The organism is Micromonospora sp. NPDC047074 (assembly GCF_040643815.1).
GTDB lineage: Bacteria > Actinomycetota > Actinomycetes > Mycobacteriales > Micromonosporaceae > Micromonospora.
Genome location: NZ_JBEYVB010000021.1, coordinates 1 through 57,671, shown reverse-complemented (window position 1 = coordinate 57,671; position 57,671 = coordinate 1). Strand labels below are relative to the sequence as shown.

The 57,671-nt window shown below is 75.1% G+C and carries 16 protein-coding genes and 1 pseudogene (1 of these 17 running past the window's edge); 14 read left to right on the top strand and 3 right to left on the bottom strand.

The window, feature by feature from the left end:
* The 7 genes from ABZ809_RS22785 to ABZ809_RS22755 form a co-directional block, all read left to right on the top strand.
* Positions 1 to 756, top strand: the final stretch of a protein-coding gene (locus ABZ809_RS22785) for a type I polyketide synthase (protein ID WP_357564593.1). Its footprint begins 4,437 nt before the window's first position; only the last 756 of its 5,193 coding nucleotides appear in the window; its start codon lies off the left edge, out of view; it ends in the stop codon at positions 754 to 756.
* A 4-nt stretch (positions 757 to 760) separates the two neighbouring features.
* Positions 761 to 11,119: a type I polyketide synthase gene (locus tag ABZ809_RS22780; RefSeq protein ID WP_357564592.1), complete on the top strand. Its 10,359-nt coding sequence runs from the start codon at positions 761 to 763 to the stop codon at positions 11,117 to 11,119.
* Positions 11,120 to 11,141: 22 nt separating this feature from the next.
* Positions 11,142 to 21,986, top strand: a complete 10,845-nt coding sequence (locus tag ABZ809_RS22775; RefSeq protein ID WP_357564591.1) for a type I polyketide synthase — start codon at positions 11,142 to 11,144, stop codon at positions 21,984 to 21,986.
* 26 nt (positions 21,987 to 22,012) lie between these two features.
* Positions 22,013 to 31,264 carry an SDR family NAD(P)-dependent oxidoreductase gene (locus ABZ809_RS22770; protein ID WP_357564590.1) on the top strand — a complete coding sequence of 3,084 codons (9,252 nt, stop codon included), beginning with the start codon at positions 22,013 to 22,015 and terminating at the stop codon, positions 31,262 to 31,264.
* A 55-nt stretch (positions 31,265 to 31,319) separates the two neighbouring features.
* Positions 31,320 to 32,516 carry an alpha-hydroxy acid oxidase gene (locus ABZ809_RS22765; protein ID WP_357564589.1) on the top strand — a complete coding sequence of 399 codons (1,197 nt, stop codon included), beginning with the start codon at positions 31,320 to 31,322 and terminating at the stop codon, positions 32,514 to 32,516.
* A 198-nt stretch (positions 32,517 to 32,714) separates the two neighbouring features.
* Positions 32,715 to 33,536, top strand: a complete 822-nt coding sequence (locus ABZ809_RS22760) for an FG-GAP-like repeat-containing protein (RefSeq protein ID WP_357564588.1) — start codon at positions 32,715 to 32,717, stop codon at positions 33,534 to 33,536.
* 1 nt (position 33,537) lies between these two features.
* Complete coding sequence (locus tag ABZ809_RS22755; protein WP_357564587.1) at positions 33,538 to 33,792, top strand: ferredoxin; 255 nt, start codon at positions 33,538 to 33,540, stop codon at positions 33,790 to 33,792.
* A gap of 212 nt (positions 33,793 to 34,004) precedes the next feature.
* Here ABZ809_RS22755 and ABZ809_RS22750 read toward each other — a convergent pair whose 3' ends face one another.
* Together ABZ809_RS22750 and ABZ809_RS22745 are read right to left on the bottom strand one after the other, a co-directional pair.
* Positions 34,005 to 47,012 carry an SDR family NAD(P)-dependent oxidoreductase gene (locus tag ABZ809_RS22750; protein ID WP_357564586.1) on the bottom strand — a complete coding sequence of 4,336 codons (13,008 nt, stop codon included), beginning with the start codon at positions 47,010 to 47,012 and terminating at the stop codon, positions 34,005 to 34,007.
* 58 nt (positions 47,013 to 47,070) lie between these two features.
* Positions 47,071 to 47,265: a hypothetical protein gene (locus ABZ809_RS22745; protein ID WP_357564585.1), complete on the bottom strand. Its 195-nt coding sequence runs from the start codon at positions 47,263 to 47,265 to the stop codon at positions 47,071 to 47,073.
* 512 nt (positions 47,266 to 47,777) lie between these two features.
* Here ABZ809_RS22745 and ABZ809_RS22740 point away from each other — a divergent pair.
* From ABZ809_RS22740 to ABZ809_RS22710, 7 genes and pseudogenes are all read left to right on the top strand, one after another.
* On the top strand, positions 47,778 to 49,346 hold the full coding sequence (locus ABZ809_RS22740) for a fatty acid--CoA ligase (RefSeq protein ID WP_357564584.1): 1,569 nt from the start codon (positions 47,778 to 47,780) through the stop codon (positions 49,344 to 49,346).
* 162 nt (positions 49,347 to 49,508) lie between these two features.
* Positions 49,509 to 52,634 carry an amino acid adenylation domain-containing protein gene (locus ABZ809_RS22735; protein WP_357564583.1) on the top strand — a complete coding sequence of 1,042 codons (3,126 nt, stop codon included), beginning with the start codon at positions 49,509 to 49,511 and terminating at the stop codon, positions 52,632 to 52,634.
* Positions 52,635 to 52,678: 44 nt separating this feature from the next.
* The gene (locus ABZ809_RS22730; RefSeq protein WP_357564582.1) at positions 52,679 to 53,662 is read left to right on the top strand and encodes an aldo/keto reductase; all 984 of its coding nucleotides are present in this window, start codon (positions 52,679 to 52,681) and stop codon (positions 53,660 to 53,662) included.
* 58 nt (positions 53,663 to 53,720) lie between these two features.
* Positions 53,721 to 54,458, top strand: a complete 738-nt coding sequence (locus tag ABZ809_RS22725) for a hypothetical protein (protein WP_357564581.1) — start codon at positions 53,721 to 53,723, stop codon at positions 54,456 to 54,458.
* Positions 54,455 to 55,315 (top strand): family 3 encapsulin nanocompartment shell protein, encoded by an 861-nt coding sequence (locus ABZ809_RS22720; protein WP_357564580.1) that lies wholly within the window; start codon positions 54,455 to 54,457, stop codon positions 55,313 to 55,315. The genes ABZ809_RS22725 and ABZ809_RS22720 overlap by 4 nt, the downstream gene beginning before the upstream one ends.
* Positions 55,316 to 55,492: 177 nt before the next feature.
* Positions 55,493 to 55,660: pseudogene (locus tag ABZ809_RS22715) on the top strand (phospho-N-acetylmuramoyl-pentapeptide-transferase); the annotation flags it as partial.
* Between the two features lie 296 nt (positions 55,661 to 55,956).
* Positions 55,957 to 57,126: an MFS transporter gene (locus tag ABZ809_RS22710; protein WP_357564579.1), complete on the top strand. Its 1,170-nt coding sequence runs from the start codon at positions 55,957 to 55,959 to the stop codon at positions 57,124 to 57,126.
* Here ABZ809_RS22710 and ABZ809_RS22705 read toward each other — a convergent pair.
* A partial coding sequence (locus tag ABZ809_RS22705; protein ID WP_357564578.1) for an FAD-binding oxidoreductase occupies positions 57,018 to 57,671 on the bottom strand: 654 nt, incomplete at its 5' end. The genes ABZ809_RS22710 and ABZ809_RS22705 overlap by 109 nt on opposite strands.

Genomic DNA, 57,671 nt, shown 5'->3' with positions numbered 1-57,671 from the left:
GGCATGTGGGACGGGGGAATGGCGGGTGAGCTGACCGCCGCGGAGCGGCAGCGGCTGGCCCAGGCCGGCGTGCGCGCCCTGTCGGTCGACGAGGGCCTCCGGCTCTTCGACGCCGCGGTCACCTGCGCCGCGCCGGTGCTCGTGCCCGTCGGGTTCGACCTCAACGTGGTCGACGGGGCGATCTACCGCGGCCTGGTCCGGGCCCGGACGCGGCGGGCGGCGTCCGCCGGCAACGGCCTCGCCACCCGCCTGGCCGGCATGTCCGACCAGGAGCGCGGCGACCTGCTGCTGGAGCTGGTACGCGGCACCGTCGCGTCGGTGCTCGGGCACTCCGATCCCGAGCGCATCGACCCCGCCCGCGCCTTCAACGAGCTGGGATTCGACTCGCTGGCCGCGCTGGAACTGCGTAACCGGCTGAACGCCGCCACCGGCCTGCGGCTGCCCGCCACCCTGACCTTCGACCACCCGAACACCCGCGCGGTCGCCGAGTTGCTGTACGAGCGGCTCGTCCCGGACAGCGGCACCGACGGCGGGCTGCCCGAGGACGAGATCCGGCGCATCCTGCTCGCCATCCCCATCAGCCGGCTCCGGGACGCCGGCCTGATGGACAGCCTGCTCGAGCTGGGCGGCGTGCGGGTCGGCACCGCGGAGCCGGACGCCGCACCGGCCAGTTCCATCGACGACATGGACGCCGACGCACTGATCAGCATGGCGCTCGCCGACCTCGGCGGCGCGACGACGGAAGCGGGGAGCTGACCACATGGCCCACTCGGAGGAGAAGCTCGTCACCGCGCTGCGGGCCTCGCTGAAGGAGAACGAGTGGCTGCGGGAGCAGAACCGCAAGCTGGACTCGGTGCTGCGTGAGCCGATCGCCATCGTCGGCATGGCCTGCCGCTATCCCGGCGGGGTGCGGACCCCGGACGACCTGTGGGACCTGGTCGCCGCCGGTGGGGACGGGATCTCCACCTTCCCCACGGACCGGGGTTGGAACGTGGCGGAGTTGTACGACCCGACGCCGGGGGTGGCGGGGAAGTCGTACACGCGGGAGGGTGGTTTCCTGCACGACGCGGCGGAGTTCGACCCGGAGTTCTTCGGGATCAGCCCGCGTGAGGCGCTGACGATGGACCCGCAGCAGCGGCTGCTGCTGGAGGTCTCGTGGGAGGCGTTCGAGAGCGCCGGCATCGACCCCACCGGGCTGGCCGGCAGCGACACCGGTGTCTTCGCCGGCGTGATGTACCACGACTACCCGGAGAGCACCGCCACCGGCTCGATCGTGTCGGGCCGGGTCGCGTACAGCTTCGGCCTGGAGGGGCCGGCCGTCACCGTCGACACCGCGTGCTCGTCGTCGCTTGTCGCCCTGCACATGGCCGTGCAGGCGCTGCGCAACGGCGAGTGCTCGCTCGCGCTGGCCGGCGGGGCCACCGTGATGGCGACCCCCGCCACCTACGTCGGCTTCTCCCAGCAGCGCGGGCTGTCGCCGGACGGCCGGTGCAAGTCGTTCGCCGCCGCCGCCGACGGCACCGGCTTCGGCGAGGGCGCCGGCATGCTGGTCGTGGAGCGGCTCTCCGACGCCCGGCGCAACGGGCACCCGGTGCTCGCCGTCGTCCGTGGCTCGGCGGTCAACCAGGACGGCGCCTCCAACGGCCTGACCGCCCCGAACGGTCCGGCGCAGCGGCGGGTGATCCGGGCCGCGCTGTCCAACGCGCGGCTGTCGGCCAACCAGGTCGACGTGGTCGAGGCGCACGGCACCGGCACCACCCTGGGCGACCCCATCGAGGCGCAGGCCATCCTCGCCACCTACGGCCAGGACCGGGACCGGCCGCTGTGGCTCGGCTCGATCAAGTCGAACATCGGCCACACCCAGGCCGCCGCCGGCGTCGGCGGGATCATCAAGATGGTGCTCGCCATGCGGCACCGGCTGCTGCCGAAGACGCTGCACGTGGACGCCCCGAGCGACCAGGTCGACTGGACGGAGGGCGCGGTCTCCCTGCTGACCGAGGCCGTCGCCTGGCCCCGGGGCGCCGAGCCGTCCCGCGCCGCCGTGTCGTCCTTCGGGGTGAGCGGCACCAACAGCCACGTGATTCTGGAGGAGCCGCCCGCACCCGAGGCCGCGCAGCCCGAGGCTGAGGTGAGCGGCCCGGTGCCGTGGGTGCTGTCCGGCCGTACGCCCGACGCCCGCCGCGACCAGGCGGCCCGGCTGCTCGCCCACCTCGACCAGCACCCCGCCGCCCCGGCCGACGTCGCCGCCGCCCTGGCGGCGCGGGCCCGGTTCGAGCACCGGGCGGTCGTGGTCGGCACGGACCCCGCCGACCTGCGGGCCGGCCTGGCTGCCGTCGCGGCGGCCGAACCCGCCGCGACCGTCGCCACCGGCACCGCGCTGAAGACCGAGCCACGGGTCGTCTTCATGTTCCCCGGCCAGGGCTCGCAGTGGGTCGGCATGGCCGTCGAGCTGATGGACACCGCCGAGGTCTTCGCCGCCCGGATGGACGAGTGCGCGAAGGCTGTCGACGCGTTCACCGACTGGTCGCTGCTCGACGTCGTCCGGGGCGTGCCCGGCGCGCCGTCGCTCGACCGGGTGGACGTGGTGCAGCCGGTGCTGTTCGCCGTGATGGTGTCGCTCGCGGCGCTGTGGCGGTCGTACGGCGTGGCCCCCGCCGCTGTGGTGGGGCACTCGCAGGGCGAGATCGCCGCCGCCGTCGTCGCCGGTGCGCTCTCCCTCGACGACGGCGCCCGCGTGGTCGCGTTGCGCAGCCGGGCGATCGCCGCCGGGCTGGCGGGGCGCGGCGGCATGGCCTCGGTGGCGGCGGCGCGATCGGACGTCCAGGCGCGGCTCGCCCGGTGGGGTGACCGGATCTCGGTCGCGGCGGTCAACGGGCCCGCCGCCACCGTCGTCTCCGGCGAGCCCGAGGCCCTGCAGGAGCTGCTGGCCGCCTGCGAGGCCGACGGTGTCCGGATGCGGATGATCCCGGTGGACTACGCCTCGCACTCCGCGCAGGTGGAGGCCATCCGGGACGAGCTGCTGGGCGTCCTCGCCGACGTCCGGCCGCGCGGCGCCGACGTGCCGTTCTACTCCACGCTCACCGGCGAGGTCGCCGACACCTCGACGCTCGACGCCGGGTACTGGTACGCCAACCTGCGCGGCACGGTCCGGTTCGAGGAGGCGATCGACCGCCTGCTCGCCGACGGGCACGACGTCCTCGTGGAGATCAGCCCGCACCCCGTGCTCGGCATGGGCGTGCGGGAGATCCTGGACCGCGCCGACGCCCCGGCCGCGCTCGTCGGGTCGCTGCGGCGGGACGAGGGCGGCCTGTCGCGCTTCCTGCTCTCGCTGGCCGAGGCGCACGTCCGTGGCGTCGCCGTCGACTGGTCCCGGCACGCCCACGGCGTCGGGGCCCCGCTGCCGACGTACGCGTTCCAGCACCAGCGGTACTGGCAGCTCGCCGCGGCGTCCGCCGTGGACGCCCGGGGCCTCGGCGTCGACGTCGTCGACCACCCGCTGCTCGGGGCCGCGCTCACCGTCCCGGATCAGGACATCGTCGTGCTCGCCGGCCGGATCAGCCTGGATACGCACCCGTGGCTGGCCGACCACGCCGTCCTGGACACCGTCCTGCTGCCCGGCACGGCGCTCGTCGAACTCGCCGTCCGCGCCGGTGACGAGGTCGGCTGCCCGGCCGTCGAGGAACTCACCCTCACCACCCCGCTCGTCCTGCCGGCGCAGGGCGGGGTGGCCCTGCGGATCACCGTGGAGGCGCCGGACGAGCACGGCCGCCGGACGCTGGGCGTCTACGGGCAGACCGACACCGAGGCGACGGTGGGCATGTGGACCCGGCACGCCACCGGTGTCCTCGCCGCCGGCACGCCGGCGGGGGAGCGGCTCGCCGAGTGGCCGCCCGCCGACGCGCGGGCGGTCGACCTCGCCGACCTGTACGACCGGCTCGCCGGCCTGGGTCTCCAGTACGGTCCGGTGTTCCAGGGACTGCGGGCCGCGTGGCAGCGGGGCGACGAGACGTTCGCCGAGGTGTCCCTGCCGGAGGGCGCCGACACCGACGGCTTCGGGCTGCACCCGGCGCTGCTCGACGCCGCCCTGCACGCCCTCGCCGGGGAGGTCGGGGACGGCACCGCGCGGCTGCCGTTCGCCTGGAGCGGCGTGACGCTGCACGGGACGGGCGCGACGAGCCTGCGGGTCCGGCTCACCAGGAAGGGCGCGGACAGCGTCGCCCTGTCCGTCGCGGACCACGCCGGCGACCCGGTCGCCACCGTGGCGGCGCTCACCGTGCGCCCCGTGGCCGCGCAGGCGCTGCGCGGGCGCAGCGGCTTCGTCGAGTCGCTGTTCCGGCTGGAGCGGACGCCGTTGGCCGTCGGCCGGGCCGACCGTGGCGACTGGCAGACCGTGGGCGAGGCCCCGGTCTTCGACGCGCCGCCGGTGGCGCTGGCCGACGCGACGGCCGACACGCTGTTCCTGCCGTGCTTCTCCGCCGCACCCGGCGTCGCCGCGGCTTCCGAACTCACGGCGTACGCGCTGACCACCATCCAGCAGTGGCTCGCCGCACCGGACCTGGCCGAGACCAGGCTCGTCGTGGTGACCCGCCCGGGCGACCTGGCCGGGGCTGCGGTGCACGGCCTGGTCCGCTCCGCGCAGGCGGAGAACCCGGAGCGGATCGTCCTGCTGGAGGCCGACGACACGGCGGCCGACCTGGTGGCCGGGGCGCTGGCCACCGGCGAGCCGGTGCTCACCATCCGCGACGGCGCGGTGAGCGCGCCCCGCCTGGCCCGGGTTCCGGACGCAGGCGTCACCGGGCCGGCGGTGTTCGGCCCGGACAGCCGGGTGCTCGTCACCGGCGGCACCGGGACCCTCGGCGCGCTGGTCGCCCGCCACCTGGTCACCGAGCACGGGGTACGCGACCTCGTGCTGACCAGCCGCCGTGGCCTGGCCGCCGCCGGCGCGGTCGAGCTGCGCGACGAACTCACGGAACTGGGCGCGACGGTGACGGTGGCGTCCTGCGACGCGGCGGACCGCGAGCAGGTCGCGGCGTTGCTGGCGGCACACCCGGTCACCGGCGTCGTGCACACCGCCGGGGTGATGGCCGACGCCACCATCGCCACGCTCACCCCCGACCAGATCGCCCAGGTGCTGCGCCCCAAGGTGGACGCGGCCTGGCACCTGCACGAGCTGGCCGGCGACGTCACCGCCTTCGTGCTGTTCTCCTCGGCCGCGGGCATCTTCGGCAGCCCCGGCCAGGGCGCGTACGCGGCCGCGAACGCGCTGCTCGACGCCCTCGCGGAGCAGCGCCGGGCGGCGGGCCTGCCGGCCCACTCGCTCGCCTGGGGGCTGTGGGCCGAGCGCAGCGAGATGACCGCCGACGTGGGCGGCGCGCAGTTGAGCCGGATGGCGCGTACCGGCATGGGAGAGCTGTCCAGCAAGGACGGCCTGGCGCTGTTCGACGCCGCGCTGCGGTCGGCCGACACGGTGCTGGCGCCGGTGCCGATCGACCTCGCCGTGTTCGGCCGGGGCGACCGCGAGCCGCCGGAGCTGCTGCGCGGCCTCGTCCGCGCCCCGGCCCGCCGGGCGGTGGGCGGCTCGTCGCTGGCCCAGCGGCTGGCCGACGTGCCCGCCGAGCGCCGTACCGAGGTGGTGCTGGAGGTGGTCCTCACCCGGGTCGCGTCCGTGCTCGGCTACGCCCGGGCGGACCGGCTGCCGGCGGGCCGCGCCTTCAAGGAACTCGGCTTCGACTCGCTCACCGCGCTCGACCTGCGCAACCAGCTCAACGCGACGACCGGGCTGCGGCTGCCGGCGACGCTGGTGTTCGACTACCCGACGCCGGAACTGCTGGCCGGGCACCTGGTGGAGCAGCTGGGCGGCGGGCGGACGGCGACGACGGACGTCGCGGTGGCCCGGCACGACCACGAGCCGATCGTGATCGTGGGGATGGCGTGCCGCTTCCCCGGCGGCGTGCGCACCCCGGAGGACCTGTGGCGGCTGCTCGCCGGCGGCGGCGACGCGATCGGACCGTTCCCCACCGACCGGGGATGGCAGCTCGACACCCTGTTCGACCCCGACCCGGCCAACCCGGGCACCAGCTACGTCGACCAGGGCGGGTTCCTCTACGACGCGGCCAGCTTCGACCCCGGCTTCTTCGGCATCTCGCCGCGCGAGGCGCTGGCGATGGACCCGCAGCAGCGGCTGTTGCTGGAGACGTCGTGGGAGGCGCTGGAGCGGGCCGGGATCGACCCGACCTCGCTGCGCGGCAGCCGGACCGGCGTGTACGCGGGCGTCATGTACAACGACTACGGCAACGTGCTGAGCGCCTCCGCCGAGTCCGTCGACGGGTTCCTGTCCACCGGAAACTCCGGCGGGGTGATCTCCGGCCGGATCTCGTACTCGCTCGGGCTGGAGGGCCCGACGATGACCGTCGACACCGCCTGCTCGTCGTCGCTGGTCGCCCTGCACCTCGCCGTCTCCGCGCTGCGCAACGGGGAGTGCTCCCTCGCGCTCGCCGGGGGCGTGTCGGTGATGTCGACGCCGGGCACCTTCCTGGAGTTCTCCCGGCAGCGCAACCTCGCCCCCGACGGGCGGTGCAAGTCGTTCGCGGGCGCCGCCGACGGCACCTCGCTCTCGGAGGGCGTCGGCGTGCTGGTGGTGGAGCGGCTCTCCGAGGCCCGCCGCCACGGGCACCCGGTGCTCGCCGTGGTGCGGGGCTCGGCGGTGAACTCCGACGGCGCCTCCAACGGGCTGACCGCGCCGAACGGGCCGGCCCAGCAGCGGGTGATCCGGGCCGCCCTGGCGGACGCCCGGCTGTCGCCCGCCGAGGTCGACGTCGTCGAGGCACACGGCACGGGCACGACCCTGGGCGACCCGATCGAGGCGCAGGCCGTCCTCGCCACGTACGGCCAGGAGCGCGCGGCACCGGTGCTGCTCGGTTCGGTCAAGTCGAACCTCGGTCACACGCAGGCCGCCGCCGGGGTGGCCGGCATCATGAAGATGGTGCTGGCGCTGCGGCACGGCCTGCTGCCGCAGACCCTGCACGTGGACGAGCCCTCGCCGCACGTCGACTGGACCTCCGGCGCGGTACGCGTCGCCGCGACCCCGGTGCCGCTCGCCGCCGCCGACCGCCCGGTGCGGGCCGCCGTGTCGTCCTTCGGCATCAGCGGCACCAACGCGCACGTACTGCTGGAGCAGGTCGAGCCGGCGCCGCCGGTCGACGCGCCGGACGTCCCGTTCACGCCGTTGCTGCTGTCCGCGCGCACCGAGGAAGGGCTGCGGGAGCAGATCCCCCGGCTGCGCGCCCACCTCGCCGCCGAGCCGACGCTGCACCCGGTCGACGTCGCGCACACCCTGGCCACCGGGCGGGCCGGGTTCGCGCACCGCGCGGTGCTGCTCGGCGACGACGTCGTGACCGGCACGGCCGACGGCGGGAAGCTCGCGATGGTCTTCACCGGTCAGGGGGCGCAGCGGGTCGGGATGGCGGCGGAGCTGATGGGCTTTCCGGTGTTCGCGCGGGCGTTCGACGAGGTGTGTGGTGAGTTGGACCGGCATCTGGAGCGGCCGTTGCGGGAGGTGCTGGGCTCGGAGGAGTTGCATCAGACGGGGTGGACGCAGCCGGCGTTGTTCGCGGTCGAGGTGGCGTTGTTCCGGTTGTTCGAGTCGTGGGGTGTGCGGCCGGACTTCGTGGCGGGGCACTCGATCGGTGAGCTGGCCGCCGCGCACGTGGCGGGTGTCTGGTCGCTGGCCGACGCCGCGAAGGTGGTGGCGGCGCGCGGCCGGTTGATGCAGGCCCTGCCGCCGGGTGGGGCGATGGTGGCCGTGCGGGCCACGGAGGCGGACGTCGTGCCGAAGCTGTCGGACCAGGTGGCGATCGCGGCGGTGAACGGGCCGGAGTCGGTGGTGCTCTCCGGCGAGGAGGCCGCCACGCTCGCCGTCGCCGAACAGCTGACCGGGCGGGGCCGCAAGGCGCGGCGGCTGACCGTGTCACACGCGTTCCACTCGCCGCTGATGGACCCGATGCTCGACGACTACCGCGCGGTCGTGGCCCAGGTGGAGTGCCGGGAGCCGGCCATCGCGCTGATCTCGACGGTGACGGGCGGAGTGACCACCCTCGACACCGACTACTGGGTGCGGCAGGTGCGCGAACCCGTCCGGTTCGCCGACGCGGTCACCGCGCTGGCCGCGTCCGGGGCGACCACCTTCCTGGAGATCGGCCCCGACGCGGTGCTCACCGCGCTCGGCCGGAACGTGGCCGAGGGCACCTGGATCCCGGTCTGCCGCAAGGGCCGCGCCGAGCCGGACACCGTGGCCGCCGCGTTCGCCCGGCTCGCCGTACGCGGCGCGCGCATCGACTGGTCGGCGGTGGCGCCGGGCCGGACGGTGGAGCTGCCCACCTCCGCCTTCCAGCACCAGACGTACTGGCCGCGGGCGGGCGCCGGCACCGGCGACGCGAGCGGGCTGGGCCAGACGCGGACGAACCACCCGCTGCTGGGCGCGGCGGTCGAGCTGCCGGACGGCGGCGCGGTGTTCACCGGCCGGCTCGCGCTCACCACCCACCCGTGGCTCGCCGACCACGCGGTCGCGGACCTGGTGCTGCTGCCCGGCGCCGCGCTCGTCGAGTTGTCGGCGTACGCCGGCGGCGAGGTCGGCTGCCCCCGGGTCGAGGAACTGACGCTTGAGGCGCCGCTGGTGCTGCCGGAGGCCGGCGGCGTCCAGGTGCGGGTGACGGTGGGCGGACCGGCGCCGGACGGCGGCCGGGACGTCAGCGTCCACTCGCGGGTCGAGAACGAGGACGGGTGGACGGCCCACGCGACGGGCCGGCTCACCCCGGTCGGGACGGCCGGTGCCGACCTGCGGGCCTGGCCCCCGGACGCGGAACCGGTCGACGTGTCCACGACGTACGACGACCTGTTCGCGCGCGGCCTGCGCTACGGCCCGGTCTTCCAGGGCCTGACCGCGGCGTGGCGGCGCGGGGACGAGGTGTTCGCGGAGATCACCCTGCCGGAGCAGGCGCACGACGACGCCGGCCGCTTCGGCCTGCACCCGGCGCTGCTGGACGCCGCCCTGCACGCGGCGGCGGCGACCGGCGACGGCGAGGTGGTGCTGCCGTTCTCGTGGCGCGGGGTCACCCTGCACACGGCGGGTGCCACCCGGCTGCGGGCCCGGATCTCCTCGGGCGACGGCCCGGCGGCGATCACCCTCGCCGACGCGACGGGTGCCCCGGTGGCCTCGGTCGAGGCGCTGGCGGTGCGCCCGGTGTCGCCGGACCAGCTCGCCGCCCTGCGCCGCGACCGCCACGAGTCGCTGCTGCACCTGGAGTGGACGCCCGTGACCGAGCCGCCCCGGCCGCGTACGGTCGCGGTGCTCGGGGCCGGGATCGACGGCCTCGACGCGACCGCGTACCCCGACCTGGCGGCCCTCGGCGCGGCCGTCGAGGCCGGCGCCGCGGTGCCCGAGGTGGTGCTGGCGCGGTGCCTCCCGGACCGGGGTCCGGCGGAGGACGTACGGGCCCGGGCGGCCACCCACCAGACGCTCGCCCTCGCGCAGCAGTGGCTCGCCGACGAGCGGTTCGCCACCTCCCGGCTGGCCGTGCTGACCAGCGGCGCGGTGGCCACCCGTCCCGACGCCGACGTCACCGACCTCGCCGGGGCCGCGGTCTGGGGCCTGATCCGCTCCGCGCAGTCCGAACACGGCGACCGGTTCGTCCTGGTCGACGTCGACCAGGACACCGACCCCGGGCTGCCCGCCGCGCTCGGCAGCGACGAGCCGCAACTCGCCGTCCGTGGCACCGGGCTCCTGGTGCCCCGCCTGGCGCGGGCCGGCGTCACCGCCGACGCCGGGGCGACCGCCTTCGAGGGGGCCGTCCTGGTCACGGGCGCCACCGGCGTGCTCGGTCGGCTCGTCGCCCGGCACCTGGTCACCCGGCACGGGGTCCGCGAGCTGGTCCTGGCCAGCCGCAGCGGCCCCGCCGCCGAGGGCGCGACCGAGCTGCGCGACGAACTCGTCGCCCTCGGGGCCGAGGTCACCGTCGCCGCGTGCGACGTCGCCGACCGCGACGCGCTCGCCGCGCTGCTCGCCGCGCACCCGGTGCGCGGGGTGGTGCACACGGCGGGCGTCGTGGACGACGGCGTCATCTCCTCGCTGACCCCGGAGCGGGTCGACCGGGTGCTGCGGCCCAAGGTCGACGCCGCGACGAACCTGCACGAGCTGACCGGGGACCTGACCGCGTTCGTCCTGTTCTCCTCGGCCTCCGGCGTGCTCGGCGGGCCCGGCCAGGGCAACTACGCCGCCGGCAACGCCTACCTGGACGCGCTCGCCCAGCACCGGCGGGCGAACGGGCAGCCGGCCGTGTCGCTGGCCTGGGGCCGCTGGGAGCAGGCGGGCATGGCCGAGCAGTTGACCGAGGCCGACCTGCGGCGCATGTCGCGCTCGGGCGTCGGCGCGCTCACCGTCGACGAGGCGCTGGCCCTGTTCGACGCGGCGCTGCACGCCCAGGGCATGGTGGCGCCCATCCGGCTCGACCACCGGGCCCTGCGGGACCGCGCCGTCGCGGGCATGGTGCCGCCGCTGCTGCGCGGCCTGGTCCGGGTGCCCGCCCGGCGGGCGGCCGACGCCGACGCGGGCGCGGCCGACGCGCTGCGGCAGCGGCTCGCCGGCCGCGACGCCGAGGAGGCCGGGGCCATCCTGCTCGACCTGGTACGTACCCAGGTGGCGGGCGTGCTGGCGTACCCGGACCCGGGGGCCGTCGCCGCCGACCGGCCGTTCAGCGAGCTGGGCTTCGACTCGCTCACCGCCGTCGAGCTGCGCAACCGGGTGAGCGCGGCGACCGGGCTGCGGCTCTCCGCGACGCTGGTGTTCGACCACCCGACGTCGAACGCCCTCGCCGCGCACCTGCGGGCCGAACTCGCCGGCGAGACGGGTGGCGCCAACGCGGTACTGGCCGCGTTCGCCGAACTCGACCGCCTCGAGGCGGCCCTGCCGGACGTCGACGAGCAGGCCCGTACGCGGCTCTCGCTGCGCCTGCGCGACGTGCTGTCGAAGCTCGGCGGCGAGCCGGCAGCCACCGGGAACGACATCGAATCCGCGACCGACGACGAGGTCTTCGCTCTCATCGACAGCGAACTGGGGATCTCATGACTGTGCGAGGAGGGCGACCGTAGTGGCCAACGAGGACAAGCTCCGGGACTACCTGAAGCGGGTCACGGTCGACCTGCAGAAGACCCGGCAGCGCCTGCACGAGGCGGAGGCGTCCGCGCACGAGCCGGTCGCGATCGTCGGCATGGCCTGCCGCTACCCGGGCGGCGTGAGCAGCCCCGAGGACCTGTGGCGGCTGGTGGAGTCCGGCACCGACGCGACCGGCGCGTTCCCGACCGACCGCGGGTGGGACCTGGAGTCGCTCTACGACCCCGAGTCGAGCCGGGAGGGCACCTCCTACACCACGCGCGGCGGCTTCCTGTACGACGCGGCGGACTTCGACCCGACGTTCTTCGGCATCAGCCCGCGTGAGGCGGTCGGGCTGGACCCGCAGCAGCGGCTGATGCTGGAGGTGGCGTGGGAGACGCTGGAGCGGGCCGGCATCGATCCGGCCTCGCTCACGGGCAGCCCGACCGGCGTCTTCACCGGCCTGATGTACCACGACTACCTGGGCAGCAACAGCTCCGGCAGCGTGGTCTCCGGCCGGGTCGCCTACACGCTGGGCACGGAGGGACCCGCGGTCACCGTGGACACCGCCTGCTCGTCGTCCCTCGTGGCGCTGCACCTGGCGATCCAGGCCCTGCGCCGGGGCGACTGCACGCTCGCGCTCGTCGGCGGCGTCTCGGTCATGGCGACGCCGCTGACGTTCGTCGAGTTCTCCCGCCAGCGTGGCCTGTCGCCGGACGGCCGCTGCCGGTCGTACTCGGCGGACGCCGACGGCACGGGCTTCGCCGAGGGCGTGGGCGTACTGCTCGTGGAGCGGCTGTCGGACGCGCTGCGCAACGGCCACCGCGTCCTGGCGGTCGTCCGGGGCTCCGCGGTCAACCAGGACGGCGCGTCGAACGGGCTGACCGCCCCGAACGGGCCGTCGCAGCAGCGGGTCATCGAGGCGGCGCTTGTCGACGCGGGCCTGTCGACGCGCCAGGTCGACGTGGTCGAGGGGCACGGCACCGGGACGACCCTGGGCGACCCGATCGAGGCGCAGGCGCTGCTCGCGACCTACGGCCAGGACCGGGAGGAACCGCTCTGGCTCGGCTCGGTGAAGTCGAACATCGGCCACACCCAGGCCGCGGCCGGGGTCGCCGGGATCATCAAGATGGTGGAGGCGATCCGGCGCGGCGTGCTGCCCGCGACGCTGCACGCCGAGCAGCCGTCGGACCAGGTGGACTGGACGGCCGGGAACGTGCGGCTGCTGACCGAGGCCACGCCGTGGCCCCTGACCGGGCAGCCGCGCCGGGCGGCGGTCTCCTCGTTCGGGTTCAGCGGCACGAACGCCCACGTGATCGTGGAGCAGGCGCCGGAGGTCGAGGCGCCCGAGCCGGCCTCGGCGCCGGTGACGTCGCTGCTGGTCACCGCCCGCGACGCCGACGGGCTGCGGGACCAGGCGCGGCGGCTGTCCGCGGTGGCGGCGCGGGTCGAGCCCGCGGAACTGGGCTACGCCCTGGCCACCACCCGGTCCCGCTTCGCGCACCGGGCCGCGGTGGTGGGCTCCTCCGCCAAGGAGTTGAGCGCGGGCCTGGCCGCCCTGGCCGGCGACGAGCAGGCCGCCAACCTGGTGCGGGGCCGGGCCACGGACGGCCGGGTCGCGATGCTCTTCTCCGGGCAGGGCGCACAGCGGCTGGGCATGGGGCGCGGCCTGTACGCGGCGTACCCGGAGTTCGCGGCGGCGTTCGACGAGGTGTGCGCGGCGCTGGACCCGCACCTGGACCGGCCGCTGCGCGACATCCTCGACACCGAGGACCTGCACCTGACCGCCTGGACCCAACCCGCCCTGTTCGCCGTCGAGGTGGCCCTGTACCGGCTCGTCCGGTCGTGGGGGGTCACCCCGGCTGTCCTGGCCGGGCACTCGATCGGTGAGCTGGCCGCCGCGCACGTCGCGGGCGTGTTCCCGCTGGCTGACGCGGCCCGCCTGGTCGCGGCGCGCGGCCGGCTGATGCAGGCGCTGCCGGCCGGTGGGGCGATGCTCGCCGTGCAGGCCACCGAGGACGAGGTCACGCCGCTGCTCGGCGCGGACGTCGACATCGCCGCCGTCAACGGCCCCGACTCGGTGGTCGTCTCCGGCACGGAGGAGGCGGTGGCGGCGGTGGCCGCGCGGTTCGCCGACCGGCGGACCCGGCGGTTGACCGTGTCGCACGCCTTCCACTCGCCGCTGATGGACCCGATGCTCGCGGAGTTCCGGGCGGTGGCCGCCACGGTGTCCTACGCGCCACCGGCGATTCCGGTGGTCTCGACGGTCACCGGTGCGCCGGTGGGCGACGAACTGGCGACGCCGGAGTACTGGGTGGGGCAGGTCCGCGCCACCGTGCGCTTCGCGGACGCGGTACGCGCCGTCGCCGCGACCGGCGTCACGACGTTCCTCGAACTGGGCCCGGACTCGGTGCTCGCCACCATGGCGGCGGACTGCCTGGACGGCGACGTGCTGGCCACGCCGGTGCTGCGCCGGGAGCGGGACGAGCCGCGTGCCCTGGTGGAGGCGCTGGCGCGGCTGGAGACCCGGGGCGTCACCGTGGACGCGGAGGCGTTCTACCACCGGTCCGGGCTGTCCCGGGTCGACCTGCCGACGTACGCCTTCCAGCACGAGCGGTTCTGGCAGGACAGCGTCGGCCCGGCCGGCTCCGCCGAGGCCGACGACGACGGCCTGTGGGCGGCCGTGGACAGCGGTGACCTCGACACGGTGGTCACCACGCTCGACGTGGACCCGCAGGCGCCCCTGGCGTCGGTGCTGCCCGCGCTGTCCGCGTGGCGCAGGGGGCGGCAGGAGCGGTCCACCCTGGACGGCTGGCGCTACCAGGCGCGGTGGGAGCGCCGCCCCGGCGGCACCCCGGGCACGCTGACCGGCACCTGGCTGCTGGTGCTCCCCGGGCCGGCGGTCACCGGTGACACGGGTGCCGCCGTCGCCGACGCGCTCGCCGCGCACGGCGCCACCGTCGTCACCACCGGTCCCGACGACCTGGCGGGCCACCTCGACGGGGAGCTGGCCGGCGTGGTGTCGCTGCTCGCGCTCGACGAGGCGTTCCTGCCCGACCACCCCGGAGTCCCGGCGGGCACGGCCGCCACCCTCGAACTGGTCCGCACCCTCGCCGGGCGGGGCGTCCCGCTGTGGTGCCTCACCCGGGGCGCCGTCGCCACCTCGCCGGCCGACCCGGTGACCGGGGTGGCCCAGTCGCAGGTGTGGGGTCTCGGCCGGGCCGCCGCGCTGGAGCTGCCGGACACCTGGGGTGGCCTGGTCGACCTGCCCGCCGAGCTGGACGGGCGCACCGCCGCCGCGCTGGCCGGCGTGCTCGCCGGCATCGGCGAGGACCAGGTCGCCGTGCGTCCCGACGGGGTGTTCGCCCGCCGGCTGCACCGCGCGCCGGTGACCGGCAACCCGCGCTGGCGCGGCGCGTCCGGCACCGTGCTGGTCACCGGAGGCACCGGCACCCTCGGCATCGAGGCCGCCCGGCTGTACGCGCGGCACGGCGCCGAGCGGGTCGTCCTGCTGAGCCGGCGCGGCACCGCCCCCGCCGAGGTGCTCGACGAGCTGCGCGGGCTGGGCGCCGAGGTCGACGTCGTCGCCTGCGACGTGGCCGACCGCGCGGCCCTGGAGGCGGTGGTCGCCCGCTACCCCGACGTGCGTGCCGTGCTGCACGTGGCGGGGCTGGCGCAGCTCACCGGCATCGTGGACATGGAGCTCGCCGAGTTCACCGACGTGGTCTCCGCCAAGGTCGCCGGCGCCGCCAACCTGGATGCGATCTTCGCCGATCGCGACCTCGACGAGTTCGTGCTCTTCTCCTCCGTGGCCGGTGTCTGGGGCAGCGGCGGACAGGCCGCCTACGCCGCGGGCAACGCCTACCTGTGCGCCCTCGCCGAGGCGCGGCGCGGCCGGGGGCAGGTCGCCACCGCCCTGGCCTGGGGGCCGTGGGCCGAGAGCACCCTGGTGGACGACGACATGTCGGCCAACCTGCGCAGGCGGGGCCTGGCGCCGATGGCGCCGGACCGCGCCGTCGCGGCCATGCGTACCGCCCTGGCGGCCGGCGACACGGCCGTCGTGCTCGCGGACCTGGACTGGGCCGCGTTCGTGCCGTCGTTCACCGCGCTGCGGCCCAGCCGGCTGTTCGACACGATCCCCGAGGCGGTCGCCGACGAGGAGCCCACCGGGCCGTCCTCGTCGTCGGACTTCGCCCGCCAGCTCGCCGCGCTGCCGGAGGCGGACCGCCTCGACCACGCCGTCGGGCTGGTCCGCACGCAGGTCGCGCTCACCCTCGGCTACGCGGGCCCGGAGGCGGTCGAGCCGACGTCGGCGTTCAAGGAGCTGGGTTTCGACTCGGTCACCGCCGTCGAGTTCCGCAACCGGATGGTCGAGGCCACCGGCGTGCGGCTCTCCGCGGCCGTCGCCTTCGACTACCCGACCCCGGTCGCCCTGGCCGAGCACCTGCTGGCCAGCGGTCGCACCGAGGTGGTGGTCGGCACCGTCGCCGCCGACGAGCCGATCGCCATCGTCGGCATGAGCTGCCGGTTCCCCGGCGGCGTCAGCTCGCCCGAGGAGCTGTGGGCGATGCTGCGCGAGGGGCGCGACGGCATCGGCCCGTTCCCCACCGACCGCGGCTGGGACCTCGACAGCCTGTTCCACCCCGACCCGGAGCACTCCGGGACCAGCTACGTCCGGGAGGGCGGCTTCATCGCCGACCTGCCCGGCTTCGACGCGGCCTTCTTCGGCATCAGCCCCCGCGAGGCGGAGGCCATGGACCCGCAGCAGCGGCTGGTGCTGGAGGCGTCCTGGGCGGCCTTCGAGGACGCGGGCATCGACCCGACGGCGCTGCGGGGCAGCGCGACCGGCGTGTACGTCGGCGCCAACAACGTCGACTACGCCCGGATCACCGGCGCGGCCGGGGCGAGCGCGGAAGGCTTCATGGCCACCGGCAACGCCGCGAGCATCCTCTCCGGCCGCCTCTCCTACGTGCTGGGGCTGGAGGGCCCGGCCGTCACGGTGGACACCGCCTGCTCGTCGTCGCTGGTGGCGATGCACCTGGCGGTCGGGGCGCTGCGCTCGGGCGAGTGCGCGATGGCGGTCGCGGGTGGCGTGACCGCCATGTCGACGCCGGGCGCGTTCCTGGAGTTCAGCCGGATGCGGGGGCTCGCCCCGGACGGGCGCTGCAAGGCGTTCGCGGCCGGCGCGGACGGCACCAACTGGGGCGAGGGCATCGGCATGGTCGTCCTCGAACGGCTCTCCGACGCGCTGGCGGCGGGCCACGAGGTGCTGGCCGTGCTGCGCGGGACCGCCGTTAACCAGGACGGCGCGTCCAACGGGCTGACCGCGCCGAACGGGCCGTCGCAGCAACGGGTCATCCGGCAGGCGCTGGCCGACGCCGGGCTGTCCCCGTCCGACGTGGACGTGGTCGAGGCGCACGGCACCGGCACGACGCTGGGCGACCCGATCGAGGTCGACGCGCTGTTCGCCACGTACGGGCAGGACCGCGCCGCCGACCGGCCGCTCTGGCTCGGCTCGGTCAAGTCGAACATCGGGCACACCCAGGCGGCGGCGGGCGTCGCCGGAGTGATCAAGATGGTGCTCGCGTTGCGGCACGGCGAACTGCCCCGGACCCTGCACGTGGCCGAGCCGACGACGCACGTCGACTGGGCGGGCGGGGTCCGGCTGCTGGCCGAGGCGCAGCCGTGGGGGCGCAACGGGCACCCGCGTCGCGCCGGTGTCTCGTCGTTCGGCTTCAGCGGCACCAACGCCCACCTCCTCGTCGAGGAGGCCCCGGAGCCGCCCGAGGCCGCCCGGCCGCACGACGGCGGGCCGGTCGCGCTGGTGCTCTCGGCCCGGTCGGACGGCGCGCTGCGCCAGCAGGCCGCCGAGATCGAGCCGCTCCTGGCCGACCTGTCGCCGCGCGACCTGGCGTACTCGCTGTCGCTGCGGACCGCCCACCCGCGCCGCGCGGTCGTGGTCGGCGGGGCCGACGAGCTGCGCGCCGGCCTCGCCGCCCTCGCGGCGGGGCAGCCGGCGCCGAACCTGGTCACCGGGGTCGCCGCCGGCACCCCCGGCAAGGTGGCGTTCTCGTTCCCGGGGCAGGGCTCGCAGTGGATCGGCATGGCCGTGGAGCTGCTCGACTCCTCCCCGGTGTTCGCCGCGCGGATGGCCGAGTGCGCCGCCGCCCTGGCGCCGCACGTGGACTGGTCCCTGGAGGACGTCCTGCGGGAGGGCCGGGACCTGGACCGGGTGGACGTCGTCCAGCCCGTCCTGTTCGCCGTGATGGTGTCGCTGGCCGAGCTGTGGCGGCACCACGGCGTCGAGCCCGCCGCCGTGGTCGGGCACTCGCAGGGTGAGATCGCCGCCGCCTGCGTGGCGGGCGCCCTCTCCGTGGCGGACGCGGCCAGGGTCGTGGCCCTGCGCAGCCGGGCGCTGCTGCGCCTGTCCGGCAAGGGCGGCATGGTGTCCGTGCCGCTGCCGGCGGCCGAGGTGCGGGACCGGCTGGAACGCTTCGGCGGCCGGGTGACCGTCGCGACCGTCAACGGGCCCCGCACCACGGTGGTGGCCGGCGAGCTGGACGGCCTCGACGAGCTGCTGGCCGAGTGCGAGCGCGACGGCGTCCGCGCCAAGCGCATCCACGTGGACTACGCGTCGCACTCGGCGTACGTGGCGGAGATCCGCGACGAGCTGCTCGACGTGCTGGCGGGGCTGGAGCCGCGCCGGCCCGAGGTGCCGATCTACTCGACCGTGGACGACCGCTGGCTGGACGACGTGGCCATGGACGCCGAGTACTGGTACCGCAACCTGCGCCAGACGGTGTGGTTCGAGCCCGCGATCCGGGCCCTGCTCGGCGCGGGTGTCACCACGATCGTGGAGGTCAGCCCGCACCCCGTGCTGACCATCGGCGTGCAGGACGTGATCGACGACGCGGAGGCCGCCGCCACCGTGGTCGGCTCGCTGCGCCGGGACGAGGGCGGCCCGGCCCGCTTCCTGCTCTCCCTCGGCGAGGCGCACACGCACGGCGTACGGCCCCGCTGGGGCGTCGAGGGGGCGCGCCGGGTCCGGCTGCCCGGCTACCCGTTCCAGCACGAGCGCTACTGGCCCACCACCGGGGCGGTCACCGCCGACGCGGCCGGGCTGGGGCTCGGCGCCACCGAGCACCCGCTGCTCGGCGCGGCGGTCGCGCTGGCCGACACCGACGGTCTGCTGTTCACCGGCAGGCTGTCGCTGGCCGCGCACCCGTGGCTGGCCGACCACCAGGTCGGTGGGCAGGTGATCGTGCCCGGCACCGCGTTCGTGGAGCTCGCGGTCCGTGCTGGCGACGAGGTGGGCTGCGGTCGTGTCGAGGAGCTGACCCTGACCGCCCCCCTGGTCCTGCCCGAGAAGGGCGGGGTCCAGGTGCAGATGCGGGTCGGCGGGCCGGACGAGACCGGGCAGCGGCAGGTGACCATCCACTCCCGCCCGGACGGGGTCGCCACCGACGCGGCGCCGTGGGTGCGACACGGCGTCGGCCTGCTCGCCCCCGCGCAACCGCCGACCGGGTTCGACACCGTCTGGCCGCCGCAGGCCGAGCCCGTGCCGTCCGACGAGCTGTACGCCACCCTGGCCGCGGCCGGCCTCGCGTACGGCCCGACGTTCCAGGGCGTACGCCGGGTGTGGCGCGACGGCGAGGACGTCCTCGCGGAGGTCGCGCTGCCCACGGCCGCCGCCCGGACGGCGGCCGGGTACGGCCTGCACCCGGCGCTGCTCGACGCCGCGCTGCACCCGCTCGCGCTCGCGGCCGGCAGCACCGGGGCGCTGCTCCCGTTCGAGTGGAGCGGCGTGTCCGTGCACGCCGTCGGCGCGACCGAACTGCGCGTCCGGCTGCGTCCGCGCGGCCGGAACACGGTCGCGGTGACCGTCGCCGACCAGACCAACACGGTGGTCGCCGAGGTGGAGTCGCTGGTGCTGCGGGAGGCCACCGCGCCCGCCCAGCCGAGCACCCACCACGACGCCCTGTTCCGCGTCGAGTGGACCCCGGTCGCCGCCACGGCGGACGCGCCGGACGGCCGTTGGGCGGCGCTCGGCGGCTGCACCCTGCCGCAGGACGCCGGCCTGGTCACCGACACCTACCCGGACCTGGACACGCTGCGGGCCCGCGTCGCGGCGGGCGCTCCGGTGCCCGCCCTGGTCGCCCTGCCCTGCCCGGCCGGCCCGGCCGACGATCCCGCCAAGGCGGCGCACCGGGTCGTCCACGACACCCTCGCGGTGCTGCGCGAGTGGCTCGCGGAGGAGCGGTTCGCCGAGGCCCGGCTGGTCGTCGTCACCCGGGGCGCGGTGAGCGTGCACGAGGCGGCCGGCGACCTGGCCGGCTCGCCGGTGTGGGGCCTGCTCCGGTCGGCCCAGAGCGAGCACCCGGACCGCTTCGTCCTGCTCGACGTCGACGACCGCGAGCCGCACCGGGCGCTCGCGGCGGCGGTCGCGGCCGACGAGCCGCAGCTCGCCGTCCGGGACGGTGTCGCGCTGGTGCCCCGGCTCGCCCGGGCGGCCAGCAGCCCCGCGCTGGTGCCGCCGCCGGCCGACCGCTGGCGGTTGGACGTCACCGAGCGGGGCACGCTGGACAACCTCGCCCTGCTGCCGGAGGCGGAGGAGACCCGCGTCCTGGAGCCGGGTCAGGTGCGCATCGCGATGCGGGCCGCCGGCCTGAACTTCCGGGACGTGCTGATCGCCCTCGACATGTACCCCGGTGGCGGGGCGATGGGCGGCGAGGGCGCCGGCGTGGTCGTGGAGACCGGGCCGGACGTCACGGGCGTCGCGGTCGGCGACCGGGTCATGGGCCTGTTCTACGGCGCCTTCGGCACGGAGGTGGTCACCGACGCGCGGATGGTCGCCCCGGTGCCGTCGGGGTGGTCGTTCCACGTGGCGGCGTCGACCCCGATCGCGTTCTGCACCGCCTACTACGCGCTTGTCGACCTGGCCCGGGTCAAGCCGGGGGAGCGGGTGCTGGTGCACGCCGCGTCCGGTGGCGTCGGCATGGCCGCCGTCCGGCTCGCCCGGCACTTCGGCGCCGAGGTGTACGGCACGGCGAGCACCGGCAAGTGGGACGCGCTGCGGGCGATGGGCCTGCCGGAGACGCACATCGGCAACTCCCGCACGCTGGAGTTCGAGGAGCGGTTCGGCGGGGCCGGCATCGACGTGGTGATCGACTCGCTGGCGAAGGACTTCGTCGACGCCTCGCTGCGCCTGCTCGGTCGCGGCGGCCGGTTCATCGAGATGGGCAAGACCGACGTACGCGACCCGCAGCGGGTCGCCGAGGACCACCCGGGCGTCGCGTACCAGGCGTTCGACCTGCTCGCCATCGACCCGGCGCGGGTCGGCGCGATCCTGCGGGAGGTGCTCGCGCTCTTCGAGGCGGACAGCTTCACGCCGTTGCCGGTCCGGACGTACGACCTGCGCCGCGCCCCGGAGGCGTTCCGGACGATGTCCAAGGCGCAGCACGTCGGCAAGCTCGTGCTCACCGTGCCGCCCCGGCGGGATCCCGACGGCACGGTGCTGATCACGGGCGGCACCGGCACGCTCGGCGGCATGCTGGCCCGCCACCTGGTGACCCGGCGCGGGGTGCGGCACCTGCTGCTCACCAGCCGGCGTGGCCCGGACGCGGCCGGCGCCGCCGAGCTGGTGGCCGAGCTGACCGGGTACGGGGCGGAGGTCACCGTCGCCGCCTGCGACGCGGCCGACCGGACCGCGCTGGCCGCGACCCTGGCCGCGATCCCCGCCGCGCACCCGTTGACCGCCGTGGTGCACACGGCGGGCGTGCTCGCCGACGCGGTGGTGACCGCGCTGACCCCCGAGCAGGTCGACGCGGTGTTGCGCCCGAAGGTCGACGCCGCGGTCAACCTGCACGAGCTGACGCTGGACGGCGAGCTGGCCGAGTTCGTCGTGTTCTCGGCGGCGGCCGGCACGCTCGGCGGCCCCGGGCAGGGCAACTACGCGGCGGCGAACACCTTCCTGGACGCGCTCGTGGCGCGGCGCCGGGCAGCCGGGCTGCCCGCCCGGTCGCTGGCCTGGGGGCTGTGGAGCGAGGCGAGCGGGATGACCGCCCACCTGGATGCCAACGACCGCGCCCGGATGGCCCGGGTCGGGCTGCTGGAGCTGTCGGCGGAGCAGGGCATGGCGCTCTACGACGCCACGGAGCTCATCGACGAGCCGTTGCTGGTGCCGATGCCGGTCGACCCGGCGGCCCTGCGCGAGCTGGGCCGGGTGGGCCTGCTGCCGGTGCTGCTGCGGGGCCTGGTGCGGGGCCCGTCCCGCCGGGCGGTGGAGCAGGCGACGCAGTCGCCCGGCGCACTGCGGGACAGCCTGGCGAGCCAGAGCGGCCCGCAGCGGCGGCACACCGCGCTGGAGTTCGTCAAGGCGCAGGCCGCCGCCGTGCTCGGCCACGCCAGCGCGAGCGCCGTGGACCCCGACCGGCCGTTCACCGAGCTGGGGTTCGACTCGCTGACCGCCGTCGAGTTCCGCAACCGGCTCAAGTCGGCCACCGGGCTGAAGCTCTCCGCCACCATGGTCTTCGACCACCCGACCGCCGCGGCGCTCACCGACCACCTGCTGGCCGGGCTGGCCCCGGTCGAGGTGGATCCGGCCGCGCCGCTGCTGGCCGAGCTGGACCGGTTGGAGCGCTCGTTCGCCCAGGCCGGCGCGGCTGGCCTGGAGGACTCCGTCAAGGCTCGGATTACCGATCGGTTGCACGCGGTGATGTCGAATTGGCGTGGCAGGTCCGACGTGGACTCCGAACCCGACGGGCCGGACGTGGGCCTGGTGCTGCAGACCGCCTCGGCCGACGACCTGTTGCGGTTCATCGACGACGAACTTGGCGCCGGCTGATCCACGCGCGCTGGGGAGGGTTACTGATGGCGAACGAAGAACAGCTTGTCGAGTACCTCCGGCGCGTCACGGCCGACCTGCACGAGACGCGGCGGAAGCTGCGGACCGCGACGGAGCGGGAGCCGATCGCCATCGTCGGCATCGGCTGCCGCTTTCCCGGCGGCGTGCGTTCCGCCGACGACCTGTGGGAGCTGGTGTCGTCGGGTGGGGAGGGCATCACCGACTTCCCCACCAACCGTGGCTGGGACCTGGACGACCTGTTCGACCCGGACAGCGGCACCGGCACCAGCACCGTGCGGCGGGGCGGCTTCATCTCCGACGCCACCGACTTCGACGCGGGTTTCTTCGGCATCAGCCCGCGCGAGGCGCTCGCGATGGACCCGCAGCAGCGGCTGATGCTGGAGACGTCGTGGGAGGCGTTCGAGCACGCCGGGATCGACCCGCACTCGCTGCGGGGCAGCCGGACCGGCGTGTTCGTCGGCGCGAACAGCGTGGAGTACCTGTCGGCCATGCAGCGCGACGTGGACTCGCTCATCGGCTACACGATGACCGGGGTCGCGGGCAGCGTGGTCTCCGGCCGGGTGTCGTACGTGCTGGGGCTGGAGGGACCGGCGGTCACCGTCGACACGGCGTGCTCGTCGTCGCTGGTGGCGATGCACGTGGCCGCGCACGCGCTGCGCAGCGGCGACTGCGACCTCGCGCTGGCCGGCGGCAGCTGCGTCATCGCCACGCCGGGCACGTTCATCGAGTTCTCCAGCCAGAAGGGGCTCGCCCCGGACGGGCGGGTGAAGGCGTTCGCCTCGGCGGCCGACGGCACGGCGTTCGGCGAGGGGGTCGGCGTACTCGCGCTGGAGCGGCTGTCGGACGCCCGCCGCAACGGGCACCGGATCCTGGCCGTGATGCGGGGCTCGGCGGTCAACCAGGACGGCGCATCGAACGGCCTCACCGCGCCGAACGGGCCCTCGCAGCAGCGGGTGATCCGGGCCGCGCTGGCGAACGCGGGGCTCACCCCGGCCGACGTGGACGCGGTGGAGGCGCACGGCACGGGCACCACGCTGGGCGATCCGATCGAGGCCCAGTCGCTCATCGCCACCTACGGCCAGGACCGGGACCGGCCGCTCTGGCTCGGCTCGGTGAAGTCGAACTTCGGGCACACCCAGGCCGCCGCCGGCGTCGCGGGCGTGATCAAGATGATCATGGCGATGCGGCACGAGGAGCTGCCCCGCACCCTGCACGTGGACCGGCCGTCGCACCACGTGGACTGGGCCGACGGCGCGGTCCAACTGCTCAGCGAGCCGGTGCGGTGGCCGCGCGGCGAGACCCCGCGCCGGGTCGGTGTCTCGTCGTTCGGCATCTCCGGCACCAACGCCCACGTGCTGATCGAGGAGCCGCCGGCCGTCGCCGCCGCCGCGGAGAGCGCCCCGCCGGCCGAGGGCCCCACCGCGTGGGTGCTATCGGCCCGGACCGAGGCGGCCCTGCGCGACCAGGCGGTCCGGCTGCGCGAGCACCTGGCCGACGGCTACGCCGAGCACGACGTCGCGCACGCGCTCGCCACCACCCGTGCCCGCCTCCCGCACCGCGCCGTCCTCGTCGGTGACCGCGCGGAGCTGGCCGCCGCGCTCGACGCGCTCGCGGACGGCGGCGCCGCCGGCAACCTCGTGACCGGCCTCGCCGAGGTCGGCGAGCGCACCGCGTTCCTCTTCCCCGGGCAGGGCTCGCAGTGGCTCGGCATGGCCGCCGAGCTGCTGGACACCTCACCCGTCTTCAGCGCCCGGATGGCGGAGTGCGCCGCCGCCGTGGACCGGCACACCGACTGGTCGCTGCTCGACGTGCTGCGCGGCGTCCCGGGCGCCGCCTCCCTGGAGCGGGTCGACGTCGTCCAGCCCGCGCTGTTCGCCATGATGGTCTCGCTGGCGGCGCTGTGGCGGTCGCACGGCGTCGAGCCGGCCGCCGTCGTCGGACACTCCCAGGGTGAGATCGCCGCCGCCTGCGTGGCCGGGGCGCTCACCCTGGAGGACGCCGCCCTCGTGGTGACCCGGCGCAGCCAGCTGATCGCCGTGGACCTCGCCGGGCGGGGCGGCATGGTCTCGGTGTCGCAGCCGGTGGCGAAGGTGGCCCGGCGGCTGCGGCCCGGGCTGTCGGTGGCCGCCGTGAACGGCCCGTCCACCGTGGTCGTCTCCGGCTCTCCCGAGGCGCTCGACGAGCTGCTGGCCGAGTGCGAGCGGGACGAGGTCCGCGCCCGCCGGATCGACGTCGACTACGCCTCGCACTCCGCGCACGTGGAGTCGATGCGCGACGAACTGCTCCGGGTGCTGGCCCCCGTCCGCCCCCGCACCAGCGACATACCGCTCTACTCGACCGTGACGGGCGAGCTGCTCGACACCGCCGGGCTGGACGCCGACTACTGGTACCGCAACCTGCGGCAGACCGTCGAGTTCGAGCAGACCGTACGCGGCGTGGTCGCCGACGGCATCGACTCGTTCATCGAGGTCAGCTCGCACCCCGTGCTCGTGCCCGCCGTGCAGGACCTGCTCGACGAGGCCGGCGGCGGATCGGTCGTCGGCACGCTGCGCCGCGACGAGGGCGGCCGGCGCCGGTTCCTGCTCTCCCTGGGCCAGGCCCACACCCGGGGCGTACGCCCCGACTGGGCCACGCTGGTCACCGCGCCCGCCCGGCCGGTGGCCCTGCCCACGTACGCCTTCCAGCGCCGCACCTACTGGCCCAGCGGCGCGGGCGGCCCGGTCGACGCCAGCGGCCTCGGCCTGGGCTCGACCGGCCATCCGCTGCTCGGCGCGACCGTGTCGCTGGCCGGGGCGGACGGCGTGCTGCTCACCGGCCGGCTGTCGACCTCGGCGCACCCGTGGCTCGCCGACCACCGGGTGGCGGGCCGGATCTTCCTCCCCGGCACCGCCTTCGTCGAGCTGGCGATCCGGGCGGGCGACGAGGTGGGCGCCACCGAGGTCGAGGAGCTGACGCTCGAGGCGCCCCTGGTGGTGCCGGAGCGGGGTGCGGTGCAGGTCCAGCTCCGGGTCGGCGAGCCCGGGCCGGACGGCACCCGGCGGCTCACGGTCCACTCGCGGCCCGACGCCGACGGCACGTGGACCCGGCATGCCACCGGCACCCTGGGCACCCGCCCGCCGCGCGCCGCCGACCAAGCCCCGGCCGCCGTCTGGCCGCCGGAGGGCGCCGAGGCGGTGGACACCGCCGAGCTGTACGACCGGTTCGCGTCGGTCGACGTGACCTACGGCCCGGCCTTCGCCGGCCTGGGGTCGCTGTGGCGGCGGGGCGACGAGCTGTTCGCCGAGGTCGTCGCGCCCGAGACGGCGAAGGTCGCCGGATTCGGCCTGCACCCCGCGCTGCTCGACGCGGCGTTGCACCCGCTCGGCCTGGGCGTGTTCACCTCCGACGACGACGGCGCGGCCGGGCCCTGGCTGCCGTTCGCCTGGCACGGGGTGACCCTGCACGCCACTGGTGCCGCCCGGCTCCGGGCCACCATCCGCCCGGCCGGCCCGAACGCCGTCGCGCTGACCGTCGCCGACCACACCGGCGCGCCGGTCGCCACCATCGACGCGCTGGCCGTCCGCCGCCTGCCCGCGAACGCGCTCGCGGAACTGACCAACCCGCGTCACCAGGCGATGCACGTGCTCGACTGGGTGCCGGTCCCGGTGGCCGACGGCACCGGCACGGTCGCCGTCGTGGGCGGCGAGCTGCCGGGCGCCGCCGCGTACGCCAGCCTCGCCGACGTCGCCGACGTGCCCGACCACGTGGTCCTCCCGGTCGCCCGCGAGGGCGACGACCTCGTCGGGGCCACCTACCGGGCGGTCGGGCACACCCTCGCCGCCGTCCAGGAGTGGCTCGCCGAGGACCGGTTCGCCGAGGCCCGGCTCGTGGTGCTCACCGAGGGCGCGACGGACGGCACCGACCCGGCGCTCGCCGCCGTGTGGGGGCTGGTGCGCTCGGCCCAGTCCGAGAACCCCGGGCGGATCGTCCTGGTCGACGTCTCCGGCGAACAGTGGCAGTCGAACCTGGTGCCCGCGTTGCGGACCGGCGAGCCGCAGCTCGCCCTGCGCGGTGCCGAGGTGCTCGCGCCCCGCCTCGCCAAGGCGGCCGGGGAGCCCGGCACGCCACCGGCGGTCACCGGCACCGTCCTCGTCACGGGCGCCTCGGGCACCCTCGGCCGGCTCGTCGCCCGGCACCTCGTCGAGCGGCACGGCGTCCGGCGGCTCGTGCTCGCCGGCCGGCGGGGCATGACGGAGGAACTCGCGGCCCTGCGCGACGAGCTGACCGCGCGGGGCGCCGAGATCACGGTCGCCGCCTGCGACGCGGCCGACCGTACGGCGCTTGCCGCCCTGGTCGCCGAGCACCCCCCCGGCGCGGTCGTGCACACCGCCGGCGTCCTCGACGACGGCATGTTCGCCTCGCTCACCCCCGAGCGGTTGGCGACCACGCTGCGGCCCAAGGTCGACGCGCTGGTCAACCTGCACGAGCTGACCGGCGACCTGAGCGCGTTCGTGGTCTTCTCCTCGGCCGCCGGTGTCTTCGGCGGCCCCGGGCAGGGCAACTACGCCGCCGCCAACGCGTTCGTCGACGCGTTCGCCGCGTACCGCCGGGGGCAGGGCCAGCCGGCCGTGTCGCTGGCCTGGGGCATGTGGGCGCAGCGTACCGGCCTCACCGGGGCGCTCGACGACGCCGACCTGGCCCGGATGCGCCGCTCCGGCGTACGGCCGCTGTCGACCGAGGACGGCCTGGCGCTGTTCGACGAGGCGCTGTCCGCGCGGGAGCCCGCGCTCGTGCCGGTCCAGCTCGACCTCGGGGCGCTACGGGAGCAGGCGGCCGGGGGAGGGCTGCCCCCGGTGCTGCGCGGCCTGGTCCGCGTCCCGGCGCGCCGTCAAATCTCCGCCGACGACGCGGCGGCGTCCGACCTGGTCGCGGGCCTCGCCGGCCGGAGCCCGGCGGAGCGCCGAAAGGAACTCGTGGACGTCGTCCGCGCGCAGGTGGCGGTCGTGCTGGGGCACAGCGGCGCCGACGCGGTCGGGGCCACGACGGCGTTCAAGGAGCTGGGCTTCGACTCGCTCACCGCTGTCGAGTTCCGCAACCGGCTCAACGCGGTGGTCGGCCTGCGGCTGCCCGTCACGCTGGTCTTCGACTACCCGAACCCGACGGTGCTGGGCGAGCACCTGGACGCGGAGCTGTTCGACGGCGCGTCGGCCACCGCCGTGGTCGTGCCGTCGGCCGGCGGCACCGACGAGCCGATCGCGATCGTCGGCATGGGCTGCCGCTTCCCCGGTGGCGCCACCTCACCGGAGCGGCTGTGGGACCTGGTCGCGACCGGCGTGGACGCGGTGTCCGGCTTCCCGACCGACCGCGGCTGGGACATCGACAACCTCGTCGACCCCGACCCGGAGAAGCCCGGCCGCACCTACTGCGGCGAGGGCGCGTTCCTGTACGACGCGGCCTGGTTCGACGCCGAGTTCTTCGGCATCTCCCGGCGCGAGGCCCTGGCCATGGACCCGCAGCAGCGGCTGTTCCTGGAGACCTCCTGGGAGGCCGTCGAGCGGGCCGGCATCGATCCCACCACGCTGCGCGGCAGCCGTACCGGCGTCTTCGCCGGCCTCATGTACCACGACTACACGGCCCACCTGCAGCACCTGCCCGCCGAACTCGACGGCTTCATCGGCACCGGGATCGCCGGCGGCGTGGTCTCCGGCCGGGTGTCGTACGTGCTGGGACTGGAGGGCCCGGCGGTCACCGTCGACACGGCGTGCTCGTCGTCGCTGGTCACCATGCACCTGGCCGCCCAGGCGCTGCGGCGGGGCGAGTGCACGCTGGCCCTGGCCGGCGGCGTGACCGTGCTCGCCACGCCCAACGCGTTCATCGACTTCAGCCGCCAGCGGGCGCTCGCACCGGACGGCCGCTGCAAGTCGTTCGCGGCCGGGGCCGACGGCACCGGCTGGGGCGAGGGCGTCGGTGTGCTGGTCCTCGAACGGCTCTCCGACGCCCGCCGCAACGGCCACCCGGTGCTCGCCGTGGTGCGTGCCACCGCCGTCAACCAGGACGGCGCGAGCAACGGCATGACCGCGCCGAACGGCCCCTCCCAGCAGCGCCTGGTCAACCAGGCGCTCGCCGAGGCGGGGCTGCGCCCCGCCGACGTGGACGCGGTCGAGGCGCACGGCACCGGCACCACGCTGGGCGACCCGATCGAGGCCCGGTCGCTGATCGCGACGTACGGCCGCGACCGGGGCGAGCATCCGCTCTGGGTCGGCTCGATCAAGTCGAACATCGGGCACACCCAGGCCGCCGCCGGCGTCGCCGGGGTGATCAAGATGGTGGCGGCGATCCAGCACGGCGTGCTGCCCCCGACGCTGCACGTCGACGCGCCGTCGCCGCACGTGGACTGGGCGGACGGCGCCGTCCGGCTGCTGACCGAGGCGGTGCCCTGGCCGGAGACGGGACGCCCGCGCCGCGCCGGCATCTCCTCGTTCGGGATCTCCGGCACCAACGCGCACGCGATCATCGAGCAGGCGCCGGAGCCGGTGCTGGTGGACTCGACGGCCGAGGTGCCGGTGGTGCCCCTGCTGGTGTCCGGCCGGGACCAGGCGGCGCTGCGGGAGCAGGCGGCCCGGCTCGCCGCGCACCTCACCGACGCGGCGTCCACCGCCGACGTGGGCTACTCGCTCGCCACCACCCGTACCGCGCTGCGGCACCGGGCGGCCGTGCTGGGCGGCGACCTGGCCGAGCTGCGCGCCGGGCTGTCGGCCCTCGCGCGCAACGAGACCGCCCCCGGGGTGGTCGGCGGGGTCGCCGACACCGCCGGTGCGACGGCCGTGCTCTTCACCGGTCAGGGGGCGCAGCGGGTCGGGATGGCGGCGGAGCTGTTGGGCTTCCCGGTGTTCGCGCGGGCGTTCGACGAGGTGTGTGGTGCGTTGGACGGGCATCTGGAGCGGCCGTTGCGGGAGGTGCTGGGCTCGGAGGAGTTGCATCAGACGGGGTGGACGCAGCCGGCGTTGTTCGCGGTCGAGGTGGCGTTGTTCCGGTTGTTCGAGTCGTGGGGTGTGCGGCCGGACTTCGTGGCGGGGCACTCGATCGGCGAGCTGGCGGCGGCGCACGTGGCGGGTGTCTGGTCGCTGGCCGACGCCGCGAAGGTGGTGGCGGCGCGCGGCCGGTTGATGCAGGCGCTGCCGACCGGCGGCGCGATGGTGGCCGTGCGGGCCGCCGAGGCGGACGTCGTGCCGAAGCTGTCGGACCAGGTGGCGATCGCGGCGGTGAACGGGCCGGAGTCGGTGGTGCTCTCCGGCGAGGAGGCCGCCACGCTCGCCGTCGCCGAGGAGTTGGCCCGCGGCGGTCGCAAGACCAAGCGGCTCACGGTGTCGCACGCGTTCCACTCGCCGCTGATGGACCCGATGCTCGACGAGTTCCGCGCGGTCGCCGAGTCCGTCACCCACCAGCCGCCGACGATCCCCGTGCTCTCCACGGTCACCGGCGAGGTCGCCGAGCTGACTCCGGAATACTGGGTGCGCCAGGTGCGCGCGACGGTGCGGTTCGCCGCGGCGGTCGAGGCGCTGGCGGCCCGGGGCGTACGCACCTTCCTGGAGCTGGGGCCCGACGCGGTGCTCACCGCCCTCGGCCGGGACTGCGTGCCGGACGCCGAGTTCGTGCCCGCGCAGCGCGCCGACCGGGCCGGCGCGCCGGTGGTGACCGAGGCGCTCGCCCGCCTGCACAGTCGCGGCGTCGCCGTCGACTGGGCGGCCTTCTTCGCCGGGGCGCGCCCGGTCGACCTGCCCACGTACGCCTTCCAGCGCACCCGGCTGTGGCCGGACCCGCCCGCCGCCACCGCACCGGCCGACGACTTCTGGTCGGCGGTCGACCGCGACGACCTGGGCGCGCTGCTGGGCCTCGACGACACCGCGACCCTGAAGGACGTCGCCGTGGCCCTGTCGGCGTGGCGACGCGGGCCCGCCCCGGGCTACCAGCTTCGGTGGTCCCCGGTCACGGAGCTGCCGGTGGCCGCGCTCCAGGGCATCTGGCTGGTGCCGGAGGGCACCGAGCGGATCGCCGAGGCGATGACCCGGCACGGCGCCGACGTGCGGGTGTATCGCGAGGGCACGGCGGACGAACTGCTCGATCTCGCACCGGACCACGTCGTCTCGGGGGCGCTGACGGCGTCCACCGGGCCCGCACCGGCCGCGCTGCTCCGGGCGCTCGACGAGGCCCGCATCGACACCCCGGTGTGGGGCCTGACCCGGCACGCGGTCGCGGTCACCCCCGCGGAGCAGGTCACCGACCTGACCGGTGCCGCGGTGTGGGGCTTCGGCCGGGCCGCCGCCGTGGCCTCCCCCCGTGCCTGGGGCGGGGTCGTCGACCTGCCGGAGACGCTCGACGACCGCACGCTCACGGCCCTGTGCCAGGTGCTCACCCGGGGAACGGGCGAGGACCAGCTGGCGCTGCGTCCGGCGGGCGTCTTCGCCCGCCGGCTGGTGGCGGCCCCCGCGTCGGCCGGTGAGCCGTGGCGGCCGACCGGCACGGTGGCCGTGCACGGAGCGGCGCTGGCGGAGCGGATCGCCGCCCTGCTGCGGGCGGCGGACGTGGCGGTCACCACCGGCACCGCCGAGACGGTGATCGTCACCAGCGACGCCGCCGACCCGGTCGCCACCGCACTGGCCACCCAGGCGGACCGGCTCGTGCTCGTGCACTCGGTCGACGAGCTGTTCGGGGTCGGCGGGGCCGTCGAGACGGCAGCCGTCTTCGAAGCGATCGCCCGGCAGCGCGACGGGGTGGTGTCGATCGCGGTCGGCCCCGACCTCACCGTCGAGCAACTCGGCGCGGCGGTGGGCGCGGGCGCGGTCGGCCGGGTGGTGGCCGCCGTCGACTGGGCCACCTTCGTGCCCGGCTACACCCAGTACCGGCCGAGCCCGCTGCTGCGCGACCTGCCGGACGCGATGCGGCACGTCACCGAGACCGCCGACGACACCCTCGACATCAACAGCCCAGACGAGCTGCGCAGGCTGCTCGACGGCGCCGACGAGGCCGAGACCCGCTCGGTGCTGTCCCAGGTGGTGCGGGCCCAGACCGCGTACACGCTCGGTCTGCCGTCGGCCGCCACGGTCGACGAACACCAGGAATTCCTCGACATCGGTTTCTCCTCGCTCACCGCCGTGGAACTGCGCCGCAGGCTCGAGGCCCTCACCGGGCTGGAGCTGACCGCCGCGCTCGTCTACGACCACCCGACGCCTGCCGAGGTGGTCGAGGAACTGCTCGCTCAGCGGGCCCTCGTTCCGTAGCGGACGGCCCACGACGCGGGAGCGGCCCTTCATCCCCCTTCGGAAGGAAGCCCTCATGAGCAAGTCCGCTCGGATGAGCACCCTGATCAAACCGCCCAAGGTCGCGTGGAACCCGACGGAACGTCGGCTGCTGCGCGCGGCGGGCATCAACGACCTGCGCGCCGTCGCCCGCAGGTCGGTGCCCCGGATGGTGTTCGACTACTGCGACGGTGCGGCGGACAGCGAGCGCAGTCTCGACCGCGCCCGGGAGACGTTCGCCAACATCGAGTTCCAGCCGTCGGTGCTGCGGGACGTGTCCAACCTGGACACCAGTCGCGTGGTGCTCGGCAAGCGGCAGAAGCTGCCGTTCGCCCTGGCGCCGGTCGGCTTCAACCGGGTGATGCACGCCGAGGGCGAGCCGGCGGTCGCCTCGGTGGCGCAGCAGTTCGGCATTCCGTACTCGGTCTCCACCCTGGCCACCACCTCCCTGGCGGACGTCGCCGCCGCCGCGCCGCAGGGCCGGCACTGGTTCCAGCTCTACTTCGCCGAGGACCGGGCGATGGTCAAGGAGCTGATCGCGCTCGCGGAGGAGGCGAGGTTCGACACCATCCTGCTGACCCTGGACACGCCGATCTCCGTGCCGCGCCGGCGCGACATCCGCAACGGGCTCACGATCCCGCCGTCGATGAGCGTCGGCACCTTCGCCGAGGCGTTCCTGCACCCGGGCTGGTGGATGAGGCAGTGGCGGGCGGGCACCCCGTCGCCGCAGGTGCTGAAGGCGACCGGCGGGTCCGCCTCGGACATGATCAAGCGGGTGTTCAACCCGCGACTGTCCATCGAGGACGTCGAGTGGTTGCGCGGCGCCTGGTCGGGCAAGCTCGTCGCCAAGGGCGTGCAGAGCGTCGCCGACGCCAAGCGGGTCGCTGCCGTTGGGGTCGACGGGGTGTGGCTGTCCACGCACGGCGGGCGCAAGCTCGACCGCGCGCCGGTGCCCGTCGAGTTGCTGCCGCACGTGGTCGACGAGGTCGGGGACCGGGTCGAGGTGCTCGTCGACACCGGCATCACCTCGGGCGCGGACATCGTGGCCGCGATCGCGCTGGGCGCCACCTCCGCGGTGGTCGGTCGGGCCTACCAGTACGGGCTGATGGCCGGCGGCCGGCGTGGCGTCGTGCGCGCCATGGAGATCCTGAGCCGGGAGATCGAGGTCACGATGAAACTGCTCGGGGTGACCTCGATGGACGAGTTGAACCGTTCGCACGTCAGGTTCCGCTGAGTCGCTGCGGGGCGAATGGTGGCCGACCGTGGAGTCGTCTTCACGGGGGGTGAGGGGTGTCGGTAGGGGTTACCCCCTCCGACCCCCTTGGCAATGATCAGAGTGTCGTATTTCGGGGCGTACGTGGAGGTATTTGTGGCACGCATGAGCGGGAATGGTCACTGCCGTTCGTTCAACGGGAACGGGAGGATGGACGTCATGGTCCGCGACGACGTCACGGGCGAACTGCTGGTCTTCCCGCACGGTGGCAGCTTCCGTGGTAGCGAGACGTTCGGCGAGCCGGAGCTGATCAGCACCGACTTCCATCCGCTGCGGAACCACGGACTGGTCCGCCCCATCGATGTCAACGGCAACGGCTACGCCGACGTCATCGGCGTCAGCATGACCCACATGAACGACAACCACGGCATTTTCCTCTACCCGAACAAGGGCGGGCTGAACGGTCTCGACACCCTCGGCGAGCCGATCCGCATCTCCGGCGCCCGCGACGACAAGAAATGGGAGACCCTGGGCATCGCCGACGTGGACCTGGACGGCTGCGACGACATGTTCGGCCGCGAGCAGAACGCGGGCCACGTCGACGCGTTCTTCAACCAGCGCGAGGTCAAGCAGAACGAGACGTACGACCGCACCGCGCACCGCCTGGTGACCGTCGACGTCGACGACCTCCCGATCGGGATGGCCGACTTCACCGGCACCGGACGACCCGACCTGCTGGTCCGCCGCGCCAACGGCGACCTCGACCTGTACGAGTTCGCGCACAACACCTCCGGCGAGGGCCCCTGGTGGCGGGGCGAGGGCCGCTGGTTCACGCTCGGCCACGGCTGGCAGGAGTTCGCGCACATCACGCTGACCGACATCGACCTCGACGGCCGGCCGGACCTGCTGGGCGTACGCGGTGACGGCACCGTCGTCGTCCACCTGCACAACGGCAAGTTCGACCCGGACCGGCCGGCGGCCACGCTGTCCGCGCCCGAGGTCATCGCGACCGGCTGGCAGAAGTACTCGGTGGTGAGCTGACATGGCCGCGGCGAGCGCGAGCGGATCCGGCGACCAGGCCGGCTGGCGGCTGACTGTGGATTCGGGCCGGTGCGTCAGCTCGGGCTTCTGCGCCGGCTCGGCGCCCGACCACTTCAAGCTGGACGATGTCTCCCGGCCGTTGGCCGACCTGGTGGCGCCGGACGAGGCGGTGGTCGAGGCCGCCAACTACTGTCCCGTGGAGGCCATCCTGGTGTCCGACGCGCGGACGGGAACTCGGATCGCCCCGCAGGAGTGACGGGACGTTCTTGGCCCGCCAGGTACCCACGTACCCGGCGGGCCGATCGCTGTGCAGCCAGCCGGGGCGGCTGCCGCCTGGGGCGGTGCTGACCACACGGCGCTGTCGAGCTGCCCCGTGCATGCGACCACCAGCCCATTACCGGATCTTGGCGAGTTCGGGCCCCTCCAGGGGCCCGAACTCGCCAAGATCTGTTCGGCCTCGTATCGGGGTCAGACGTTGTCCAGTTCGCTGTCCAGGATGTCGAACAGGTCGTCCGCGGTGACCGAGGAGAGGTCGCCGGTCCCGGTCTGGGCCGGGCCGGCCTTGTCGCGCCACTTCGTCAGGAGCCGTTGCAGGGCCGAGGCGATGTCCGTCTCCGCCGCCTCCGCGGCCTCCGTGGCGTTCACCAGTTCGAGCGTCGCCTCCAGCTTGGCGATGTCGTCGACCAGGGTGCGCAGCTTCAGCTTCGCCTGGTTGCCGCCCAACTCCTCGATCAGGTGCTCGACGAGCGCCGCGGGCGTGGGGTGGTCGAACGTCAGCGTCGCCGGCAGCCGCAGGCCCGAGGCCTGGTTGAGCCGGTTCCGCAGCTCCACCGCCGTCAACGAGTCGAAGCCCATCTGCTTGAACGCCTGGTCCGCCCGGACGGTCTCCACCGATCCGTGGGCCAGCACCGAGGCCACGTTCGCGCGTACCAGGTTCAGCAGCACCTCGCGCTGCTCCGCCTCGGCGAGCCCGGCCAACTGGCGGGACAGCGCCACCGTGCTGCCCGCCGCGGCGGCCCGGCGGGGCTTGACGAAGGAACGTAGCGGTGCCGGCGCCGTGGTGCTCGTCCGCAACGTGGCCACGTCGAGCTTGATCGGGACCAGGCAGGGCTCGTCCGTGCGGCACGCCGCGTCGAACAACGCGAGCCCCTCCTCGACCGTGTGCGCCAGCACACCGGTGCGGCCGATGCGGGCGAGGTCGGCGTCGGTCAGCCGGCCCGTCATCGCGCCGCCGCCACGCCACAGGCCCCAGGCGAGCGACGTCGCCGCGAGGCCGGCCGCCCGGCGCCGCGCGGCCAGCGCGTCCAGGAAGGCGTTCGCCGCCGCGTAGTTCGCCTGGCCGGCCGTGCCCAGCACCCCCGTCGCCGAGGAGAACAGCACGAACAGCTCGACGTCGCCGGCCAGCTCGTGCAGGTTCAGCGCCGCGTCGACCTTCGCGCGCAGCACCGCGTCCACCCGCTCCGGCGTGAGCGACTCGACCGTACCGTCGTCCAGGACACCCGCCGCGTGCACGACACCGACCAGGTCGGGCAGGGACGTCAGGAGGTCCGACAGCGCGGCCCGGTCGGCGGCGTCGCAGGCGGCCACCGTGACCCTGGCGCCCAGCGACTCCAGCTCCGCCGTCAGCTCGGCGGCACCCGGCGCGGCCGGGCCACGGCGGGAGGTCAGCACGAGGTGCCGCGCGCCGTGCGTGGTGACCAGGTGGCGGGCCAGCGCGGCGCCCAGGGTTCCGGTGCCGCCGGTGACGAGCACGGTGCCCGCCGGGTCGAACAGGCGGCGGTCCGACGTGGCCGCGAACGTCGCGAGCCGCGGCACGGACGGTGCACCGTCGCGGACGGCCACCTGCGGCTCGCCGGTCGCCACGGCCGTGCCGACCCGCGTCGCGTCGTCGGTGTCGACGAGGACGAACCGGTCCGGGTGTTCGGTCTGCGCGGAGCGGACCAGGCCCCAGACCGCCGCAGCCGCCGGGTTCGTGCCGTCGGTGGCGCCCCGCGACACGAACACCAGCGGGGACCGCTCGTTGGGCAGCCACTCGTGGATCGCCCCGAGCGCCCGGTGCACGGCGGTCCGCACCGCCTCGGCGTCCGTACCGGCGCCGACCTCGAAGACGTCGAACGCGTCGGCGGGGGCCACGGGCGCGGGTACGGGCAACCACTCCAGCCGGTGGAGCCCGTTCGGGCCGGCGGCGCTGTGCAACTGTTCGACCGTCACCGGCCGCGCCACCAGCGACTCGACCGTGGCCACCGGCATGCCGGAGGCGTCGGCGAGCGCCAGGGCGTACGCGTCCTGAGCGGTGGGCGTGATCCGCACCCGCAGGGCCGTCGCACCGGCGGCCAGCACCCGGACGCCGTGCCAGCTGAACGGCAGCCGCAGCGGCCCGTCGGCCCCGGTGGCCAGGGAGATCGGGTGCAGGGCCGCGTCCAGCAGCGCCGGGTGCAGCCCGAAGCGACCGGCCGGCGCGTCGGCGGGGAGCGCGACCTCCGCGAACAGCTCGTCGCCGCGCCGCCAGGCCGCCACCAGTCCCCGGAACGCGGGCCCGTAGTCGACGCCGAGGTCGGCGACCCGGTCGTACAGGTCCTCGACCGGTGCCCCGACGGCGTCGGCGGGTGGCCACTCGCCGGCCCAACCGGTGTCGGGCTCCGCGTCGGCATCGAGCAGGCCGCTCGCGTGCTGCGTCCACGGCTCGCCGTCGACCGCGTCCTCGCGTCGGGAGTGCACCCGCAGCGGCCGGCGCCCGGCCTCGTCGGGTTCCCCGACCTCCACCTGCACCTGCACGGCACCGTTCGCCGGCAGCACCAGCGGCGCGTGCAGGGTCAGCTCCTCGATCCGGTCGAGGTCGACGTGCTCGGCGGCCCGCCGCGCGAGTTCGACGAACGCGGCCCCGGGGAGCAGGACCGTGCCCAGGACGGCGTGGTCGGCCAGCCAGGGCTGCTCGCGCAGGGACAGCCGTCCGGTGAGGACGGTCCGCTCCGAGTCGGCGAGCCCCAGCACCGCGCCGAGCAGCGGGTGGTCCGCCGGATCGAGCCCGAGCCCGGCGGCGTTCGCCGGCCCCTCGTCGGCGACCAGCCAGTACCGCTGGCGCTGGAACGCGTACGTCGGCAGTTCCACCTTGCCGGCACCCGCCAGGTACGCGTCGGCGTCGGGGCTGACGCCGGCGGTGAAGAGGTGGCCGACGGCCCTGGCGAGGGTGTGTACCTCGGGTCGTTCCCGGCGGGTGGTGGCGATCGCGACGGCGTCGCCGGCGGTCGTGGCGGCGGCCGTCGCGAGGACGGTGTCGGGGCCGATCTCGAGGTAGGTGTCGACGTGGTGCGTACCGGCGAGAGCCTCGACGGCGTCGTGGAAGCGGACGGCCCGGCGGAGCTGGTCGACCCAGTGCTCGGGGGTGGAGCGCAGCGGTCGCCCGTCGACTGTGGAGACGACGGGGACGGTGGGTTCCCGGTGGGTGATGGCGGCGGCCACGGCACGGTACTCGTCGAGGACGGGCTCCATCAGGTGGGAGTGGAAGGCGTGGGAGACGGTGAGCCGCTTCGTCCGGTGGCCCTGCGCGGCGAGTGCCTCGGCGGCCGCGAGGGTCGCGGCCTCGTCACCGGAGAGGACGAGATCGGTGCGGGTGTTGACAGCGGCGACGCCGACCACGTCGGTGAGGAACGGCGTGACCTGTTCCTCGGTGGCCTGCACGGCGACCATGGCGCCCCCGGTGGGTAGGGACTGCATGAGCGTGGCGCGGGCGGCGACGAGTCTCGCGGCGTCGGCGAGGTCCCAGACGCCGGCGACGTGCGCGGCGGCGAGTTCGCCGATGGAGTGCCCGGCGACGAAGTCGGGGCGGATGCCCCAGGATTCGACGAGCCGGTGGAGGGCGACCTCGAACGCGAACAGGGCGGGTTGGGTGTAGCCCGTCCGGTGCAGGTCGTCGGTGTCGAGGACCTTCCGCAGCGGACGGTCCAGGTGCTCGTCGAGCGCGGCGCAGACCTCGTCGAACGCGATGGCGAAGACGGGGTACGCGGCGGCGAGTTCGCTGCCCATGCCCAACCGCTGCGCGCCCTGGCCGGTGAACAGGAAGGCCAACCGACCGCCGGTCCCGGGCGTCCCGGTGACCAGGTTCGTGGCGTTATCGCCGGTGGCGAGGGCGGTGAGGCCGGCGAGGAGTTCCTCCCGGTCGGCCCCGGTGACGGCGGCGCGGTGGTCGAAGGAGACCCGGGAGGTGAGCAGGGAACGGGCCACGTCGGCGCTCGACAGCTCCGGGCGGGCGGCGACGTGGTCGTGCAGGCGGCGGGCCTGGTCCCGCAGGGCCTGCTCGGAGCGGGCGGACAACACCCACGGCACCACCGGTGGCGGCGAAGCGTCGGTGTGGGTGGCGGCCGGGGCGGCCGCGGGCGGCTCCTCGATGATCACGTGCGAGTTCGTGCCGCTGACCCCGAACGAGGAGATCCCCGCGCGTCGCGGGTGACCGTTCTGCCGCCACTCGGCCGGCTCGGTCAGCAGCGCGACGGAGCCCGCCGACCAGTCGATCTTCGGGGACGGCTCGTCGACGTGCAGGGTGCGCGGCAGCAGCCCGTTCCGCAGGGCGAGCACCATCTTGATCACGCCGCCGACACCGGCCGCCGCCTGGGCGTGCCCGATGTTCGACTTCAGCGAGCCCAGCCAGAGCGGCTGCGCCCGGTCCTGGCCGTAGGTGGCGAGGATGGCCTGTGCCTCGATGGGGTCGCCGAGGGAGGTGCCGGTGCCGTGGGCCTCGACGGCGTCGACCTGGTCGGGCGTCAGCCCGGCGTTGGCGAGCGCGGCGCGGATGACCCGCTGCTGGGAGGGCCCGTTCGGGGCGGTGAGCCCGTTGGAGGCGCCGTCCTGGTTCACGGCCGAGCCACGGACGACGGCAAGCACCCGGTGGCCGTTGCGCCGGGCGTCGGACAGCCGCTCCACCACCAGCACCCCGACGCCCTCCGCCCAGCCGGTGCCGTCGGCGGCGGCGGCGAACGACTTGCACCGGCCGTCACGGGCGAGGCCGCGCTGCTTGGAGAACTCGACGTACAGGGCGGGGGTGGACATGACGGTCACCCCGCCGGTCAGCGCGAGGGAACACTCGCCGGAGCGCAGCGCCTGCACGGCCAGGTGCAGGGCGACCAGCGACGACGAGCAGGCGGTGTCGACGGTGACCGCCGGCCCCTCCAGGCCGAACGTGTACGCCACCCGGCCCGAGGCGATGCTGCCCGCCGTGCCGGTGCCGAGGAAGCCCTCGACGCCGTCGGGTACGGCGTTCGACCGGGTGGCGTAGTCGTGCGTCATGAGGCCGGTGAACACGCCGGTGGGTGAGCCACGCAGCGCGTCCGGCCGCAGGCCGGCGTTCTCCAGCGCCTCCGCGCAGGTTTCCAGGAACACCCGCTGCTGCGGGTCCATCGCCAGCGCCTCGCGGGGACTGATGCCGAAGAACTCGGCGTCGAACCCGGCCGCGTCGAGCAGGAATCCGCCCTGGCTTACGTAGCTGGTGCCCGGGGTGTCCGGGTCGGGGTCGAACAGGGTGTCCAGCGACCAGCCCCGGTCGGTCGGGAAGCCGCTGATGCCCTCACCGCCGTCGACGAGGAGCTGCCACAGCTCGTCCGGCGAGTTGACGCCGCCGGGGTAGCGGCAGGCCATGCCGACGATCGCGATCGGCTCGTCGGTCGGCCGGGCGGCGACCGCCGCCACGACGGGCGCCCGCTCCTCCTCGCGGCCGCCCAGCTCGCCCCGCAGGTACTCGACGAGGGCCTCCGGGTTGGGGTAGTCGAAGGTCAACGTCGCCGGCAGGCGCAGGCCGGTCACGGTGTTGAGCCGGTTACGCAACTCGACGGCCATCAGCGAGTCGAAGCCGAGCTGGCGGAACGGTTCGGCCACGGGGACGGCGTCCACGTCCGGCTGGGCGAGCACGGTCGCGACCTGCGTACGCACGATGTCGAGCAGCAGCCCGCGCTGCTCCTGTTCGCTGCGGCCGGCCAGCTCGCGGGCCAGCGCGGTGGCGCCCGGCCGGGTCGCGGCCTGCCGCCGGCGCGGCACCCTGGCGAGGCCGTGCAGGGTCGGCGCGGCGTCCGGGGCGGCGCGTACCGCGGCGACGTCGATGGTGACGGGCACCAGGTGCGCCTCGTCGGAGCGGCACGCGGCGTCGAAGAGCGCGAGCCCCTCCTCGACGCTGTGCGGGAGGATACCGCCGCGCGCGATGCGGGCCAGGTCGGTCTCGCCGAGCTGGCTGGTCATCGCGCTTGCCTCGGCCCACAGCCCCCAGGACAGCGAGGTCGCGACCCGGCCCTCGGCGCGTCGCCGCGCGGCCAGGGCGTCGAGGAAGGTGTTCGCCGCCGCGTAGTTGGCCTGCCCGGCGGTGCCGAGGACGCTCGCGACGGAGGAGTAGAGCACGAACAGCTCGACGTCGCCGGCCAGTTCGTGCAGGTTGAGCGCGGCGTCGACCTTGGGTCGCAGGACCGCGTCCAGGCGCTCCGGTGTGAGCGACTCCAGGATGCCGTCGTCGAGTACGCCGGCGGTGTGCACCACCCCCGCCAGCGGCCGGGACAGGCCGGCGAGCAGCGCGGCCAGCGCCGTCCGGTCGGCGGTGTCACACGCGACGACGTCGACGGTGGCGGCGCCGAGGGCGGTCAGCTCCTCGGCCAGGGCGGCGGCACCCGGCGCCTCCAGGCCCCGGCGCGAGGCGAGGACCAGGTGTTCCGCGCCGTGCCGGGTGACCAGGTGCCGGGCGAGCGCGGCGCCGAGCGTCCCGGTGCCACCGGTGATCAGGATCGGCCCCGCCGGGTCGAACAGCCTGCGCTCGGCGGGGGAGGAGGCGTACCGGGCCAGCCGCGGCACGGTCAGCGCCCCGTCCCGGATGGCGAGCTGCGGCTCGCCCGTGCCGATCGCCGCGGCGAGGACGCGCTCGGACTTGTCGTTGCCGTCGGTCTCGACGAGGACGAACCGGTCCGGGTGCTCGGTCTGGGCGGAGCGGACCAGTCCCCACGCCGCCGCGCCCGCGAGATCCCCGGCGCGGGTGACCACGGCCAGCCGCGTGCTGCCGGCCGTCGCCGTCCGCTGGACCGTCGCCAGGGTGTCGTGCAGGGACCGTCGTACGGCGTCGGCGGTGTCGCCCGCCTCGACGCGGAACACCTCGACGTCGGGCGTGCCGGTGCCGGTCGGGGCGCTCACGGGCACCCACTCCGGGCGGTACAGCGCGGCGGCGGGCCCGCTCGCGCCGGCCAGCCCGTTCGTCGTGACCGGGCGGACGGCGACCGCGTCGGCGCTCAGCACGGGGTTGCCGTCGTCGTCGGTGGTGCTCACCCGCAGGGCGTTCTCGCCGGCCGGGCTCAGGCGGATCCGCAGCGTCGACGCGCCCCGCCGGTGCAGTCGCACGCCCCGCCAGGAGAAGGGCAGCCACGCCTGGCCGCCCGGGCTTCCGCCGCCGTCGACGTGCAGCACGAGCGGGTGCATGGCGGCGTCGAGCAGCGCCGGGTGCACACCGAACCGCACGGCGGCCGGCTCCTCCTCGGCACGCAGGGTGGCCCGGGCGAACAACTCGTCGCCGCGCCGCCACACCTCCTGGACGCCCTGGAAGGCGGGGCCGTAGCAGAAGCCACGCGCCAGCAGCCAGCCGTAGAAGTCGCCGACGTCGACGGGCTCCGCGCCGGCCGGTGGCCACTGCTCGACCACCGGAGGCGGCGCGGGTACGTCGGCCAGCGTGCCCGAGGCGTGGGACGTCCACTCCGCGCCCGGCGCCTGGTCGGCCGGCTGGGAGTACACGCCGAACTCGCGGCGGCCCTGCTCGTCGGGGCGGCCGACCCACACCTGGATGTTGACCCGCTGCTGCTCGGTCAGCGTCAGCGGGGCCTGGAGGGTGAGTTCCTCGACCATCGTGCTGCCGGTCTGTTCGGCGGCGTGCGCGGCCAGTTCGAGGAACGCGGTGCCGGGCAGCAGGACCGTGTCGAGGACGGCATGGTCGACGAGCCAGGGCTGTTCGCGCAGGGAGAGCCGCCCGGTGAGCACGAGCCGGTCGGTGTCGACGACGCCCAGCACCGCGCCGAGCAGCGGGTGGCGGGTCGCGGTGAGGCCGGCCGTGCTCACGTCGCCCCCGGCCGTGGGCCGCAGCCAGTACGACCTCCGCTGGAACGGGTACGTCGGCAGCGGCACCTCGCGGGCGCCGGGGAAGTAGGCGTCGGCGTCGAGGCCGGTCCCGACGGTGAAGAGGTGGCCGACGGCCCGGGCGAGGCTGTGGGTCTCGGGCTGTCCCCGGCGCATGGTGGCGATGCCGGTGGCGTCGCCGGTGGTGGTGGCGAGGACGGTGTCGGGGCCGATCTCGAGGAAGGTGTCGACCTGGTGGGTGGTGGTGAGGGCGCTGACGGCGTCGTGGAAGCGGACCGCCCGGCGGACCTGGTCGACCCAGTGCTCGGGCGTGGAGCGCAGCGGCTGCCCGTCGACCGTGGAGATCAGCCCGATCCGGGGCTCGTGGTGGGTGATGGACGCGGCGACGGCCCGGTAGTCGTCGAGCATCGGGTCCATCAGGTGCGAGTGGGCGCCCAGCGGGATCGGCAGCCGCTTGGTCTTGTGCCCCTGGGCGGCGAGCTGCTCGGCGGCGGCGAGGGTCGCGGCCTCGTCGCCGGAGATGACCAGGTCGGTGGGGGTGTTGATGGCGGCGATGCCGACCTGGTCGCTCAGGTACGGGGTGACCTGCTCCTCGGTGGCCTGCACGGCGACCATCGCGCCGCCCAGCGGCAGGGCCGCCATGAGGGTGGCGCGGGCGGCGACGAGCTTCGCGGCGTCGGCGAGCGACCAGACCCCGGCGACGTACGCGGCGGAGAGTTCGCCGAGGGAGTGCCCCGCCACGAAGTCGGGCCGGATGCCCCACGATTCGACGAGCCGGTGCAGGGCGACCTCGAAGGCGAACAGGGCGGGCTGCGTGTACGCGAACCGGTGCAGGTCGTCGCTGCGGATGATCTCGCGTACCGGCCGGTCCAGGTGCCGGTCCAGCTCGGCGCAGGCCTCGTCGAACGCGGCGGCGTAGACGGGGTACGCGGCGGCGAGTTCGGCGCCCATCCCGAGGTACTGGGCGCCGGTGCCGGTGAACAGGAACGCCAGCCCGCCGGGGCGGGAGGTGCCGGTGAACACGTCGGCCGTGCTCTGGCCGGCGGCGAGGGCGGCGAGGGAGTCGAGGAGGTCCTGCCGGGTGGCCCCCGTGACCGCGGCCCGGTGGCCGAAGGCCGCCCGGGTGGTGACGAGGGACCGGCCGACGTCGGTGATCGACAGCTCGGGCCGGTCGGCGAGGTGGTCGTGCAGCCGGCGGGCCTGCTCCCGTACCGCCTGCTCGGAGCGCCCCGACAGCAGCCACGGCAGCGCCGGCGGCGGTGCGTCCGGGGCGTCGGCGTCCGGGGCGTCGGCGGCGGGCGGCTCCTCGATGACCACGTGCGCGTTCGTCCCGCTCATCCCGAACGACGAGACGGCGGCCCGGCGCGGACGGTCGCCGGCGGGCCACGCGACCGGCTCGGTCAGCAGCGCCACCGACCCGGCCGACCAGTCCACCTTGCGGCTCGGCTCCGAGACGTGCAGGGTGCGCGGCAGCAGCCCGTTCCGCAGGGCGAGGACCATCTTGATCACGCCGCCGACACCGGCGGCGGCCTGCGTGTGGCCGATGTTGGACTTGAGCGAGCCCAGCCAGAGTGGCTGTTCGCGGTTCTGGCCGTAGGTGGCGAGGATGGCCTGGGCCTCGATGGGGTCGCCGAGGGAGGTGCCGGTGCCGTGGGCCTCGACGGCGTCCACCTCGCCGGCTGCGAGGCCCGCGTTGGCGAGCGCGGCGCGGATGACCCGCTGCTGGGAGGGCCCGTTCGGGGCGGTGAGGCCGTTGGAGGCGCCGTCCTGGTTGACGGCGGTGCCGCGGACGACGGCCAGCACCCGGTGGCCGTTGCGGCGGGCGTCGGACAGCCGCTCCACCACCAGCACACCGGCGCCCTCGCCCCAGCCGGTGCCGTCGGCGTCGTCGGAGAACGCCTTGCACCGCCCGTCGGGGGAGAGGCCGTTCTGCCGGGAGAACTCGGTGAACGTCCCCGTGCCGGCCATCACGGTCGCCCCGCCCGCCAGCGCCATCGCGCACTCGCCGGAGCGCAGCGCGCGTACGGCCAGGTGCAGGGCGACCAGCGACGCCGAGCAGGCGGTGTCGACGGTCAGCGCCTGGCCCTCCAGGCCCAGGGCGTACGCGATCCGGCCGGACGCCACGCTGCTCTGGGTGCCGGTGATGAGGAAGCCGTCGACGCCGTCCTCCTCGCTGTGCCCGACCCGGCCGTAGTCCTGCGTGTGCAGGCCCGTGAAGACGGCGGTGTCGCTGCCCCGCAGCGAGGCCGGCGGGATGCCGGCGTGCTCCAGCGCCTCCCACGTGGTCTCCATCAGCACCCGCTGCTGCGGGTCCATGGCCAGCGCCTCGCGCGGGCTGATGCCGAAGAACTCGGCGTCGAACTCGTCCGCGTCGTGCAGGAAGCCACCGGCGGTCGCGGTGCACGTGCCCGGCCCGTCACCGGCGAACAGCGCGGCGAGGTCCCAGCCACGGTTGGTGGGGAAGTCGCCGACGACGTCGGCCCCGCTCTCGACCACCCGCCACAGGTCGTCGGGGGAGCTGACGCCGCCCGGGAAGCGGCAGGCCATGCCGACGATCGCGATCGGCTCGCTCTCGTCGTACGCCGCCACGGTGGTCGGCGCCGCCTCGACCGTGCCCAGCCCCAGGGCGTCGAGCAGGTGGCTGGCGAGGATGTCCGGCGTCGGGTAGTCGAAGACCAGGCTCGCCGGCAGCTTGAGGCCGGTCGCGGCGCAGAGCCGGTTGCGCAGCTGCACGGCGGTGAGCGAGTCGTAGCCGAGCTGCCGGAACGGCGTCTCGCCGTCGATCGTCGCGGGCGCCTGGTCCCGTAGGACCTCGCCGGTCGCGGTCCGTACGACGTCGCGCAGCAGGCCGAGCCGGTCGTCCGCCGGGGCCGCCACTAGTTGCTCGGTCAGGGCGCTGCGGGCGCCGTCGGCGCCGCCCTCGGCGGCCAGCACAGGGCGCGCGGCAACCACGCAGGGCTCGCCCGTGGCCAGCGCGGCGTCGAGGAGGGCGGTACGTCGTGCGGCGGGGGGCCGGGCGAATCCCGGCACGCTCCACGCCACGGAGACGCCGGGCAGGCCGAGCGCGTGCCGGTGCCGCACCAGCGCGTCGGCGGCGACGGTGGCGGCGACGTCGCGGCCGTCGGTGAGCAGCACGAGGCCGGTCGGGGCGCGCCCGAGCGTCGCGGTGTGCAGCGCCAGCGTCTCCTCGACCGTGAGGTCCACCGCCGCGACGGTGGTGACCGGCCGGTCGCCGAGCACGGCCGCCAGCGTCTCCGCATCGAACGGCACGCCCGGGTGCACGCAGACCTCCGCGCCGAACGCCGCCAGCTCCGCCGGGGCGCCCGCCGGCACGTCGTCCGGCCCCACCAGGATCAGTTCGCGTACGTCGTGGGCCGCCACGAGGTGGCGGGCGAGCGCCGCGTCGTACGACCGGGCGACGAGCACGACAGTGCCCTGCTGCGGCGCGCCGCCGGGCAGGGCGGGAACGGCCGCGTACCGGGGCACGAGCAGTTCGCCCTCGCGTACGGCCAGCACGTCCTCGCCGCAGGCCACGGCCGCGCGCAGCTCCTCGGCGCCGACCCGGTCGGCGTCGAGGAGCACGAGCCGGCCGGGACGGCGGAGCTGGTGGGCCCGCGCGAGCGCCCAGGCGGCGGCCTGCCGGGGGGCCGTGGCGTCGTCGCCGTGCAGGGCGCCCCGGGTCAGTACGACCAGGCGCGAGTCCGCCGGGTGGTCCTCGTCGAGCACCCGCGCCAGCAGCTCGGACAGCGCGGTGTGGTCGGGATAGCTGTCGACGGCGAGGTCGTCGCCGGCGAGGTCGGCGGTCAGCTCGGGCGGGCCCACGACCGACCAGGCGAGCCGACCGGAGTCCGACTCGGAGCGGGACTCCGGTGCCGGCTCCCAGCGCAGCGCGTGCAGCCGGTCGGGCAGCGACGCGGCCACGCCGATCAGGCGGGCGGGCAGCTCGGGAAGCCGGTGGCGGGCGGGGCTGCCGAGGGTGGTGCGCGGGATCTCCCGCACCACGTACGTCTCGACCGGCACGGCCGCCGCGGGAAGCTCCGCGCGGCACCGCGCCAGCAGGCCGGCGGCGTCCACGTCGGACCCGACGACGAACGCGACCGGACCGTCGGGCCCGGCGAGGGCCGCCGCGTCGGCCACCCCGGCCACGCCGTGCAGCACCGCGTCGATCCGGTCCAGCCGTACCCGCTCGCCGCCGACCTCGACCGCGTCAGCCCGTCGGCCGGTGACCGTGAGGTGCCCGGAGTCGTCGCGGCGGGCCAGGTCGCCCGTGCGGTACCAGCCGCCGCTCATCGCCTCGGCCGTCCGGGCGGCGAGTTCGTGGTAGCCGCCGGCCATCACGTTCGGGCCGCTGACCCAGACCTCACCCTCCTGGCCGGGGCCGAGGTCGGCGCCCGAGCGGGGGTCGACCACCCGGACGCTCAGGCCCGGCAGGGGCAGGCAGCGCCGCTCCGCGTCGCCGCCCGGCCAGCTCACCGCGATCAGGCCGGACGTCTCGGTGGTCACGTAGCCGGCGAGCAGCGGCGCCGAGAACGCGGCCTCGAACTCCCGGCGCAGCGCCGGGTCCACGGGGCCGACGGCCAGACCGAGCCGTACCGCCGCCGCGTCCGGGACCGGCGCGTCCAGCAGGGCGCGGTGCGTCGCGCCGGTGCCCACCAGCACGGTGCCACCCAGCGCGGCGAGCGCGGCACGCGTCTGCTCGGGGGACAGGCCGCCGGCGAGCCGTACCGTCGCCCCCGCCGCCGCGGCGGCGACGAGTTGCCCGAGCCAGGCGTGCACGGGCAGCGTCCACAGCACCCGGTCGTCCTCGGCGCAGTCGAGCCCGGCCAGTTGGGCCGCCGCGGCGGGCCACAGCGCGTTGCGGGTGGTGGCGAGCACCCCCTTGCGGAGGCCGGTCGTCCCCGCCGTGTAGGTGAGCAGCGCCAGGTCGTCGAGGCCGATGTCGTCGCGGGCCGGCGACGACGGCTCGGTCGTCGCCAGCTCCTCGAACGAGTGCGCCTCGCCGTCGTACCCGCCGTCGACCACGAGGTTCGGCACCCGCACCCGGCCCGCGTTCGCGGCGTCGGTGATCACGGTGTCGGCGCCCGCGTCGGCCACCAGCCGGGCCAGTTCGGCGTCGTCGAGCGCCGGGTCCAGCGGTACGGCGATCCCGCCGGCGCGGACGGCGGAGAGCACGCCCTCCACCGCCGCGACGCCGTCCAGCAGGACGACGACCCGGTCCGTCGGCCACACGCCGAGGTCGGCGAGGTGTCCGGCGAGCCGCGCCGTCCGCGCCGCCAGCTCCCCGTGGGTCACGCTCCGCCGTGAGTCGGCGTACGCGATCCGGTCTCCGGACCTGGCGGCAGCGGTCTGGAGCAGCTCGGGCAGGGGGCGGAGCAGATCGGTACGCGGCATGGTTCAAAGACCTCTTGTCGGATAGCAGTGGTGATGCGGGCCGTGGGTGGGGATGCGCTCAGACCGTGACCGGAAGGGGCACCAGGGCGGGCACCAGCGGCAGCCAGATCCGGCCGTGGTCGTCGAGGCAGGTCCGGTGGACGGTGCCCTGCTCGTGCGGTGTCGTGTAGCGCTCGTACGCCGCGTACGGATTCGCGAAGTAGTCGTCGTCCATCAGCTTCCGATGCCCGTGCACCGGGCATTTGTTCGCCATGTCGTCCTCGCCGTGATCGCTGGAAAGGAATTGCTGTCGGCATCCGGTGCGACGGGCGGGAGGGACCACCCGCGCGCCCATGTTCCCTCAGCCCGTCCACGCTCGGGTAACTGCCCGGATGACGACTGTTGGTGCGGTGACGCTTCAGCCCGCGAGTACGGGGATCTGGATTTCGGTGTCGTGTTCGAGGGTGCGGTGTCGGAGTTCTTGAAGGCTGCGGCCGGCCCGTCGGGCCAGTTCTTCCACTGTTACCAGGGGATGGGCACGCTCCGATTACGTTCCATTACGCACTCGTGCGCCGAGGAGGAATAGCGATGACAACATCGCTGGTCAAGAACAGCGCGCCGATCGGGCGGCGGCATTTGCCAACGACCCGGTACTGCTGGCGAGCGCGGAGGGCGAGTTCGTCCAGATCATCGTGCGGATGGCGTTGGTGAATCCGTCCGGCATGCGTATCCAGGCCGACGTGGCGTGATTCGCCCCCACCCGTACGCCCACTGAGGAGGACCCCGGTGACTGTCCAGTTGCGCACGCTCGTCGACGTGGCGCGTAGGCATGCGGCCCAGCAGCCGGACGCCGTCGCGATCATCTGCGAGGGTCGGCGCGTCGACTACGCCACCCTGCACCGCGTCAGCAACCAGGTCGCGCGCGGTCTCCAGGCGGCCGGGCTGCGCCCGGGTGACCGTATCGCCTACCTGGGCAGGGAGTCCGAGCACTTCTACGACCTGTTCTTCGGTGCGGCGAAGGCCGGTGTGGTGTTCGTGCCGATCAACTGGCGGCTGGCTGCCGGCGAGGTCGAGCACATCCTGCGGGACTCCGGCGCCGCGCTGGTGTTCGTCGACTCCGACTCGGCCGTCGTCGCCGAGAAGCTGGCGCCGGAGTTGCCGATGCTGCGGCAGGTGGTCGCGCTGGACTCCGACGGCGTGGCCCGCGCCGGCTTCGCGGCCTGGGCGTCGGCGCAGCCGGACGCGAACGTGCTGACCAGGGTCACGCCCGACACGCCGTTGGCGCAGATGTACACCAGCGGGACGACGGGGCTGCCGAAGGGCGTCGTCCTCGCGCACCGCAGCTTCTTCGCGGTACGCGACGGGCTCGCCTCGGAGAACCTCGACTGGCTCGACCTGCGCGAGGGCGACGTCAGCCTCCTCTGCAACGGCGGCTTCCACATCGGCGGCCTGTCGTGGGCCGCGATGGGTTTCGCCGCGGGCGCCGCGAACGTGCTGATGCGCGAGTTCAACACCGCGGGCGCGGTCGAGCTGATCAGATCGCTGCGCGTCACCACCATCCTCGCGGTGCCCTCGATGCTGCGCCTGCTGCTCGCGGAGCCCGGCGTCACCAAGGCGGACTTCGCCTCGCTGCGGAAGATCGTCTACGGCAGCGCGCCCATCTCGACGGCGCTGTTGGCCCGCTGCATCGAGGGCTTCGGCTGCGAGTTCGCCCAGATCTACGGCCTCACCGAGACCGGCAACTCCGCCGTCTGCCTGCCCCCGGCCGACCACACCCCGGACGGCGGCAAGATGCAGTCGGCGGGGCTGCCGTACCCGGGCTTCGAGGTCAAGATCGCCGACGACAAGGGCAACCCGTTGCCGCCGGGCGAGGTCGGCGAGGTCTGGCTGCGTTCGCCGGGCGTGATGGTGGAGTACTGGAACCTGCCGGAGGCCACGGCGAAGACGATTGTCGACGGCTGGGTCGTGACCGGGGACGCCGGCGTGCTGGACGAGGACGGTTACCTGTACATCCGCGACCGGATCAAGGACATGATCATCGTCTCGGGGGAGAACGTCTACCCCGTCGAGGTCGAGAACGTGATCAGCCGTCATCCGTTGGTCGCCGAGTCGGCGGTGGTGGGCGTGCCGGACGAGCGTTGGGGCGAGGCCGTCTACGCGTTCGTGGTGCCGGTGGAGGGCCAGCAGCTCACCGAGCGTGACCTGGCGTTGCACCTGCGGGGTCAGCTCGCGGGCTTCAAGCAGCCGCTGCACTACGAGTTCATCGACCGGGTGCCCCGCAACCCGAGCGGGAAGATCCTGCGTCGCGAGCTGCGGGAGCGGTTCTGGCAGGGCCACGAGCGCAGGGTGAGCTGACCGCGACGACGGCGGTGATCAGCGAGCGGGACACCCGCGAAAGGTGATCACCTTCTGCACCGACGCGACGGTCAAGGGCGGTGCGAAGCTCGCGCGCACGGTCGGAATCAGCCCGTTCGCGGCGTGACGACAGGCCGGGCGGGCACGGGGACAGGAGGCGTGATGAGGGCGGGCGACACCGGATCCGCGGCGGCGGTTCCCGTCTCCGACGGACCCACCTGCCGGTGCACCGCCGCCCCTCCGGCGGCTGCCGGAACGCCGTACGACGACCGGCCCTTCCTCGCCGTGCCCGGCATGGTCGAGGAGCGCGTCGACCGGCACCCGCACCGTCGGGCGGTGTCGTTCCGGGGCCGCTCGCTGACGTACCGCGAACTCGACGACCTGGCCAACGGCGTCGCCGCCGCCCTCACCGGGCGGGGCGTCCGGCGGGGCGACGTGGTGCCCGTCCTGCTCGCCGACGGGCTCGAACTGCCCGTCGTCGACCTGGCGTTGATGAAACTCGGCGCGGCCTTCGTCCCCGTCGATCCCGGCTGGCCGGCGGACCGGCTGCACACCTCGCTGCGGGTGGTCCGGCCCCGGCTCGCGGTGGTACGCGGCGCCGGCCCGCGTCCCGACACCGCAGACGTCCCCTGCCTGCCCGTCGACCTCGACGGGATCACCCCGACCCGCCGCCGGCCCGGCGTGCCGATCGGCCCGGCCGACCTGATCTACGGCTTCTTCACCTCGGGCACCACCGGCACCCCGAAGTGCGCGCTGAACCGGCACGACGGGATCGCCAACCGGCTGCGGTTCATGACCCGCCACTTCGCGGCGACCGACGACGAGGTGGTGCTCCAGAACAGCCGGCACACCTTCGACTCGTCGGTGTGGCAGATGTTCTGGCCGCTGACCATCGGCGGTCGGACGGTGGTGCCGGTCGAGGGCGGGTTCCTCGACGTCGAGCGGACCGTCCGGACCATCGCCGACGAGGCCGTCACGATGACCGACTTCGTGCCGAGCGTGCTCGGCGCGCTGGTCTCGGTCCTGGACCGGGACCCGGCCGCCCGCCGCGCCGTCGCGTCGCTGCGCAACGTGATCGTCGGCGGCGAGGAGATCGACCCGTGGGCGGTGCACCGCCTGGTCGAGCTGGTGCCGGGGGTGGCGGTCACCAACGGCTACGGCCCCACCGAGGCGTCGATCGGCATGATCTTCCACACCGTCGCGCGATCCGACGGCGACGTTATCCCCATCGGCCGGCCCATCGACAACTGCCACGCCGCCGTGGTGGACGCCGAGCTGCGGCCGCTGCCGCCGGGCGAGACCGGCGAGATCGTGATCGGCGGCGTGTGTCTGGGCGAGGGGTACCTCGGCGACGCGGCCCGCACCGCCGAGGTGTTCGTGCCCAACCCGCTGCCCGGCATCCCCGGCCCGCGGCTCTACCGCACCGGCGACCTCGGCCGGATCGCCCCCGACGGCCGGCTGCACTTCGCCGGCCGCCGCGACCACCAGCTCAAGGTCCACGGTGTGCGGATCGAGGCCGGCGAGATCGAGACCGCCGCCACCCGGCTGGCCGGCGTACGGCAGGCGAAGGTACTGCTCGCCCGCGAGCACCGGGGCCGGTCGCTGGCCCTCTTCCTCGCCGCCGACCCCGAGGTGACGGAGCCGCAGGTGCGGGCGCACCTGCGGCGGCTGCTGCCCCGGACCCACGTGCCCCGGCACGTCGTCGTGCGCGACGCGCTGCCGCTGACCGGCAACGGCAAGGTCGACCGGCAGGCGCTGGAGGCCTGGCTGGACCGTACGCTCGCCGACCGGATCCGCCCGCCGGCCGCGCCCGCCGAGGCGCAAACGCTGCCCAATCGTGTGCTGGGGGTGTTCCGGACGGTCCTCGGCCGGCCCGACCTCGGCCCCGACACCGACTTCCTCGACGCGGGGGGCGACTCGCTCCAGGCCCTCGACGTGGTCACCGCCCTCGGCGCGGACCAGAGCCTCCGCGTCGGCGTGCAGGACCTGTTCACCCACCGCAGCGCCGCCCGGCTCGCCCGGGCGCTCGCGGCAGGGCTGCGCGCGGCCGACCCCGCCGAGACCGAGGACGAGCTGCTGGAGCGGGACGCGAAGCTCCCGGCCGACCTGCCCGTACGTCCCGTCGGCCGGCGCCGGGCGCCGCGTACGGTCCTGGTCACCGGGGCCACCGGATTCGTCGGCGCGCGCCTGGTGCACGAGCTGCTCGCCACCACCGACGTCCGGGTGCTGTGCCTGGCCCGCGCGGCCGACGACGCCGAGGCCACCGCCCGCGTCGTGCGCGCGCTGGCCGAGCGGGGCCTGTGGCGGCCCGGCCACGGCCTGCGCCTGCACGGGTACGCGGCCGACCTCGGCCGCCCGGCCCTCGGCCTGACCCCGCAGGCGTGGGACCGGCTGGCCCACGACTGCGACCTCGTGCTGCACGCCGGGGCGCTTGTCAACTTCCTGTTCGACTACCGGGCCCACCGCGCCGCGAACGTCCTCGGCACCGCCGAGCTGCTGCGGCTCTGCCTGACGGGCCGACCGAAGCCGCTGCACCACGTCTCCACCCTCGGCGTCCTCGACAGCGAGGCCGCCCGCCACCCGCAGCCGCTGCCCGAGACGTACGACCCGGCCCTCGCCGTCGCGCCGACGAGCGGCTACAGCCGGTCGAAGTGGGTGGCGGAGCGGTACCTCGACGAGGCCCGGCGGCGGGGCGCGACGATCACGGTGCTGCGCCTCGGCGAGGTGATGCCCGCGGCCGACGACGGCCACCCCAACCCCCGGGCCCTGACCCACCTGCTGCTGGCGGCCTGCCATCAGCTGCGGATGCGGCCCGACGCGCCTGTGCGCTCCGACTGGACGCCGGTGGACTGGGCCGCCCGGCGGATGGTCGCCACGGTCGTCGATCCGCGCCAGTGGGGCGGCACGCTGCACGTCCTGCACCCGGTGAGCGTCGACTTCACCGACCTGCCGCTGGCCGGCGCGGACGCTTTGCCCCGGGTGAGCTGCGGGCGGTTCCTGGCGGGGCTGCGTGCGGCGGCGGGCGCGGGCGACCGCGACGCCGCCGTGCTGCTGGCCCTCTTCCCGCCCGGCGCGGGCGCCGACGAGGAGCGGCTGCGCGCGGTCTTCGCGACGCTGCTCACCGACAACCCCCGGCTCTTCCGGCGCGACGCCTGCGCCGAGCTGGAACGGTGCCGGGGCTTCACCGACCGCCGACTCGGCCCGTCCGTCGGCGCCTACCGCGCCTGGCTGGGCGAGCACGTGCGGCGGGAGGCCGACCGGCTGCTGCTGCAGGCGGAACCAGGGTGAACGGCCGCGCGGAACGCGGTGACCGGCACGGACGAGGGAGTGGAATGCGATACCGCAGGATGGGTCGGCTCGGCTGGCAGGTCAGCGAGGTCGGGTACGGGATGTGGGGCATCGGCGGTGGACCCGGTGGTTTCACCGGCTGGGACTACGACACCGCACCGGCCTGCCTGGACGAGGCGGTGGAACGGGGCTGCAACTTCTTCGACACCGCCTGGGTCTACGGGCGGGGCGTCAGTGAGCAGCTCCTCGGCGGCCTGGTGCGCCGGCACCCGGACCGCCGGCTGTACCTGGCCACCAAGATCCCGCCGAAGAACCGCGAGTGGCCGCCCGGCCCCCGGGACAGCCTGGACGACGTCTTCCCCGCCGAGCACATCCGCGAGTTCACCCACCGCAGCCTCGAGAACCTCGGCGTGGACCGGATCGACCTGCTCCAGTTCCACGTCTGGGAGGACCGGTGGGCCGCCGACGGCCGCTGGCAGGAGGCCGTCGCGGACCTCAAGCGGGAGGGCGTGGTCGACGGCGTCGGGATCAGCGTCAACCGGTGGGAGCCGACGAACTGCCACGCCGCACTCGACACCGGCCTGGTCGACGTCGTGCAGGTCATCTACAACGTCTTCGACCAGGCGCCGGAGGACGAGCTGTTCCCGCGCGCCCAGCGCGACGACATCGCGATCATCGCCCGGGTCCCGTTCGACGAGGGGACGCTGACCGGCACGCTGACCGCCGACAGCACCTGGCCGGAGGAGGACTGGCGCAGCACGTACTTCGGGCCGGAGAACCTGCTGCCCAGTGTGGAGCGCGCCGAGCGGCTGGCCGCCGACGTACCGGCGGGGATGACCATGCCGGAGCTGGCGCTGCGGTTCATCCTGCACCACCCGGCGGTGAGCACGGTGATCCCCGGCATGCGCCGGGTCGAGCACGTGCGCGCCAACCTGGCCGTCAGCGACGGCGTGCCACTGGACGCCGGGCTGCTGGACACGCTGCGCGCGCACCGGTGGGACCGCAAGCCCACGTCGTGGTCGCAGTGAGCGCGGCGCAGCACGGGGCCGCGCCGCTGCGCCGGGCGACGCGGTACGGGAGGCCGGCATGCCGGTGATCGCCATGTGGGCGCACCCCCGGGCGCTCTCCACCGCGTTCCTGCGCATGATGATCGCCCGCGGTGACGTCACGGTCGTCCACGAGCCCCTGGTCACCCTCGTCGACGAGGGGCAGGCCGAGCTGCCCACCGCCGACGGCGGCACCGTCACCGTGACCGACGCGGCCGAGGTCGTCGCGCACCTGGGCGAGCTGGGCCGGGACCGGACCGTCTTCGTCAAGGACACGCTCGAGTACCGCTACCGGCACCTGTTCGACGACCCCGGGGCGGTCGCCGACGTCACGCACACCTTCATCGTCCGGGAGCCGGCCCGCACGATCAGCTCGCACTACGCGATAAAGCCGACGGTGACCTGCCCGGAGATCGGCTACGAGCACCAGTGGGAGCTGTTCGACCTGGTCAGCCGGACCGCGCGCCGGCCGCCGGTGGTGATCCGGGCCGAGGACCTGCTGCGGCACCCGGAGGAGACGGTGGCCGCCTGGTGCGCCGCCGTGGGGCTGCCGTTCCGGCGGGAGGCGCTGAACTGGGCGCCGGGGGAGCGGGCCGAGTGGCGGCGTACCCGCAAGTGGCACCTCGACGTCGAACGCACCTCGGGCTTCTCGCCGGTCGAGAAGTCCTTCGAGGTGACCGTCGCCAACAACGACATCCTGCGGTCGTACCACGACCACCACCAGCCCTTCTACCAGCGACTGATCCGGCACGCCATCCGCATCGGGGAGGACTCATGACCACCACCGCCGCCACGCCGACCGTGACCGCGTCGTCGACGCTGTCGCCCGGCGAGCTGTTCGCCCGCGCGTACGCCGACGATCCCGCCGGCGCCGAGGTGCGCTTCGACTACACCATCACGGACGCCTTCCAGCCGACCAAGGAGCGGCCCCGGGTGACCGTGCGCAACCTGTTCCGCAAGCGGTCGGTCGGGATGGAGCCGGTCCGGTTCTGGTGCGAGTCCCGGCCCGACGCGGGGGAGGCGGCGGCGGTGCACGAGTCGGGCCTGCGCCGCGAGGCCGCCTTCCGGTTCGGCACCGCCTCCGCCGGGGTGCACCCGATCCGCGCCTGGGTGCGCATCCCCGAGGAACTCGCCGACGATCCGGAGGCGCTGGCCGTCTTCGTCGACTACCGGCTGCTGGTCCGCCTCGCCACGGCCGAGAACCAGGCGCTGACCATCGGCGAGGGCGGCCTGCTGCGGCACCCGGAGATCGGGCGGCTGCCGTACCGGCACGACTGGCTCAGCGGCCTGCTCGCCGCCTGCGACGAGATCGAGCAGACCGGGGCCACCCCGCACGCGATGATCGTCAACCCGAGGGACTACTACACCCACCTGCTCGGCAAGGGCTCCCTCCTGACCGACCTGACCCGCAACGGCGTCCAGATCAGCCGTACCCGGATGGTGGCGCCGGGCGAGGCGGTGGTGGGCGACTTCGCGATGGCGGCCCGCCTGCTGGACGCCGGGCGGTCCGCGATCCGCGTCGGCACCCCGCCGCCCGGTACCTTCGCCACCGACGGCCCGGCCGTCTGCGCCGAGATCCACGAGGGACTGGCCGTGCACCTGCCGACCCACTTCTTCCACGTCGTACCGGCCTAGTGCCTCGTCATACAGCCTTGGGCCGGTGATCCGCGCTGCGTGGGGCGGTGGTGGCCGCCGGGCCGGTCTGTGGGCGGGAGGGTCGTGCGATCGCCGGACCATCGGCTCGTGATCAGGACGCCATGTACCTCAACGCGGCTGGGTAGCGCACATGGTGTCCTGATCGGGCTTGCCAGCAACCAGGGCAAGAAGGGCATGCCCACGATGGGCGGCGTCGTCTTTATCGTGGCGACCGTCTTCGCCTACGTCGCCGGGCACATCGCCCTGACCACCCTCCCCGAACGGCAGATCGCGCAGGAGGGCTCGACGATGACGGCCCTCGTCCTGCTCGGCCTCGTCTCGTTCCGGACCACCGGAGAACGGGTCTTCCGGATGGTGCCGTCGCACCACCACTTCGAGTTGGGAGCAGCACCACCCGGCGGCCCCTTCTGCAGGTGACCGTCACGGTGGGCGCCCGCCGGCGTGCTGGTGGCGTCCCGTCCACCGAGCGCCGATTAGATCGTGCCGCTTCGATGCCGCTATCCTGTGCGCGAGATCTCCAGCCAATCTAATGTAGACCTCACTTTCATCGATCACCGCGACGCCGGACCCACCTCACCCCCAGCAAGGCCTTACGAAACACGGGCTAGGAGCGTCACCGCATGACCACGACCGGCGGGAAACTGTCGTTCTACCGGCCCATCGTGCCGCTCTTCGCCGCGATCTTCCTGTGCCTGCTCGGCGTGGGCGCGTCCCTGGCCGTGCTGCCGTTCTACGTGCTCGACGAGCTCGACGGCAACCGGGTCGAGGTGGGGGTGGTGATCGCCGCGATCGCGGTCTCCGCCGTGATCGCCCGGCCCATCGCCGGCCGGATCGGCGACCGGCACGGGTACCGGGCGGTGATGCTGGGCGGGGCGGTGGTGTGTGCCGCCGCCGGGGCGGCCTACCTGGTGGCCGGCAACGTCGGCGTGCTGGTCGGCGTCCGGGTCCTGCACGGGATCGGTGAGGCGGCCGTCTACACCGCCGGCGCGGCCTGGTTGGTGGCGCTGGCGCCGGCCGACCGGCGGGGCCGCGTCGTCGGCCTGTACGGCATCTACATGTGGCTGGGCATCACGCTGGGCGCCCTGCTCGGCGCGGTGCTGTTGCGTACCTCCGGTTATCCCGCGGTGTGGCTGTTCGCGGTCCTGGCGGCGGTGGCCGGGGCCGTGCTCGTCGCCGCCCGACCGGGGCCGCAGCAGGCGAGCCCGGCAAGCCGGGCCGGCCTCCTGCCGCGCAGCGCGGTGGCACCCGGCGTCGCGCTTTCCCTGGCCGGGTTCGGCTACGCCGCGCTGGCCGCGTTCGTCGCCCTGCACATGGCCGAGCGGGGCGTCGAGAACGGCATCGCCGCGTTCAACGCGTTCGGCTTCACCTACGTCGGGGTCCGGCTCTTCGTGGGCGGGCTGCCCGACAAGCTCGGCGCTGGCCGGGTGGCCGTCGGCTCGGCCCTGGTGGAGGCGGTGGGGCTGCTCCTCGTCGCGGTCGCGCCGAACCTGCTGGTGGCGGTTCTCGGCGGGCTGGTGATCGGCGCCGGGCTCTCGCTGCTCTTCCCGGCGCTGGCCCTGCTGGTGATCAACCGTACGGACCCGGCCCACCAGGGGGCGGCGCTCGGTGCGTTCACCTCGTTCTGGGACATCGGCCTGGTGGCCGGGGCGCCGCTGGCCGGCCTGGTCGCCAGCGCGGCCGGCTACCCGGCGGTCTTCCAGGTGATGCTGCTGGCAGCGCTGGTGTCGGCGGCACTCTCGGCGTTGACGATGCTGCCTCGCCGCTCCCGGGGCGACCAGCGGACCCGCTGATCCCGCCACCACAGGGGCCAAGGGAATCGGGAGGGGGAGAAGGGGCCGGGATCCACGGGGGGTGGGGCGTCGACCGCCAGCGCGGCGAGCAGGGCGCCCGCCGCGGGCGAGGTCTGGACGCCGTAGCCGCCGAGCCCGGCCAGCCACAGGAACCCCGGCGCGTCGACCGCCGGACCGATCACGGGCACGTCGTCCGGGGCTGCGGTCCGCAGCCCGGCCCACGCCTGGTGGACCCGGCGGATGTCCAGGGTGGTCGCTGCCTGCACCCGCTCGGCGCCGATGGCCACGTCGAGGTCGTCGGGGCGGGCGTCGCCGGGCGGCACGGGAGTGGTGTCGCACGGGGAGACCAGCAGGCGTCCCGACTCCGGCTTGAAGTAGAAGGTGCCGTCGACGTCGTTGACCATCGGCCAGTGCCCCGCAGGGAGGGCGGCGGGCGCGTCCACCAGGAAGGCGGTGCGGCGCAGCGGGGTCAGCCCCACCGGTCGTACGCCGGCCGCCGTCGCGACCTCGTCGGCCCAGGCGCCCGCCGCGTTGACGACGACCCG

Coding starts and splice junctions, on each gene's coding strand:
- ABZ809_RS22710 (WP_357564579.1), top strand. CDS start 55,957: ATGACCACGACCGGCGGGAAACTGTCGTTCTACCGGCCCATCGTGCCG.
- ABZ809_RS22755 (WP_357564587.1), top strand. CDS start 33,538: ATGGCCGCGGCGAGCGCGAGCGGATCCGGCGACCAGGCCGGCTGGCGG.
- ABZ809_RS22765 (WP_357564589.1), top strand. CDS start 31,320: ATGAGCAAGTCCGCTCGGATGAGCACCCTGATCAAACCGCCCAAGGTC.
- ABZ809_RS22745 (WP_357564585.1), bottom strand. CDS start 47,265: ATGGCGAACAAATGCCCGGTGCACGGGCATCGGAAGCTGATGGACGAC.
- ABZ809_RS22735 (WP_357564583.1), top strand. CDS start 49,509: ATGAGGGCGGGCGACACCGGATCCGCGGCGGCGGTTCCCGTCTCCGAC.
- ABZ809_RS22760 (WP_357564588.1), top strand. CDS start 32,715: ATGGTCCGCGACGACGTCACGGGCGAACTGCTGGTCTTCCCGCACGGT.
- ABZ809_RS22770 (WP_357564590.1), top strand. CDS start 22,013: ATGGCGAACGAAGAACAGCTTGTCGAGTACCTCCGGCGCGTCACGGCC.
- ABZ809_RS22725 (WP_357564581.1), top strand. CDS start 53,721: ATGCCGGTGATCGCCATGTGGGCGCACCCCCGGGCGCTCTCCACCGCG.
- ABZ809_RS22730 (WP_357564582.1), top strand. CDS start 52,679: ATGCGATACCGCAGGATGGGTCGGCTCGGCTGGCAGGTCAGCGAGGTC.
- ABZ809_RS22720 (WP_357564580.1), top strand. CDS start 54,455: ATGACCACCACCGCCGCCACGCCGACCGTGACCGCGTCGTCGACGCTG.
- ABZ809_RS22750 (WP_357564586.1), bottom strand. CDS start 47,012: ATGCCGCGTACCGATCTGCTCCGCCCCCTGCCCGAGCTGCTCCAGACC.
- ABZ809_RS22780 (WP_357564592.1), top strand. CDS start 761: ATGGCCCACTCGGAGGAGAAGCTCGTCACCGCGCTGCGGGCCTCGCTG.